Source organism: Pseudomonas flexibilis, from assembly GCF_000802425.1.
GTDB classification, from domain to species: Bacteria; Pseudomonadota; Gammaproteobacteria; order Pseudomonadales; family Pseudomonadaceae; genus Serpens; species Serpens flexibilis.
Window position 1 is genome coordinate 216,792 of the sequence record NZ_JRUD01000003.1, and the last position, 50,036, is coordinate 266,827.

The 50,036-nt window shown below is 67.1% G+C and carries 55 protein-coding genes, 3 tRNA genes and 1 riboswitch; of the genes, 38 read left to right on the plus strand and 20 right to left on the minus strand.

Annotation, left to right across the window (positions count from 1 at the left end; translation table 11 throughout):
- Positions 1–13: 13 nt before the first annotated feature.
- Complete coding sequence (locus SF06_RS03715; RefSeq protein ID WP_039560026.1) at positions 14–454, plus strand: GNAT family N-acetyltransferase; 441 nt, start codon at positions 14–16, stop codon at positions 452–454.
- Positions 455–480: 26 nt separating this feature from the next.
- On the opposite strand, the gene SF06_RS03720 is transcribed toward SF06_RS03715, so the two are convergent.
- On the minus strand, positions 481–1,020 hold the full coding sequence (locus SF06_RS03720; RefSeq protein ID WP_039560028.1) for a DUF3833 domain-containing protein: 540 nt from the start codon (positions 1,018–1,020) through the stop codon (positions 481–483).
- A gap of 12 nt (positions 1,021–1,032) precedes the next feature.
- Positions 1,033–1,575, minus strand: a complete 543-nt coding sequence (locus SF06_RS03725; RefSeq protein ID WP_052199699.1) for a chalcone isomerase family protein — start codon at positions 1,573–1,575, stop codon at positions 1,033–1,035.
- Between the two features lie 127 nt (positions 1,576–1,702).
- Positions 1,703–1,923, plus strand: a riboswitch (cobalamin riboswitch).
- Positions 1,924–2,037: 114 nt separating this feature from the next.
- Between SF06_RS03725 and btuB the strand changes: the two genes are divergently transcribed.
- The 10 genes from btuB (at position 2,038) to SF06_RS03775 (ending at position 12,647) form a co-directional block, all read left to right on the plus strand.
- Positions 2,038–3,933, plus strand: a complete 1,896-nt coding sequence (gene btuB, locus SF06_RS03730; RefSeq protein WP_039560029.1) for a TonB-dependent vitamin B12 receptor — start codon at positions 2,038–2,040, stop codon at positions 3,931–3,933.
- A gap of 52 nt (positions 3,934–3,985) precedes the next feature.
- Positions 3,986–4,558, plus strand: coding sequence for a hypothetical protein (locus tag SF06_RS03735; RefSeq protein WP_039560030.1), 573 nt, complete (start codon positions 3,986–3,988; stop codon positions 4,556–4,558).
- Positions 4,558–5,169 (plus strand): cob(I)yrinic acid a,c-diamide adenosyltransferase, encoded by a 612-nt coding sequence (cobO, locus tag SF06_RS03740; RefSeq protein ID WP_039560088.1) that lies wholly within the window; start codon positions 4,558–4,560, stop codon positions 5,167–5,169. Before SF06_RS03735 ends, cobO begins: the two co-directional genes overlap by 1 nt.
- Positions 5,166–6,458 carry a cobyrinic acid a,c-diamide synthase CobB gene (locus SF06_RS03745; protein ID WP_039560031.1) on the plus strand — a complete coding sequence of 431 codons (1,293 nt, stop codon included), beginning with the start codon at positions 5,166–5,168 and terminating at the stop codon, positions 6,456–6,458. Before cobO ends, SF06_RS03745 begins: the two co-directional genes overlap by 4 nt.
- Complete coding sequence (gene cbiB, locus SF06_RS03750; protein WP_039560032.1) at positions 6,455–7,363, plus strand: adenosylcobinamide-phosphate synthase CbiB; 909 nt, start codon at positions 6,455–6,457, stop codon at positions 7,361–7,363. Before SF06_RS03745 ends, cbiB begins: the two co-directional genes overlap by 4 nt.
- Entirely contained in the window at positions 7,356–8,348 is a 993-nt protein-coding gene (gene cobD / locus SF06_RS03755; protein WP_039560034.1) for a threonine-phosphate decarboxylase CobD, read from the plus strand. The genes cbiB and cobD overlap by 8 nt, the downstream gene beginning before the upstream one ends.
- Positions 8,336–9,796 carry a cobyric acid synthase gene (locus SF06_RS03760; protein WP_039560035.1) on the plus strand — a complete coding sequence of 487 codons (1,461 nt, stop codon included), beginning with the start codon at positions 8,336–8,338 and terminating at the stop codon, positions 9,794–9,796. The genes cobD and SF06_RS03760 overlap by 13 nt, the downstream gene beginning before the upstream one ends.
- 89 nt (positions 9,797–9,885) lie before the next feature.
- Positions 9,886–10,401, plus strand: a complete 516-nt coding sequence (cobU, locus tag SF06_RS03765) for a bifunctional adenosylcobinamide kinase/adenosylcobinamide-phosphate guanylyltransferase (RefSeq protein WP_039560036.1) — start codon at positions 9,886–9,888, stop codon at positions 10,399–10,401.
- 156 nt (positions 10,402–10,557) lie between these two features.
- Positions 10,558–11,595, plus strand: a complete 1,038-nt coding sequence (locus SF06_RS03770; RefSeq protein WP_027591184.1) for a YjgN family protein — start codon at positions 10,558–10,560, stop codon at positions 11,593–11,595.
- Positions 11,592–12,647: a M48 family metallopeptidase gene (locus SF06_RS03775; protein WP_197058158.1), complete on the plus strand. Its 1,056-nt coding sequence runs from the start codon at positions 11,592–11,594 to the stop codon at positions 12,645–12,647. The genes SF06_RS03770 and SF06_RS03775 overlap by 4 nt, the downstream gene beginning before the upstream one ends.
- Positions 12,648–12,687: 40 nt before the next feature.
- On the opposite strand, the gene SF06_RS03780 is transcribed toward SF06_RS03775, so the two are convergent.
- Positions 12,688–13,188 (minus strand): hypothetical protein, encoded by a 501-nt coding sequence (locus tag SF06_RS03780; protein ID WP_052199700.1) that lies wholly within the window; start codon positions 13,186–13,188, stop codon positions 12,688–12,690.
- A 196-nt stretch (positions 13,189–13,384) separates the two neighbouring features.
- On the opposite strand from SF06_RS03780, the gene SF06_RS03785 reads away from it, so the two are divergent.
- Positions 13,385–14,728, plus strand: a complete 1,344-nt coding sequence (locus SF06_RS03785) for a glutamine synthetase family protein (protein ID WP_039560037.1) — start codon at positions 13,385–13,387, stop codon at positions 14,726–14,728.
- 21 nt (positions 14,729–14,749) lie between these two features.
- On the opposite strand, the gene SF06_RS03790 is transcribed toward SF06_RS03785, so the two are convergent.
- From SF06_RS03790 to flgA, 4 genes are all read right to left on the minus strand, one after another.
- Positions 14,750–15,505 (minus strand): flagellar brake protein, encoded by a 756-nt coding sequence (locus SF06_RS03790; protein WP_027591188.1) that lies wholly within the window; start codon positions 15,503–15,505, stop codon positions 14,750–14,752.
- Between the two features lie 51 nt (positions 15,506–15,556).
- On the minus strand, positions 15,557–16,030 hold the full coding sequence (locus tag SF06_RS03795; protein WP_027591189.1) for a flagella synthesis protein FlgN: 474 nt from the start codon (positions 16,028–16,030) through the stop codon (positions 15,557–15,559).
- Positions 16,031–16,076: 46 nt separating this feature from the next.
- Positions 16,077–16,385, minus strand: coding sequence for a flagellar biosynthesis anti-sigma factor FlgM (flgM, locus tag SF06_RS03800; RefSeq protein ID WP_027591190.1), 309 nt, complete (start codon positions 16,383–16,385; stop codon positions 16,077–16,079).
- Positions 16,386–16,518: 133 nt separating this feature from the next.
- Complete coding sequence (gene flgA, locus SF06_RS03805) at positions 16,519–17,268, minus strand: flagellar basal body P-ring formation chaperone FlgA (RefSeq protein WP_027591191.1); 750 nt, start codon at positions 17,266–17,268, stop codon at positions 16,519–16,521.
- 113 nt (positions 17,269–17,381) lie between these two features.
- Between flgA and SF06_RS03810 the strand changes: the two genes are divergently transcribed.
- The 7 genes from SF06_RS03810 to SF06_RS03840 all read left to right on the plus strand — a co-directional run bounded on the left by SF06_RS03810 (position 17,382) and on the right by SF06_RS03840 (position 23,189).
- Positions 17,382–18,305: a chemotaxis protein CheV gene (locus SF06_RS03810; RefSeq protein ID WP_027591192.1), complete on the plus strand. Its 924-nt coding sequence runs from the start codon at positions 17,382–17,384 to the stop codon at positions 18,303–18,305.
- Positions 18,306–18,355: 50 nt separating this feature from the next.
- Positions 18,356–19,183: a CheR family methyltransferase gene (locus SF06_RS03815; protein WP_027591193.1), complete on the plus strand. Its 828-nt coding sequence runs from the start codon at positions 18,356–18,358 to the stop codon at positions 19,181–19,183.
- 64 nt (positions 19,184–19,247) lie between these two features.
- Positions 19,248–20,144, plus strand: a complete 897-nt coding sequence (locus SF06_RS03820; RefSeq protein ID WP_027591194.1) for a DMT family transporter — start codon at positions 19,248–19,250, stop codon at positions 20,142–20,144.
- 92 nt (positions 20,145–20,236) lie between these two features.
- Complete coding sequence (modA, locus tag SF06_RS03825; protein ID WP_027591195.1) at positions 20,237–20,992, plus strand: molybdate ABC transporter substrate-binding protein; 756 nt, start codon at positions 20,237–20,239, stop codon at positions 20,990–20,992.
- Between the two features lies 1 nt (position 20,993).
- Entirely contained in the window at positions 20,994–21,665 is a 672-nt protein-coding gene (gene modB / locus SF06_RS03830; protein WP_027591196.1) for a molybdate ABC transporter permease subunit, read from the plus strand.
- Between the two features lie 10 nt (positions 21,666–21,675).
- On the plus strand, positions 21,676–22,392 hold the full coding sequence (locus SF06_RS03835) for an ABC transporter ATP-binding protein (protein WP_039560038.1): 717 nt from the start codon (positions 21,676–21,678) through the stop codon (positions 22,390–22,392).
- On the plus strand, positions 22,389–23,189 hold the full coding sequence (locus SF06_RS03840; protein WP_039560040.1) for a TOBE domain-containing protein: 801 nt from the start codon (positions 22,389–22,391) through the stop codon (positions 23,187–23,189). The genes SF06_RS03835 and SF06_RS03840 overlap by 4 nt, the downstream gene beginning before the upstream one ends.
- A gap of 6 nt (positions 23,190–23,195) precedes the next feature.
- Here SF06_RS03840 and SF06_RS03845 read toward each other — a convergent pair whose 3' ends face one another.
- Positions 23,196–23,597 carry a hypothetical protein gene (locus SF06_RS03845; protein ID WP_052199701.1) on the minus strand — a complete coding sequence of 134 codons (402 nt, stop codon included), beginning with the start codon at positions 23,595–23,597 and terminating at the stop codon, positions 23,196–23,198.
- Positions 23,598–23,717: 120 nt separating this feature from the next.
- Here SF06_RS03845 and SF06_RS03850 point away from each other — a divergent pair, with 120 nt between their 5' ends.
- A complete protein-coding gene (locus tag SF06_RS03850) occupies positions 23,718–24,149 on the plus strand; it encodes a GNAT family N-acetyltransferase (RefSeq protein WP_051587486.1) in 432 nt (143 codons plus the stop codon).
- Positions 24,150–24,292: 143 nt separating this feature from the next.
- The gene (locus tag SF06_RS18250; RefSeq protein ID WP_155956152.1) at positions 24,293–24,433 is read left to right on the plus strand and encodes a small membrane protein YohP; all 141 of its coding nucleotides are present in this window, start codon (positions 24,293–24,295) and stop codon (positions 24,431–24,433) included.
- A 123-nt stretch (positions 24,434–24,556) separates the two neighbouring features.
- Here SF06_RS18250 and SF06_RS03855 read toward each other — a convergent pair.
- Positions 24,557–24,633 (minus strand) — tRNA-Met (locus tag SF06_RS03855).
- 336 nt (positions 24,634–24,969) lie between these two features.
- Between SF06_RS03855 and SF06_RS03860 the strand changes: the two genes are divergently transcribed.
- Together SF06_RS03860 and SF06_RS03865 are read left to right on the plus strand one after the other, a co-directional pair.
- Entirely contained in the window at positions 24,970–25,608 is a 639-nt protein-coding gene (locus tag SF06_RS03860) for an AraC family transcriptional regulator (RefSeq protein ID WP_051587487.1), read from the plus strand.
- Positions 25,609–25,779: 171 nt separating this feature from the next.
- Positions 25,780–26,247: a MaoC family dehydratase gene (locus SF06_RS03865; RefSeq protein WP_027591200.1), complete on the plus strand. Its 468-nt coding sequence runs from the start codon at positions 25,780–25,782 to the stop codon at positions 26,245–26,247.
- Here SF06_RS03865 and SF06_RS03870 read toward each other — a convergent pair.
- A complete protein-coding gene (locus SF06_RS03870; RefSeq protein WP_039560041.1) occupies positions 26,231–27,550 on the minus strand; it encodes a DUF2254 domain-containing protein in 1,320 nt (439 codons plus the stop codon). The two genes, SF06_RS03865 and SF06_RS03870, sit on opposite strands and share 17 nt — an antisense overlap.
- Before the next feature lie 144 nt (positions 27,551–27,694).
- Here SF06_RS03870 and SF06_RS03875 point away from each other — a divergent pair, with 144 nt between their 5' ends.
- Both SF06_RS03875 and SF06_RS03880 read left to right on the plus strand, forming a co-directional pair.
- Positions 27,695–28,123, plus strand: a complete 429-nt coding sequence (locus SF06_RS03875; protein ID WP_039560042.1) for a VOC family protein — start codon at positions 27,695–27,697, stop codon at positions 28,121–28,123.
- Between the two features lie 195 nt (positions 28,124–28,318).
- Positions 28,319–29,089 carry a methyltransferase domain-containing protein gene (locus SF06_RS03880; RefSeq protein ID WP_039560044.1) on the plus strand — a complete coding sequence of 257 codons (771 nt, stop codon included), beginning with the start codon at positions 28,319–28,321 and terminating at the stop codon, positions 29,087–29,089.
- Positions 29,090–29,190: 101 nt separating this feature from the next.
- On the opposite strand, the gene SF06_RS03885 is transcribed toward SF06_RS03880, so the two are convergent.
- From SF06_RS03885 to SF06_RS03930, 10 genes are all read right to left on the minus strand, one after another.
- The gene (locus tag SF06_RS03885; protein ID WP_234702652.1) at positions 29,191–30,063 is read right to left on the minus strand and encodes a transporter; all 873 of its coding nucleotides are present in this window, start codon (positions 30,061–30,063) and stop codon (positions 29,191–29,193) included.
- Between the two features lie 258 nt (positions 30,064–30,321).
- Complete coding sequence (gene ychF / locus SF06_RS03890) at positions 30,322–31,422, minus strand: redox-regulated ATPase YchF (protein WP_027591205.1); 1,101 nt, start codon at positions 31,420–31,422, stop codon at positions 30,322–30,324.
- A gap of 33 nt (positions 31,423–31,455) precedes the next feature.
- A complete protein-coding gene (pth, locus tag SF06_RS03895; RefSeq protein WP_027591206.1) occupies positions 31,456–32,040 on the minus strand; it encodes an aminoacyl-tRNA hydrolase in 585 nt (194 codons plus the stop codon).
- A 55-nt stretch (positions 32,041–32,095) separates the two neighbouring features.
- Complete coding sequence (locus SF06_RS03900; protein WP_039560045.1) at positions 32,096–32,677, minus strand: 50S ribosomal protein L25/general stress protein Ctc; 582 nt, start codon at positions 32,675–32,677, stop codon at positions 32,096–32,098.
- Between the two features lie 118 nt (positions 32,678–32,795).
- A complete protein-coding gene (locus SF06_RS03905) occupies positions 32,796–33,740 on the minus strand; it encodes a ribose-phosphate pyrophosphokinase (protein ID WP_027591208.1) in 945 nt (314 codons plus the stop codon).
- Between the two features lie 80 nt (positions 33,741–33,820).
- Positions 33,821–33,895, minus strand: a tRNA-Gln gene (locus SF06_RS03910).
- A gap of 52 nt (positions 33,896–33,947) precedes the next feature.
- Positions 33,948–34,022: transfer RNA gene (locus SF06_RS03915), tRNA-Gln, on the minus strand.
- 25 nt (positions 34,023–34,047) lie between these two features.
- Positions 34,048–34,905: a 4-(cytidine 5'-diphospho)-2-C-methyl-D-erythritol kinase gene (ispE, locus tag SF06_RS03920; protein WP_039560047.1), complete on the minus strand. Its 858-nt coding sequence runs from the start codon at positions 34,903–34,905 to the stop codon at positions 34,048–34,050.
- A 63-nt stretch (positions 34,906–34,968) separates the two neighbouring features.
- The gene (gene lolB / locus SF06_RS03925; protein WP_027591802.1) at positions 34,969–35,583 is read right to left on the minus strand and encodes a lipoprotein insertase outer membrane protein LolB; all 615 of its coding nucleotides are present in this window, start codon (positions 35,581–35,583) and stop codon (positions 34,969–34,971) included.
- 4 nt (positions 35,584–35,587) lie between these two features.
- Positions 35,588–37,297, minus strand: a complete 1,710-nt coding sequence (locus tag SF06_RS03930; RefSeq protein ID WP_039560048.1) for a tetratricopeptide repeat protein — start codon at positions 37,295–37,297, stop codon at positions 35,588–35,590.
- 141 nt (positions 37,298–37,438) lie between these two features.
- Between SF06_RS03930 and hemA the strand changes: the two genes are divergently transcribed.
- The 13 genes from hemA (at position 37,439) to SF06_RS03995 (ending at position 49,919) form a co-directional block, all read left to right on the plus strand.
- A complete protein-coding gene (hemA, locus tag SF06_RS03935) occupies positions 37,439–38,701 on the plus strand; it encodes a glutamyl-tRNA reductase (protein WP_027591804.1) in 1,263 nt (420 codons plus the stop codon).
- Positions 38,698–39,780: a peptide chain release factor 1 gene (prfA, locus tag SF06_RS03940; protein ID WP_039560049.1), complete on the plus strand. Its 1,083-nt coding sequence runs from the start codon at positions 38,698–38,700 to the stop codon at positions 39,778–39,780. The genes hemA and prfA overlap by 4 nt, the downstream gene beginning before the upstream one ends.
- A 118-nt stretch (positions 39,781–39,898) precedes the next feature.
- The gene (gene prmC, locus SF06_RS03945; RefSeq protein WP_039560050.1) at positions 39,899–40,732 is read left to right on the plus strand and encodes a peptide chain release factor N(5)-glutamine methyltransferase; all 834 of its coding nucleotides are present in this window, start codon (positions 39,899–39,901) and stop codon (positions 40,730–40,732) included.
- Positions 40,729–41,493, plus strand: a complete 765-nt coding sequence (locus SF06_RS03950) for a molybdopterin-synthase adenylyltransferase MoeB (protein ID WP_039560051.1) — start codon at positions 40,729–40,731, stop codon at positions 41,491–41,493. Before prmC ends, SF06_RS03950 begins: the two co-directional genes overlap by 4 nt.
- Positions 41,483–42,292 carry a glutamate racemase gene (murI, locus tag SF06_RS03955; protein WP_039560052.1) on the plus strand — a complete coding sequence of 270 codons (810 nt, stop codon included), beginning with the start codon at positions 41,483–41,485 and terminating at the stop codon, positions 42,290–42,292. The genes SF06_RS03950 and murI overlap by 11 nt, the downstream gene beginning before the upstream one ends.
- A 43-nt stretch (positions 42,293–42,335) precedes the next feature.
- Positions 42,336–42,854, plus strand: a complete 519-nt coding sequence (locus SF06_RS03960; protein ID WP_039560053.1) for an acyloxyacyl hydrolase — start codon at positions 42,336–42,338, stop codon at positions 42,852–42,854.
- Positions 42,855–42,974: 120 nt separating this feature from the next.
- Positions 42,975–43,877, plus strand: a complete 903-nt coding sequence (locus SF06_RS03965) for a TIGR01777 family oxidoreductase (protein WP_027591275.1) — start codon at positions 42,975–42,977, stop codon at positions 43,875–43,877.
- An 8-nt stretch (positions 43,878–43,885) separates the two neighbouring features.
- On the plus strand, positions 43,886–44,911 hold the full coding sequence (gene hemH / locus SF06_RS03970) for a ferrochelatase (protein WP_027591274.1): 1,026 nt from the start codon (positions 43,886–43,888) through the stop codon (positions 44,909–44,911).
- 205 nt (positions 44,912–45,116) lie between these two features.
- Complete coding sequence (locus tag SF06_RS03975) at positions 45,117–46,253, plus strand: sensor histidine kinase (protein WP_081993392.1); 1,137 nt, start codon at positions 45,117–45,119, stop codon at positions 46,251–46,253.
- The gene (locus SF06_RS03980; protein ID WP_039560055.1) at positions 46,250–47,662 is read left to right on the plus strand and encodes a sigma-54-dependent transcriptional regulator; all 1,413 of its coding nucleotides are present in this window, start codon (positions 46,250–46,252) and stop codon (positions 47,660–47,662) included. Before SF06_RS03975 ends, SF06_RS03980 begins: the two co-directional genes overlap by 4 nt.
- A 99-nt stretch (positions 47,663–47,761) precedes the next feature.
- A complete protein-coding gene (locus SF06_RS03985; RefSeq protein WP_039560056.1) occupies positions 47,762–48,211 on the plus strand; it encodes a YcgN family cysteine cluster protein in 450 nt (149 codons plus the stop codon).
- 54 nt (positions 48,212–48,265) lie between these two features.
- Positions 48,266–49,477: a hypothetical protein gene (locus tag SF06_RS03990; RefSeq protein WP_039560057.1), complete on the plus strand. Its 1,212-nt coding sequence runs from the start codon at positions 48,266–48,268 to the stop codon at positions 49,475–49,477.
- Positions 49,478–49,604: 127 nt separating this feature from the next.
- Positions 49,605–49,919 (plus strand): ComEA family DNA-binding protein, encoded by a 315-nt coding sequence (locus tag SF06_RS03995; RefSeq protein ID WP_039560059.1) that lies wholly within the window; start codon positions 49,605–49,607, stop codon positions 49,917–49,919.
- Positions 49,920–50,036: the final 117 nt, after the last annotated feature.

The following is a 50,036-nucleotide window of genomic DNA, read 5'->3' on the forward strand; positions in this document are numbered from 1 at the left end:
TACGAGACCCAGCATGCACATCATCAGCGTCACCCCAAACGAAGTGGGGCTTGTGGCCCCGTTGTTCGACCAGTACCGGGTCTTCTACCGGCAGCCCAGCGATCCGGCGCTGGCCCAGGCCTTCATCGCCGAGCGGGTGGCCAACCGCGAGTCGGTAATCTTCCTCGCCCTGCAAGACGGCGAGCCCGTGGGCTTCACCCAACTGTACCCGAGCTTCTCGTCGGTCTCGGCGCGGCGCACCTGGATTCTCAACGACCTGTACGTGGTTCCGTCCTGCCGCGGGCAGGGAGTGGGCAGCGCATTGCTGGAACGGGCCAGGGCCCATGCGCAGGCGACCGGCGCCAAGGGCCTCGGTTTGCAGACGGCAGTGGACAACCTCAACGCCCAGCGGCTGTACGAGGCGCTGGGTTATCGGCGGGAGGAGGGGTTCTACAGCTATTTTCTTGCCGTGTAAGCCGGCCAGGCTGCGCGGCCAATCCGCTATGCCCCCTCCGCCCCGCGCTTGCGGAAGAACAGCGTGATCTGCCCGACCTCGACGCCGAACTTGGTCATGAACGAGCGATTGGCCAGGGTGTGTTCGTCGATCAGGTACATCCAGTCGTCCAGCTTCACGTCGTAGACGCTGTCGCCCACCGGCAGGCGCAGGGTGTAGCGCAGGCGCAGGGCGTTGCCGGCGACCTGCAGGTGGCCTTCGCCGACCACGTCGTGGGCGGTGCCGCGCCAGTGATCGGGGCCGTCCGGGGTGAAGGTCCACACGCGGCGGTCGGTGCTGCCGTCGCTGAAGGTGAAGTCCTCTTCGAGGATCAGCTGCTCGCCGCGCGAGTAGCCGTTGATCGCCACGCTGAAACGCTTGACCACCTCGCCCGAGCGTTTCTGGAACATGCCCCAGGCGTCCACCCGGCCGGTGAAGTACTGGCGCAGGTCGAGGGGCGGGGTCTGGTCGCGGTAGTGGTCCACCTCCACGGCGCAGCCGGCCAGGGCGACGGCAAGGGACAACAGCAGGGCAAGGCGCTTGAACATGGCGGTCTCCGGTCAGGGGCGGGCGTCGCCCAGCAGGCGGGCGCGCAGTTCGGGGTTGCGGGTGCGCGGGTCGAGCCAGATGGCGAAGAACGCGCGGGCGAATTCCGGGTCGGCGATCTCGTGCTGCAGGCGTGTGCCGGCATAGAAGCGCGCGCCCTGGTCCGGCAGGTGTACGCCGATGATGCGCTCGCCGGGCTGCACATCGACGAACGCCCGCCGCATCTGCGCCCGCCAGCGCTGCAGCTGGGCGGCATTGATGGCATCGCCATTCAGGCGACGGATTTCCTTGAGGCTGGCCTCGACCAGGTCGTCGCGCTCGATGCTGCGGTGATAGGTGAGTTCCAGGGCGAACGGCGCATCGGCGCGAAACGGCTCGGTGGGACTCCACAGCCGCGCGGTGTAGATGCGGAAGCCGAACAGTCGCAGGTCGCCACCGCCGATCAGACGCGCCTCGGGCAAGGCGTCCTGCCAGCTGGCCTGTGCGGCGCCGGCGAGCAGCAGCAGGCTGAGCGCACAGGAATGGGCGATGTGGCGCAGTGCAGAGAGCGTGATCATCTTGGGAGCCCGCAGCAGTCGATACCTGCCCATAAATCTATACGAGTACTTAAAAATGTACAGGTTTTGCGATGACCAGCAGGCGATGAACGGCTGTGCGCATTGACGCTGCCGTCCGGGATCACTACCCTGCGCGCCAGCTTCAGGTGCCCCCGTTCGCGGGGGTGAAACAGGGAAGCCGGTGCGCCACGCTCTGACCGTGGCAATTCCGGCGCTGCCCCCGCAACGGTAGGCGAGTCTGGAAACCGCAGTTGGCCACTGTGCTCCGGCATGGGAAGGCGCGGTATTCGGGAACCCCCACGGGTTCCGCTCGCAAGCCCGGAGACCGGCCTGGCGCATTTCCACGGCAGTGCGGCGGGCGCTGGGCTGATGGGCGTGCCCTGGCGCGCGTCCGCATCTTTCGTTCTCCGTCTGTGGTCGTCGACCTTGAGTCGTGCGGGTAGGCACGACGGAGTTCATCCCTTGATTCGCAAGCCTGTTGATCGTCCGGCCGCCGGTGTGCTGCTGGGCGTCGTTTCGCTTTACCTTTCTCTTTCCTGTGTGTCCCTGGCGCTGGCCGCCGAGCCGCTGCTGCTGGCCGAGTCGGTGGTGACCGCCACCCGCACCGAGCAGGCGACGGTAGCGATCGCCTCCAGCAGCGTCATCACCCGCGAGGACATCGAGCGTCAGCAGCCGCGCGATGTGCCGGAGCTGCTGCGCAGCCTGGCCGGCGTCAACGTGTGGAGCAACGGCGGCAGGGGCAAGGCCACCACCGTGTCGCTGCGCGGCACCCACGACAAGCACCTGCTGGTGCTGGTCGACGGTATCAAGATCGGCTCCGCTACCTCCGGCAGCGCGGCGTTGCAGAACATCCCGGTCGAGCAGATCGAGCGCATCGAAGTGGTGCGCGGCCCGCGCTCCAGCCTGTATGGCTCGGAGGCCATGGGTGGGGTGATTCAGATCTTCACCCGCCAGGCCCGGGAAGTCGGGCTCACGCCGGGTTTCGCCGTCAGCGCCGGCAGCCGCTCCACCTACCGGGGTAGCGCCGGACTGCAGGGCAGCAACGGCCCGGGCTGGTTCAGCCTCGGGCTGGTGAGCGAGTCCACGGACGGCATCAACGCCCGCAGTTTCCGGCCGGCCGCGCCGGCCGCCTACGAGCCGGACGCCGACGGTTTCCGCGAACACTCGGCGTCGCTGCGTGGCGGCTACCGCTTCGCCGGTGGGCTGGAGCTGGACGCCAGCTGGCTGCAGAGCGAAAACCGCAGCGAGTTCGACAGCCGCAACACGCGCGGCACCTCCGGTTTCGACGCCTACAGCGAAGGCGATCTGCAGGTGCTGGGGTTGCGCGCGCGCTTCACGCCGCTGGCGGCCTGGAACGTCACCCTGCAAGGCGGGCACAGCGAGGACCGCAGCGAGAACTTCCAGGACGACCGCCTGTACTCCCGCTTCGACACCCTGCGCGACAGCCTCGCCTGGCAGAACGATATCCGCCTGGGCGCCGGTCAACTGCTCAGCCTGGGGCTGGACTACCAGCGCGACCGCATCGACACCACCAGCCGGTACGCCGAGGACTCGCGCTTCAATCGCGGGGTGTTCGCGCAGTACCAGGCGCGCTTCGGCCGCCACGGCCTGCAGGCCGCGCTGCGCCACGACCGCGACGAGTTCTTCGGCGGTCACGGCACCGGCAGCCTGGCCTGGCGCTATGCGCTCAGCGACGCGCTGAGCCTCAGCGCCTCTTACGGCACCGCCTTTCGCGCACCGACCTTCAACGATCTCTACTACCCGGCCAGCGCGTCGACCGCCGGCAACCCGGATGTGCAGCCGGAAACCTCGCAGAGCTACGAGCTGGGCCTGGAAGGCGGCCAGGCGTGGGGCGAGTGGAGCCTGCATGCCTTCGAGAACCAGATCGACGATCTGATCGAGTGGCAGGGCCGCAGCCCGATGCGCCCAACCAACATCAGCAGTGCGCGGATACGCGGACTGGAGGCCGTTGCCGGCACCGAGCTGTGGGGCTGGCGGCTGACCGGCAACCTCACCCTGCTCGACCCCCGCGACCTCAGCTCGGAGAACCGCGGCCACCTGCTGCCGCGTCGCGCCAAGCGCAGCCTGAACCTGGACCTGGAGCGCCGCTTCGGCGCCTTCGGGGTGGGCGCCGGGGTGTTTGCCAACAGCTACCGCTTCGATGCCGAGGAAAACAGCGACGACCAGCGCCTGCCCGGCTATGCGCTGGTCGACCTGCGCGCCGACTACCACCTCAGTGCCGAGTGGAAGGCGCAGGTGAAGGTCAGCAACCTGCTCGACCGCGACTACCAGACCGCCCAGACCTACGAGCAGCCGGGCCGTGCCGTGCTGTTCAGCGTGCGCTACCAGGCGCTTTGACCCCATCCCAACCTGGCCCGGGTTTGCCGGGCCTTCAATAAGGAGTAGCGAGATGCCCCATCTGTCGCCCCGTGTCCAACTCATCGTGGGCCTGGCCCTGGCCGCCTTGCTGGCCATGACCCGCGGTCACCACTTCGCCAGCGTGGAAAGCCTGCCCAGCGCCTCCTGGGCGGTGTTCTTCCTGGCTGGTGTGTTCGTGCGTTCGCGCTGGGCGTTCCCGGCGCTGTTTCTGGAAGCAGTGGCGCTGGACTTCGGCGCCCTGTGGAGCGGCACGGTGAGCGACTGGTGCCTCTCGCCGGCCTACTGGATGCTGGTGCCGGCCTACGGCGCGCTGTGGTTCGGCGGCCGGCTGTTCGCCAGCCGCGCGCAGCGGGGCGTGCGGCAACTGCTGTGGCTGGCGCTGTGTGTGGCCGGTAGCGCCCTGGTCGCCCATCTGGTTTCCAGCGGCGGCTTCTACTACTTCTCCGGTCGCTACCCTGAGCCGACCTTCGCCGGGCTGATCGAGCGCCTGACGATCTACTACCCGCGCTACCTGTCCAGCCTGGCGATGTACGTCAGCTTCGCGGCGGTGCTCTTTGTGGCGCTGTCCACCGGCATGCGCGGCGTGGCGCGGCGGTCCGCATGATGCGCGAGTCCGCCGAACGCGATGCCCGCCACCAGGCGCGCATGCAGCGCAAGAAGGCAGTGGTCGACGAGAAGATCGCCGCCGCCCGCGACGAGTACGGCCTGCTGCTGGTGCACACCGGCAACGGCAAGGGCAAGAGCAGCTCGGCCTTCGGCATGGTCGCCCGCGCCCTGGGTCACGGGCTGAAGGTCGGCGTGGTGCAGTTCATCAAGGGTGCGGCGAGTACCGGCGAGGAGGCGTTCTTCCGGCGCTTCCCCGAACAGGTGCGCTACCACGTGATGGGCGAGGGCTTCACCTGGGAAACCCAGGACCGCCAGCGCGACATCGCCCGGGCCGCTGAGGCCTGGGCGGTGGCCCGCGCGTTGCTGGCCGATCCGGACATCGCCCTGGTGGTGCTCGATGAGCTGAACATCGCCCTCAAGTACGGCTACCTGGAACTGGACGCGGTGCTGGCCGACATCCAGGCGCGACCCGCGATGCAGCACGTGGTGGTCACCGGGCGCGGCGCGCCGCCGGGGCTGGTCGAGGCCGCCGACACGGTGACCGAGATGGCGCTGGTCAAGCACGCCTTCCAGGCCGGGGTGAAGGCGCAGCAGGGGATCGAGTTTTGAATGCCCGTCGCTGCCCGGCCCTGCTGATCGCCGCCCCCGCCTCGGGGCAAGGCAAGACCACCGTCACCGCCGCGCTGGCGCGCCTGCATCGTCGCGCCGGCCGCCGCGTACGGGTGTTCAAGTGCGGGCCGGATTTCCTCGACCCGATGATCCACGAGCGCGCCAGCGGCGCGCCGGTCTACCAGCTCGACCTGTGGATGGTCGGCGAAGCGGAGTCGCGGCGTCTGCTCTGGGAGGCGGCCGGCGAGGCCGATCTGATCCTCATCGAGGGGGTGATGGGCCTGTTCGACGGCGCGCCCTCGGCCGCCGACCTGGCGCGGCGTTTCGGCGTGCCGGTGCTGGCGGTGATCGATGGCAGCGCCATGGCGCAGACCTTCGGCGCGCTGGCCCACGGCCTGGCCAGCTTCCAGCCGGACCTGCCGTTCGCCGGGGTGCTGGCCAACCGGATCGGCAGCCCGCGCCACGCCGAGATCCTGCGCGACAGCCTGCCGGCCGGGCTCACCTGGTACGGCGCGCTGCCGCGCAGTGCCGCGCTGGAGCTGCCCAGCCGCCACCTCGGGCTGGTGCAGGCGGCGGAGCTGGCCGATCTGGACCAGCGCCTGGACGCCGCTGCCGAGGCCATCGCCGCCACCGCCGGGGCGCAATTGCCCGCGCCGGTGGTGTTCGTCGCGCCGGTCACGCAGGCGCTGGAGCCCCTGCTGGCCGGGGTGCGTATCGGCGTGGCGCGCGACGCCGCCTTCGGCTTCCTCTACCAGGCGAACCTCGATCTGCTGCGCGCGCTGGGCGCCGAGCTGGCGTTTTTCTCGCCGCTGGCTGACGCCACGCTGCCGGCGGTGGACAGCCTGTACCTGCCTGGCGGCTACCCCGAACTGCACCTGGCGCAACTGGCCGGCAACCCCAGCATGCTGGACGCCATCCGCGCCCACCACGCGGCCGGCAAGCCGATCCTCGCCGAGTGCGGCGGCATGCTCTACCTGCTCGAACGGCTGACCGACCGGCACGGCGCCAGCGCCAGGCTGGCCGGCCTGCTGCCAGGCCAGGCGACCCTGCAGCCGAAACTGGCGGCACTGGCCCTGCAGGCGGCGGCGCTGCCGGAGGGCACCTTGCGCGGGCACACCTTCCATCACTCCGTGCTGGATTGCGCGCTGGCGCCGCTGGCGCGCGGCGAGTGCCCGAACTACCGGCGCACCGCCGAGGCGGTCTATCGCCTCGGCCGGCTGACCGCCTCCTACATCCACTTCTACCTGCCGTCCGACCCGCAGGCGGCAGCCGGGTTGCTGCGGCCATGAGCCTGCTGCTCGGCGCGCTGGCCGGGGTGGCGCTGGATGCCCGCTTCGGCGAGGTGCGGCGCTGGCATCCGCTGGTGGGCTTCGGCCGGCTGGCGCAGCGGCTGGAAGGCCGGCTGAACGGCGCGGACGGGCGCGGCGGGCGGGTACTCGGGGTGCTCGGCTGGTGCCTGGCGGTGCTGCCGCCGGTGCTGCTGGCCGGCTGGCTCGGTACGCGGTTCGGCGGGTGGTGGGATGCGCTGGCGCTGTATTTCGCCCTCGGCCTGAACAGCCTGGCGCAGCACGCCCTGCCGGTGGCGCAGGCACTGCGCCTGGGACAGCTGGACGAGGCGCGGCGGCGGGTCGGCTACCTGGTCAGCCGCGACACTACCCAACTGGACGCCGCCGGCGTGGCCCGCGCTGGCACCGAGTCGGTGCTGGAGAACGGTTCGGACGCGGTATTCGCCGCGCTGTTCTGGTTCCTGGTCGGCGGTGCGCCGGGGGTGGTGCTCTACCGGCTGGCCAACACCCTGGACGCCATGTGGGGCTATCGCACCGCGCGCCTGCGGCGTTTCGGCTGGGCGGCGGCGCGCATCGACGATGCGCTCAACTACGTGCCGGCACGGCTAGTGGCGATCACCTATGCGCTGCTCGGTGACACCCGCCGGGCGCTGCGCTGCTGGCGCCGTCAGGCGCCGCAGTGGGACAGCCCCAACGCCGGCCCGGTGATGGCCGCCGGCGCCGGTGCGCTGGGCGTCAGCCTGGGCGGCGCGGCGAGCTACCACGGGTGCGAGGAACAACGCCCACGCCTCGGCGAGGGGCCGCCGGCGCGGGCGCGAGACATCGAACGTGCGCTGAACCGCGTCTACGCCGGGGTGCTGCTGTGGCTGGCGCTGCTGTTGGCCGTCGGAGGCGTGCTCCATGCTTGAGCACGGCGGACGGCTGCGCCAGGCCGCGCGGCACCATGGCATTCCGCTGGCGGACTGGCTGGACCTGTCCACCGGACTGGCGCCGCAGGCCTGGCCGCTGGGCGAGCTGCCGGTCGACGCCTGGGCGCGCCTGCCGGAGGACGACGACGGCCTGGCGGAGACCGCCGCCGCCTGTTACGGCGCCGCGCGCGCCCTGCCGGTGGCCGGCAGCCAGGCGGCCATCCAGGCGCTGCCGGGCCTGCGCGCCGCGTGCCGGGTCGGCGTGCTCGAACCCTGCTACGGCGAACATGCCCACGCCTGGACCGGGCACGATCTGCACCGGCTCGCCGCCGAGGACATCGAGGCCCGCCTCGACGCACTGGAAGTGCTGGTGCTGGCCAATCCCAACAACCCCAGCGGCCAGGTGTTCGCCCCGGCGCAGCTGCTCGACTGGCACGCGCGACTGGCGAAGCGAGGCGGCTGGCTGCTGGTCGACGAGGCGTTCGTCGACTGCACGCCGGAGCTGAGCCTGGCCGCCCACAGCCAGCGGCCGGGGCTGATCGTGCTGCGCTCGTTCGGCAAGTTCTTCGGCCTAGCCGGCATTCGCCTCGGCTTCGTGCTGGCCGAGGCGACCCTGCTGGACCGCCTGCGGGCGCGGCTCGGCCCCTGGACGGTCAGCGGCCCGGCGCGGGTGCTGGGCGTGCAGGCACTCGACGCGGCGCAGGCCGATGCGCGCCGGCAGCGGGCCGCCGCGTTGCGCGCGCAGGGCGACCGGCTGGCGGCGTTGCTTGGCCACCACGGCTGGCCGCCGAGTGGCGGCTGCGCGCTGTTCCAGTGGGTCCGCACGGCGCGCGCTGCGAAACTGCACGCGTTTCTGGCCCGGCGGGGCATTCTCGTTCGCCACTTCGCTCAACCGGCCAGCCTGCGTTTCGGCCTGCCGCCCGACGAGCCCGGCTGGCAACGCCTCGAAACCGCCTTGAAGGAGTTCTCCCGATGCCCACCCTGATGGTGCAGGGCACCACGTCCGATGCCGGCAAAAGCACCCTGGTGACCGCATTGTGCCGCTGGCTGGCGCGCCAGGGCGTGGCGGTGGCGCCGTTCAAGCCACAGAACATGGCGCTCAACAGCGCGGTGACCGTCGACGGTGGCGAGATAGGCCGCGCCCAGGCGGTGCAGGCCCAGGCCTGTGGGCTGGCGCCGCACAGCGACATGAACCCGGTGCTGCTCAAGCCCACCACCGACATGGGCGCGCAGGTGATCATCCACGGCCGCGCGGTGGGCAACATGCACGCGGTGGCCTACCACGACTACAAGCGTATCGCCCGCCAGGCGGTGCTGGCGTCACACCGCCGGCTGTGCGACGCCTACCCGGTGGTGTTGGTGGAGGGGGCGGGCTCGCCGGCGGAAATCAACCTGCGCGCCGGCGACATCGCCAACATGGGGTTCGCCGAGGCGGTGGACTGCCCGGTGATCCTGGTCGCCGACATCGACCGCGGCGGGGTGTTCGCCCATCTGGTCGGCACCCTGGCGCTGCTTTCGCCGGGCGAGCAGGCGCGCGTGCAGGGCTTCGTCATCAACCGCTTTCGCGGCGACCTCGGCCTGCTGCAACCGGGCCTGGACTGGCTGGAGCGGCACACCGGCAAACCGGTGCTGGGCGTGCTGCCGTACCTGATGGATCTGCACCTGGAAGCCGAGGACGCGGTGGACGCACGCCAGGCCGACAAGGCCGAGGAGCCGCTGCGCGTGGTGGTGCCGGCGCTGCCGCGCCTGAGCAACCACACCGATGTCGACCCGCTGCGCCTGCACCCGCAGGTGGACGTGCGCTTCGTCGGTCCCGGCCAGCCGATCCCGCCGGCCGACCTGATGATCCTCCCCGGCTCGAAGAGCGTACGCGCCGACCTGGCGTTCCTGCGCGCCCACGGCTGGGAGGCGGCGATCCAGCGCCACCTGCGCTACGGCGGCAAGCTGCTGGGCATCTGCGGCGGCCTGCAGATGCTTGGCACGCGCATCGACGACCCGTTGGGCCTGGAAGGGGAGCCAGGTTCCAGCGCCGGCCTCGGCCTGCTGGACTTCGCCACGGTGCTGGAGGCGGACAAGCAGTTGCGCAACGTGCGCGGCGTGCTGGCGCTGGAACAGGCTGAAATCACGGGCTACGAAATCCATGCCGGGGTCAGCCACGGCCCGGCGCTACGGCGGCCGGCCGTGCGGCTGGACGACGGCCGCCCGGACGGTGCGCTGAGCGCCGACGGGCAGATCATGGCCACCTACCTGCACGGCCTGTTCGAGCAGCCAGCGGCCTGTGCTGCGCTGCTGCGCTGGGCCGGGCTGTCTCAGGTGCAGGCGGTGGATTACCCGGCGCTGCGCGAGCGCGATATCGAGCGCCTGGCCGATCTGGTCGAGGCGCACCTGGACACCGACCGGCTGCGGGCGCTGTGTGGGTTGAGGCATGTGTAGCGTGAGGAAACGAACCGGAATTCAAGGTGGAAAAGACCTGCGGTCGTTTTCCACCCAGCCCAGGATTTCACCCATCGAGAGGCTTGACGATGCTTGAACTGATTCTCGGCGGCGCCCGCTCCGGCAAGAGTCGGCTGGCCGAACAGCGCGCCGCCGGCAGCGGCCTGGCCGTGACCTACGTCGCCACCGGCCAGACGCTGGACGGCGAGATGGCCGCGCGCGTCGCCCATCATCGCGCGCGCCGGCCGGAGCACTGGGGGCTGGTGGAGGAGCCGCTGGCGCTGGCCCGGGTGCTGCGCGAGCAGGCGGCGCCGGACGGCTGCCTGCTGGTCGACTGCCTGACCCTGTGGCTCACCAATCTGCTGATGCTGGACGACCCTGCGCGCCTGGCCGTCGAGCGCCAGGCGTTGCTGGAAACCCTGCCGGAGCTGCCGGGGCGGATCATCCTGGTCAGCAACGAAACCGGCCTGGGGGTGGTGCCGCTGGGCGAACTGACCCGCCGCTACGTCGACGAGGCCGGCTGGCTGCACCAGGCGCTGGCCGCCGCCTGCCAGCGCGTCACCTTCACGGTGGCCGGTCTGCCGATGGAGCTCAAGGGCGACTGAAAGTGTGCCGCTGACAGCAAAACCGGCCGTCAGACACCAAGCACTGATTATAAAGTGCCATCATCCTCTCTAAGATGCATACCCGTCGCGGCCGGACCGGCCGCGTACCCAGCCCCGAAGGGCTTCTCTACCCACGATTTCTAAGGAGAACGACAGATGTCGGACGCAGTGGCAGCGCCGCAGGACGCACGGATCGAGGGCGCAACCGCCCGCCGGCAGGCGCGCAACCTGCCTTTTCAATTCAATGGCAACGGATTCGAGTTCTTCCGCATCTGGATCGTCAACATCCTGCTGTCCATCGTCACCCTGGGCATCTATTCGGCCTGGGCCAAGGTGCGCACCCAGCGCTACTTCTACGGCAACACCCGGCTGGATGACAGCAGCTTCGAGTACCTGGCCAATCCGGTGGCGATCCTCAAGGGCCGCGTGATCGCCTTCGCCTGCCTGGTGGCCTACAGCGTGGCGAACCAGGTGTCGGTGACCCTCGGCCTGGTGGCGCTGGCGCTGTTCCTGCTGGCGCTACCGTGGATGCTGGTGCGCGGCCTGAGCTTCCGTAACCACAACAGCGCCTGGCGCGGAGTGCGTTTCGGCTTCGATGGCACCTACGGTGGCGCGGCGATGGCCTTCGTGGTCTGGCCGCTGCTGGGCGCGCTGACCCTGGGCCTGCTGATTCCGCTGGCCGTGCATCGCCAGCAGCGCTTCATCGCCGACAACAGCCGCTTCGGCACCACGCGCTTCGAGCTGAAAGTGGGCGTCGGCCCCTTCTACATGGCGTTCCTGGTGGTGCTGGCCATCGCCATCATCGGCGGCCTGCTGGGCGTTCTGCTGGGCACCGCCGTGCCACTGCTGATGCCGGTGCTGATGACGGCGGCCTACCTGGTGCTGTTCGCCTTCATCAGCGTGCGCCTGACCAACCTGACCTACGGCAACCTGCATCTGGGCGCCAATCGCCTGCAGTCGCGCTATGACCTGGGCAGCTACCTGCTGCTGATGCTCGGCAACCTGCTCGGCCTGGTGCTGACCCTCGGCCTGTTCTACCCGTGGGCCAAGGTGCGCAACGCCCGCTACGCAGCCGAGCACATGAGCCTGCAGGCGGGTGATGACCTGGAAGGCTTCGTTGCCGCGCGTCAGCAGGAAGTCTCGTCGCTGGGCGGCGAGATGGGCGAGCTGTTCGACGTGGGCGTCGGCCTGTGAGTGGTTCGGCCAGCCCGCCGATCCTCGGTAGCTACTATGCGGGCTCGTCCCGTCCGACCCCGGCTCGCCTGCTGGTGGAGGAGGGCGCGGTGCAGGTACGCGATGGCGATCAACTGCTGGCCGGGCCCGTGCCGCTGGATGCGGTGGCGATCAGCTCGCGGCTGGGCAATACCCCGCGCATGCTGCGCTTCGCCGACGGCGGCAGTTTCGAGACGGCCGATAACGCGGCTGTCGATCGCCTGCTGAGCGGCAGCGGCCGGCGGCACGGACTGGTGCACCGGCTGGAATCCAGCCTGCGCTACGTGCTGCTCGGTGTGCTGGTGACGGTGCTGTTCGTCTGGGGCGGGGTGCGCTACGGCATTCCGGCGCTGGCCGAGGGGGTGGCCTTTGCGCTCCCCGAATCGGTCAGCCGCCAGGTGGGCCAGGGCGTGCTGGACGTGCTCGACCAGCAGGTGCTGTTTCCCAGCGAGCTGGCCGAGGATGAGCGGGCCCGCCTGCGCGAGCGCTTCGCACCGCTGCTGCAGCGTGACGGTGCGCCGATCCGCCTGGAATTCCGCAGGGCCGCCGAGCAGATCGGCGCCAACGCCTTCGCCCTGCCGTCGGGCACGGTGGTGTTCACAGATCAGTTGGTGACGCTGGCCGGGCACGACGAGGAACTGCTGGCGGTGCTGGCCCACGAAATCGGCCACGTCGAGCGCCGCCATGGGCTGCGCCAGGCGCTGCAGGGTTCGGCCCTTGGCCTGGTGGTGATGACCGTGACGGGGGACCTGTCCTCGGTGTCGTCGCTGGTCGCCGCGATCCCGGTGCTGCTCACCCAGCTCGGCTATTCCCGCGACTTCGAGCACGAGGCCGACCGCTTCGCCGCCGAGCTGCTGGCCGAGCAGGGCATCGACGCCCGGCGTCTCGGCGAGATCCTGGCGCGCCTGGAGCGCGCCGCGCGTACTTGCCCGCCCGACGAGGAACCCTGCCCGCAGGAGGCGGGCGGCTGGACGCGCTACCTGTCCACCCACCCGCCGACCGCAGAGCGCCGGCGCCTGCTGGGCGATTTCTGAGGAGACGTGCCGGCCGGGGTAATCCGGCCGGTCTCGCCGGTCACTGCGCTGGCTGGGCGGGTGTATTACCCCGGTACTGCTGGTGCAGCATCATCTGGTCCATCATCTGCTGCTGCATTTCCAGGCGCCTGTCCATCATGTACTGGCGCTGGGCCTGCTGTTCGGGCGTAAGGTTCGAATATCCCTGCCAGCCCATCCGGTGGCCGGCCCCCATCATGGGGCCGCCCATTCTTCCAGGGCCGCCCATTCCGCGCATCGTCTGCATGTTCTGGTGCAGGGTGTTCCAGTGTTCCTGAAGGAGCCGCTGGCGCTCGTTCGGGTCCTGGGTCTGCTGGATCTTCTCCATCTGGGCCTGCATTTTCTGCAGGTTCTCCTGCATGCGGTCCATCTGTTTGTCGAACTCGCCGATGTCCGGGGCGTTCGCGGCTGGCTGCTGCGCCTGGGGAGCTGCGTCCTGGGCAGGGGCCGGGTCTGCGGCGGCGACCCAGGCCGGTGATAGCGACGTGGCGATCAAGAGTAAGGCCTGAGGGATGTTGTTCATGTCGAGCGACCTGTGTGGTGTGGGTTGGGCAATGCGACGGTGAACCGCACGCATTGATTCGACCCTGAAAACGCCAGGCCGTGCACCATCGGTCGATTCGGCAATGCCCGGCCGCTGTGCCGGCGTGCATGGCGCGCGGGCCGGCGGCGGCCTATGGTGAGCCCATCGCCGATTGGCGCCAGACGAGTTTCTGCTCATGTCGTCCTCCCTGTCCGTTTCCCTGGACCCGCGCCTGGCGGGTGTCGAAGCCGTGGAATGCGTTACCCCGGATCTCAATGGGGTTCCGCGCGGCAAGGTCATGACCCCGGAAGGCTTCCTGGAAGGCCGGCGGCTGCAGATGGCGCGCGGTGTGCTGTTCCAGTGCGTGATGGGCGGCTACCCGCCGCCGCGTTACTACGGCGGCGACGATGGCGACATGGTGCTGGCGCCAGACCTGAGCCAGCTGCACCGCCTGCCCTGGACCGCCCAGCCGCGCGCGCTGGTGATCTGCGATGCCGAGGAACCGGACGGCACGCCCTGCCCGCTGTCCAGCCGCAGCCTGTTGCGTCGGGTGCTGGATGACTATGCCGCAGAGGGCCTGTCCCCCGTGGTGGCCAGCGAACTGGAGTTCTTCCTGTTCCAGCCCAATCCCGATCCATTGCGGCCGTTCGTGCCCCCGTGCGGCCTGGACGGCCGGCCTTCCGGCGCGGCGGCGGCGTTCAGCGTGGGCGCCAACCACAGTCAGCAGGCCTATTTCGATGAGGTGTACGCCGCCATGCGCGCCTTCGGGCTGCCGCGCGATACCTTCCTGCACGAGATGGGCGCCAGCCAGTTCGAGATCAACCTGCTGCACGGCGACGCCTTGCAGGTGGCCGACCAGACCTTCCTGTTCAAGCACCTGCTGCGGGAGATCGCGCTGCGACACGGGCTGATCGCGGTGTGCATGGCCAAGCCGCTGGCCGAGACGCCGGGCAGCTCCATGCACCTGCACCAGAGCGTGGTGCGCCGCGACGATGGTACGAACCTGTTCAGTGACGAGGAGGGCAACGAGACCCCGGCCTTCCGGCATTTCATTGGCGGCTTGCAGGCCGCGCTGGGTGAGCTCACGTTGCTGTTCGCGCCCTATGTGAATTCCTATCAGCGCCTGTTCCATCCCTTCGCCTCGCCCAACAACGCCTGCTGGGGCTACGACAACCGCGCCGCCGGGCTGCGCATTCCGCTCAGCGAGGCGTCGGCGCGAAGGGTGGAGAACCGCTTGCCGGGCGCCGACGCCAATCCCTACCTGGTGATCGCCGCCAGCCTGGCGGCGGGGCTGCGCGGCATGCGCCTGGGTCTGGAGCCGACGCCACCGGCGCGGGGCGCCTTCGAGGCGCCGCCGGCCTTGCAGCTGCCGTTCACCCTGTCGGCGGCGCTGGAGCGCCTGCGGCACAGCGTGCTGGCGCGCGAGCTGTGCGGGGCGGATTTCATTGAGTGCTATGCCGCGGCCAAGCTGATGGAGCTGGGCAGCTATTACGACGAGATCACGCCGTGGGAAAGGCGCCATCTGGCGCCCTGGGTGTGAGGTAAAGCGCCGCGTGGCGCTTTACTCGTCTTCGAAGTCCAGACGGCGGCTTTCGCGCTGCAACTGGAACACGTAGCGCTCGATCTGGCGCTGTTCGTAGCCGCTGATCTCGTAGAAGCGCAAGCCGACCATGCTGGATTCGCGGCTGCGGTCGAAATACAGGTGGCGCAGCTCTACGGCCACCACCAGAGTGGCGTCCGGCAGGGCGATGCTCAGGCGTTCGTAGACGGTGCCGCTCTGCAGGTAATCGGTGAGGTTGCCGGGGAATTGCACCTTGCAGCCGGTGGCGGAGATGTCCAGCAGCTTGCCCACCAGCGAAGGCGACAGCTTGCTGCCGGCCAGGTTGACGTTGGGCGACTGGGTGCGCTTGAGCGGTGCGCGGTAGGCGTCGCGGCGCTGGTGGTACTCCAGTTCGTCGGGCAGGTCGATCCAGAAGCACGGCGTCCCTTCGAGACTGCCGCGCTTGACCCGGTAGTTGCGACTGGTCCAGGCCATGCGCACGCCTTCGTGGTAGCCCTCGGCGGAGAAGGTCTGGCCGTCAAGCAGGTGGCGTTCGCTTTCCAGGGGCAGCACTTCGTCGAGCGCCATCAACTTGCGTTCGCGGTCCACCGCCAGCAGCACGGTGTAGCCGTGGCGGGTCACCGGCAGTTCATCGAAGGAGATGTTGACCCGTTCCTTGTGGGTGGCCAGGGTGCGCAGATGGCCGGCCACTTCGATGGGCTCCCTGTAGGTGACGGGCCCCTGGTCAGGCTTTTCTTCGATGTTGAATTTCGACACTGTCCGCGTACTCCAAAACCAATCCTGCGGGACGCCGTGCTACGGGGCGGGTCAGGCCTGGGAAAGGGGACGCTGACGGGCGATGCTGGCGGCGCTTTGACCGAGGCGATTGTACAGCCCTGCGGCGTCGTTTTTGCCACGCACCACCATCAGCAGTCCTTCGACATTGGTCTGGCCGTTCTGGATCAACCGGCCGTTGCGCTGATTGAGCCCCTGGCAGCTGTCCAGCAGCTCGGCGAGTTGCGTGGCGGCCTCCAGCAACGCTTCGCCGTCGGAGGAGCGGGCGGCCAGCGTTTCCAGGCCGGCGCGATCGGCGCTCAGGCCGCTGGCGCGCAGCAGGTCGCTGCGCTGGTGACGCTGCCGGTCCAGCTCGTCGAGCAGGCGGGTCTTATCACCCAGCAGGCTTTCCAGCACGGCCAGTTCGCAATGACAGAGTGCGTGATGCTCGCTTTCCAGCAGTTCGAGCAGGCGTTGCGCCTGCTCGATATCCGCACGGAAGCTGTTCAGAAGTTGGGCGACGGGCATGAGCACCTCAGGAAGACGTGGCGTCCGCTACTCCCGGTGAGGCGTGTCAGCGTTGCGATTCGAAGGCGAGCAGCTTGCCGGCCAGGCGCTGGCTGTCCACCTGGTAGCTGCCGTCGGCGATGGACTGGCGCAGGCGTTCGACTCGCGCGGCGTCGACTTCGGGCTGTTCGCGCAGCTGATCGGTGATCTGCTGCAAATGCTGGACTTCCGCGCTGAAACGCACGGATTCGCCGCTCTCGGCCGCAGGCGCGACGCTGGCGGTTTCGCTGATCGGGGCAGTGGGCTGCGCAGGGTTGCTGCGGGTAATGCCGGCCGGCGCGGAGGCGCTGTTCGGCCGCTGAAAATCGATAACCATGATGTGCTACCTCGAACGGAGCAGTGGACGCTTGCCACTAGTTTCGGCCGTTCGCGTCAGAACTTTAACGCCTGTTGTCGGCTTTTTGCGTTTCGGCTCACAGTTTCTGACGGTGAGCGCGTCGCGTGTGAGACTAGAGGTCCACGACCACCTGTCCCGGCCCGCTGATGCGCGCCTTGATGATGCGCTGCGAGCTCAGGTTGCGGACCCGCACCTGCTCGCCGATGGCGCCTTCCTGGAGGGCTTCGCCGGGCATGCGCACGGACAGCGACGCGCCGCCGGCACTGATTACCACATGATCGCCCTTGCGTACCACCGGCGCGCGTTCCAGATGGTTGGGGGTGAGCACCTGATCGATGCTCACCGGGCGGGTCAGCTTGCTGCCCAGGGCCTGCTCGGGCTCGGTCAGGTAGCCCTGGGTGAGGGTGCCCACGTCGCGCTCGCGCCAGTCGATGTCCTGGGCCTCGAGGATGGCGCCGCGCGCCAGCGGACGCTGGGCAACCACCACCTGGCGGAACAGGCGCACCTGCGCCGGCACGAACAGGCTCCAGGTCGAACTGCCCTGGCAGCCAACGCGCACGGTGACCCGGCCCACCGGCTGGGCCGGGCTTTCCAGGCTGGCCACCAGCGGCTGATCGCAGGCCGGCATGCGCAAGCGCGAGTCGAGGCGGTTGACCTGGATCTCGTAGCGTCCGCCGATACTGGCCCGTTGCAAATAGTTCGCTACCTGTTCCTCAAGAAATGCCTCGGTGGCGCCGATAAGGTGCTCAGGTAAGGTTTGCGCCGCCGCGCCGGCGACGGCGGGGATTTGCAGGGCGGCCGTGGTCGCCAGGGCAAGGCCCAGGCCACGCAGGCGTCGGAAAACTGTCGTTATCAGGATCATGTTCGCGAAGTAGCAAGGGACGTGCCGGCGCTTTGTCGGCGTGGCTTGCGACAGGCGCGCCGGGCCGGGCGACGTCCCGGCGTTCAGGTCCCATTTTCAAGAAGGAGTCCGGCATGGCCGGTGTACTGGATTCGGTAAACCAACGGACTCAGCTGGTCGGACAGAATCGTCTGGAACTGTTGCTGTTCCGGCTGGACGGTTCGCAGCTGTATGGCATCAACGTTTTCAAGGTCAAGGAAATCCTGCCCTGCCCGCGCCTGAGCAACATGCCCAAGTCGAGCAGCGTGGTGTGCGGCGTGGCCAACATTCGTGGCGGCACCATCCCGATCCTGGACATGGCCCTGGCCACCGGGCGGCGCCCGCTGGCCGACCGCCAGAACAGTTTCGTGATCATTGCCGAGTACAACACCCGCGTGCTGGGTTTCCTGGTGCGTTCGGTGGAGCGCATCGTCAACCTCTACTGGGACGAGATCCATCAGCCGCCCAAGGGCACCGGCCGCGAGCACTACCTGACCGCGGTGACCCGCGTAGACAACGTGCTGGTGGAGATCATCGACGTCGAGAAGATCCTCGCCGAGACGGTGCCCAGTCGCACGCAGATCGAGCAGCCGGTGTCCGCCGATATCCAGGCCCGCGCGCTCAGCAAGCACGTGCTGGTGGTGGATGACTCTTCGGTGGCGCGCAAGCAGATCCTGCGCTGCCTGGAGGGCGTCGGCGTGGAGGTCACCGCCCTGTGCGACGGGCGCCAGGCCCTGCAGTTCCTGCAGAAGATGGCCGACGAAGGACGCCGTCCGGAAGACGAGCTGCTGATGGTCATCTCCGATATCGAAATGCCGGAAATGGACGGGTACACTCTGACCGCCGAGATTCGCCAGGACCCGCGCATGCAGGGCTTGCACGTGCTGCTGCACACCTCGCTTTCCGGCGTGTTCAACCAGGCCATGGTGCAGAAGGTGGGGGCGGACGATTTTCTCTCCAAGTTCCGTCCCGACGAGCTGGCCGACCGGGTGATCGCCCGAATCGAAGCACGAGACTGATGGCCGTTCGTTCAGGCTCGGCGTACTTATTTATGGTTAAGGCGGGTTAGGTGTCTTCAGGTAATTTGGATTTCGAGCTGTTCCGGGATTTCCTGGAAAAGACCAGCGGCATTCAATTGGGCAGCAACAAGCAGTATCTGGTGTCCAGTCGCCTCAACCGGTTGATGGAGCAGCGCGGCATCAAGACGCTCACCGAGCTGGTGCAGCGCATCCAGGCACAGCCGCGTGGCGGACTTCGCGAGGAAGTGGTGGACGCGATGACCACCAACGAAACGTTGTGGTTCCGCGATGGCTACCCCTTCGAGGTGCTCAAGAGCCGCGTGCTGCCGGAGCTGCTCAAGGCCTCGCCCACGCTGCGCCCGCGCATCTGGTCGGCGGCCTGTTCCTCGGGCCAGGAACCCTACTCGCTGTCGATGACCATCGACGAATTCGAGCGGGCCAACCCGGGCATGTTGCGCATGGGCGCGCAGATCGTCGCCACCGAGCTTTCCGGGGCGATGCTGGCTGCCTGTCGGGCAGGTGTCTACGATGGCCTGGCCATGGCGCGCGGCCTGTCGCCGGAGCGTCGCGAGCGCTATTTCGACCAGGTGGCGCCGGGCCAGTGGTCGATCAAGCCCGCCGTGCGCAACCGGGTCGAGTTGCGTGCGCTGAACCTGCTGGACAGCTATGCCGCGTTGGGCAAGTTCGACATCGTGTTCTGTCGCAACGTGCTGATCTACTTCTCCGCCGACATCAAGCGCGACATCCTCACCCGTATCCATGCCACCCTCAAGCCGGGCGGCTACCTGTTCCTCGGGGCTTCCGAGGCGCTCAACGGGCTGTCCGACCTGTACCAGATGGTGCAGTGCAACCCGGGCATCATCTACAAGGCGCGCTAGACGCCTTGCCAAGCGGCGGCGCGCTTCCGTAAGGTGCGCGCCTCGTCATTGCACAGTGATATCCATGCCTACTCGTCATCTCTGGGCCGCCGCTGGTCTTCTGCTTTCCAGCCTGCTGTGGGCGGGCAACGCCCTGATCGGCCGTGCAATCGCCGGGGAAATCCCGCCGCTGACCCTGTCGTTCTGGCGCTGGCTGGTGGCGCTATGCATCCTGCTGCCGTTCGTGGCCGGCACGTTGTGGCAGCACCGTGCGACCCTGCGCCAGGCGGGCTGGCGCCTGCCGGTGATCGCCGCGCTGGGCATCGGGGCCTACAACTCGCTGCTCTACACGGCGGCCAAGAGCACCACGGCGATCAACATCACGCTGCTCAATACCTGCATCCCGCTGGCCACCTTCCTGTTCGCCGGGCTGCTGCTCAAGGAATGGCCCAAGCGCCGTGCCTGGCTGGGCATGGGCATCGCCGTGGCCGGACTGCTGGTGCTGATCAGCCAGGCCAGTCTGGCCAATCTGCTGGGCCTGTCCTTCAACCCCGGTGACCTGGTGATGATCCTCGCGGTGCTGGCCTGGGCGCTGTACACCGTGCTGCTGCGCCTGTGGGCACCCTGGCTGCCGCTGCCGCCGCTGGCCCTGCTGGGTGCGTTCGTGTTGATCGGCGTGCCGGTGATCCTGCCGTTCTATCTGCTGGAATTCAGCCAGCTGGGCGGTTTCGAGCTGAACGGGCGCACGCTGGGCGCCATCCTCTACACCGCCATCCCGGCCTCGCTGATCGCCTACCTCACCTGGAACCAGGGGGTGAAGATCCTCGGTGCTGCCAAGGCCTCGCTGGCGCTGTACACGATGCCGGTGTTCGCTGCGGTGCTGGCCTACCTGCTGCTGGGTGAAACCTTGCAGGGATTCCACTGGGTCGGTGGGGCGCTGATCTTCGGTGGCCTGCTGTTCGCGACCCGTCCGGGGCGCTGAGCCCAGGGTTCGGGCTCTTGACTTCAGTCAGCGCGGCTCGACGTATCGTTATATACGCTGGTATATAGCGATTACTTCTCCGGAGAGTCCGTATGCGCCTTTTCCTGAAACAGCTGATGGCCGGCATCCTGCTGGCCGGCCTCGGCGGTCTCGTGCAAGCCGCCGAGCTGACCGTCTCTGCCGCCTCCAGCCTGACCAACGCCTTCCGGGAGATTGCCCGCGACTACCAGGCCGCCCATACGGACGTGAAGGTGCAGCTGAACTTCGGCGGCTCCGGGGCGCTGCTGCAGCAGATCGCCAAGGGCGCGCCGGTCGACCTGTTCGCCTCCGCCGACCAGGAAACCATGGACCGGGCCGAGCGGCAGGGGCTGATCGCCAGCGACACGCGCCAGGACTTCGCCCGCAATGCCCTGGTGCTGATCGTGCCGCACGACAGTGTGCTGCCGCTGACGCGCCTGGCCGACCTCACCCGGCCGGGCATCGAGCGCATCGCCATCGGCAACCCGGCCAGCGTGCCGGTCGGCCGCTACAGCCGCCAGGCGCTGGAGTCCGAACAGCTGTGGGAGGTGCTGCAGTCCCGGCTGATCAACACCCAGAACGTGCGCCAGGCGCTGGACTATGTGGCGCGCGGTGAAGTGCAGGCCGGTTTCGTGTACGCCACCGACGCTGCGGTGATGCCGGACACGGTGCGGGTGGCCTTCGCGGTGCCGCTGGCGGCAACCATCAGCTACCCCATTGCCGTGACGCGCGATGCCGCCCAGGCGGACGAGGCGCGTCGCTTCCTCGCCTACCTGCGCTCGCCGGCCGGCCAGGCGCTGCTGGCCCGCCACGGTTTCCAGGTGCCCTGACATGGACGCGATCTGGGCCGCCCTGGCGCTGTCGCTGAAAGTTGCCGGCTGGGCCACCGCCATCAGCCTGGTGCTGGGCGTGGCCGTTGGCTATCTGCTGGCGCGCGGGCGCTTTCCCGGTCGCGACCTGTTGGACACCCTGCTGACCCTGCCGATGGTCATGCCGCCCACCGTGCTCGGCTACTACCTGCTGGTGTTGCTGGGGCGACGCAGTACCTTCGGCGCCTGGCTGCACGACAGCTTCGGCATCAACCTGATCTTCACCTGGCAGGGCGCGGTGATCGCCGCCGCAGTGGTGGCCTTTCCGCTGGTGTTCAAGCCGGCGCGCGCCGCCTTCGAGGCGGTGGACGGCCAACTGGAGCAGGCCGCGCGCGTGCTTGGCGTGCGCGAGCTGGGGGTGTTCTTCCGTGTCACCCTGCCGCTGGCCTGGCGCGGCATCATGGCCGGCGTGCTGCTGGCCTTCGCCCGCGCGCTGGGCGAGTTCGGCGCCACGCTGATGGTCGCCGGCAGCATTCCCGGCAAGACCCAGACACTGTCCATCGCCGTGTATGAGGCCGTGCAGGCCGGCCAGGACGACACCGCCAACCTGCTGGTGCTGATCACCTCGGCGCTGTGCATCGGCGTGCTGCTGCTTGCCGGTCGCCTGGCCCCCGGACGCATCGCCAATCGCTGAGGAATCGCCCGTGCAGCTCGATCTCGATTACCGCAAGACCCTGCGCGCCGGCGCACGCCGCTTCGACCTTGCGGTCGGCCTGCGCAGCGACAGCCAGCGGCTGGTGATTCTCGGCCCCTCCGGCTCGGGCAAGAGCCTGCTGCTCAAGGCCATCGCCGGGCTGATGCGTCCCGATCAGGGCCACATCCGCCTGGGTGGCGCCACGCTGTTCGACCAGGCCGCGCGCATCGACCTGCCACCGCAGCGCCGCGAGGTGGCCTACCTGTTCCAGGACTACGCGCTGTTCCCGCACCTCAACGTGCGCCAGAACATCGCCTTCGGTCTGCGGCGCGGACTGCTCAACCCGCGCCCGCGCAACCGAGAGCCGGCCGTCGAGCACTGGCTGGATGCTTTCCAGTTGCGCGCGGTGGCCGAGCAACTGCCGGCGCAGCTGTCCGGCGGACAGCGCCAGCGCACCGCGCTGGCCCGCGCGCTGGTCGCCGAACCCCGGGCGCTGCTGCTGGACGAGCCCTTTTCCGCCCTCGACCCGTTGCTGCGCGCGCACATGCGCCGCGAGCTGGACGAGCTGCAACGGCGCCTGCGGGTGCCGATGCTGCTGATCACCCACGACCCGGAGGACGCCGAGGTGTTCGGCGACCAGGTGCTGTATCTGCGCGAGGGGTTGATCGAACAGGCCGGGACGCATTCCGCGGCCGGCTATGCCGCTCAGTACAGGGAGCAGCCATGACGGGGAACGACAAGAGCCTTGAGCTGCATGGCTCGCTCTGGCTGACCGTGGGCGGCGAGCGCTTCGGGGGCGAACAGCGCATCGCGCTGTTGGCCAGCATCGCCGAGTGCGGCTCGATTTCCCAGGCGGCCAAGGCCATCGGCATGAGCTACAAGGCGGCCTGGGACGCCATAGACAGCATGAACAACCTGGCCGGCGAAGCGCTGGTCGAGCGCCTGGCCGGCGGCAAGGGAGGCGGTGGCACACGCCTGACGTCCCGCGGCGCGCAACTGGTGGCGAACTTCCGGGCCATCGAGGAGGAACATCGACGCTTCGTCGAACAACTCGGCCGCCAGGCCGACGATTATTTGCTGCTGCGGAGAATCAGCATGAAGACCAGTGCGCGCAACCAGTTCCTCGGCACCGTCACCCGGGTGCAGATCGGCGCGGTCAATGACGAAGTCGAGCTGGCCATCGCCGGAGACCAGCGGCTGGTGGCCATCGTGACCCGCGAAAGCTGCGAGTCCCTCGGCCTGCGGCCGGGCGTGCAGGTCTACGCGCTGGTGAAATCCTCGTCGGTGATCCTGCTGGCTGACGACGAGCCGGTGCGCGTCTCGGCGCGCAACCAGTTGAGCGGCACGGTGGTCCGGGTGCTGCCCGGGGCGGTGAATGCTGAGGTGGTGCTGGAGCTGCCTGGCGGCGCGCACCTGGCGGCGGTGGTCACCCAGGCCAGCTGCGACGCCCTGCAGCTGGCTCCGGGGCGTCGGGTGATGGCTATCTTCAAGGCGTCCAGTGTGATCCTGGCGCTGCCGGCCTGAGGTGCTTCAGCGGCCGGGTGCCCATTTCCCGCCCCAGACATTGCAGCCTTGGGGCAGGGTATCGAGGTCGTCGGTCGTGCGCGCGTAGTAGTAGGCGTCCCGGCCGCTTTTCATGAAGTTCTTGCAGATGCCCTGCGCCGGCAGCTCGCATTGCGCCATGTAAGTCACGGTTCCCGGGTTGCCACCCAGCGCGGCGGAGGTCTTTGCCAGCTCGCTGCAGGAGCGACGGAACGCGGTTTCGTCCGTTTCCGTTCGTCCGGCCTGCATGCAGTCCTTGGAGTAGAGGGTTTGACCCAGCAGATTGAAGTTGCCTTCGATCATGCAGGCCCGCTGCGTGAATCCTTCGTTGGCCAGGGCTGCGCTGCTCAGGAGGGCGGACAGGCAGGAAATGAGCGCGGCTCTTTTCATGGTGCGTACTCGTGGACTGGATATGGCGTCGCACTCTAGAGCAGTTGCCTGCGTACGCCTGAGACGCGGTCGGGCTTTCTGCTCCGCCACGGCTGAAACGCTGATTTGACGAGAGACCCCATGACGTACCGGATCGATTCATTGCCCGCGCTGCAATTCCCGCTCCTCGACAAGTTCTACCGGGCGCAGCGCAGCCACATGCGCGTTGCCCGGGCGGAGGGCGCCTGGGTCGCCCGCGAGCAGGAAATCATCGCCGGCGTCTGCCTGACGCCGGTTGCCGCCGGCCATTGGCTGACCAGTCTGCTGGTCGCCCCGCAGGCCCGGCAGCGCGGCGTGGCAGCCGCGCTATTGGCTCGGGTGCGGGCCGACACGGCGGGGCCGATCTGGCTGTTCTGCCATCCTGAACTGGAGGGTTTCTATCGGGGTCGGGGGTATCAGGCGTGTACGGCACTGCCCGAGGATCTGGCGAAGCGGCTGGAGCGCTACGGAAGAACCAAGTCGCTGCTGGCCATGGTGAATGACGGCGAGGCGTCGAGCCGTGTTGCGAGCTGAACGGAACGCGTCACGGAAGGGGCGGCACTTCGGCACGCTCAAGCCATCGCTCCGGGCAGCACAGGTGAACCCTGCACGCCATTTGCCCTCCACTGGATACGGCTGCTCGACCCTCGGGAGAAAGGTGCTCAGGCAAGCGATTCATGCAGTCGGAGGGCAAACGCGATGCGGCTTTCTCTCGGCTCCGGAGGACTGACATGCTCAAGTTCCTGACAAGCGCCATCGGCATCATCTTCCTGATCGGCCTGATCGTGGTGATCGGCATCCTGATGCTCATCTTCTGAACCGGTATCGGGTTTGCCAGGGGACGGCAGCCAAGGAGGCTGGGAGAGGCGGGTGGATCGTGCCGGCAGCTGCAGCCGGAAGACAAAAACAAGAAAGCCCGCGTTGAGCGGGCTTCTTGAATATGGTGGCTACACCGGGACTTGAACCTGGGACATCAGCATTATGAATGCTGCGCTCTAACCAACTGAGCTATGTAGCCGGAATGGCGCGCATTATTCCTATCGGGCGGAAGCCTGTCAACACCTTTCCCTAAAAAAATCTCGTTGCTTTCAAGTGCTTAGCGAGCGCGCGCGTGAGCGCCCGCAGGCCGGCGTGTGGCTGACGCCACCGGCCATTACTTTGATACCATTGCGCGCCGGCCTTCGCTCAACGCTCTGGGTTGCGAATCGCCAGAGGTGGCAAAGGGATGGCCTGTCAGTGGTATATTTCGCGCGTTTTTTTCTCAGCGGGCCGGATCATGGATCTATTGGAAGTACATCATCTTGCGCGCAGCACCCATCAGGGAGCGAAGCTTCATGCCCAACTGGAAGGGCGGTTGTTCAGGGTCAGCGCCGGCGTCGTCACTCTGCACACCGACCAGGGCATGTGGGTGGTGCCGCCGGGCTACATGGCCTGGGTGCCGCCCATGCAGCTGCACCTGCCGGTCAGCCATGGCGACATGCGCGGGCTGCGGCTGAACTTCGCGGAAGCCTGGAGCCGTGGGCAGATGCCGGCGCAGCCCCGGGTGATTCGCCAGAGCCAGCTGCTGGTGTCGCTGCTGGACGAGATGCCTCTGGATCCGAGCCTGAACACCATCTATCTGCAGGTCTTCGCCGACGCCTTCGCCCGCAAGCCGGCGCAGGACCTGTTCCTGCCGGTTCCACAGGATGAGCGGCTGCGCCAGATCACCCAGGGGTTGTTCGACAAGCCGGACAGCGATGCCGATCTGGATGACTGGGTCGAGATCATCGGCATGCCGCGCCGGACGCTGACCCGTCGCTTCCAGAAGGAAACCGGCCTGAGCTTCGCCCAATGGCGCCAGCAACTGCGACTGATGCTGGCCATGGAGCAGTTGGCCGCCGGCGAACCGGTTGCCGAGGTTGCTCCCCGTGTCGGCTATCAGAGCGTCAGCGCCTTCATTCAGGTGTTCCGCCGTGCCCTGGGCGAAACGCCCAAGAGCATGTTTGCAGCATGATGCGACAGACTGCCGGATAGCCAAGCCGGCAGGTTGCCATTTCTCCTTCTCCATCTAGGCTTACGGCGCTCTATCCTGCCGGTTCCAAGAGAACCGGCGGGGTAGCGGCTGCCCGGCATTCCCTTTCTTTCTCTGCCGGGCACCTCAGTCAGCATGTGTAAGGAGACCATCATGACTGCTGTCTTTCGCAACATTGACGAACTGCTGGCCGCCGAGGGCCGGGAACTGGGCCATACCGAGTGGCTGGAGATGACCCAGGAGCGGGTCAACCTGTTCGCCGAAGCCACCGGGGATCACCAGTGGATCCATGTCGACCCCGAGCGCGCCGCCAGAACGCCGTTCGGAGGCTGCATCGCCCACGGCTACCTCACGCTGTCGCTGGCCAGCCTGTTCATCAATCAGCTGATGCGGGTGGAAAACCTGGCCATGGGCGTCAACTACGGCTGTGACAAGGTGCGCTTCCCGGCGCCGGTGAAGGTGGGCAGTCGGGTGCGCGGCCAAGCCGTGGTGCAGAAGGCCGAACGCATCGGCGACGCCGTGCAACTGGCGGTGCGCGTGACCGTGGAAGTCGAGGGGCAGGATAAGCCCGGCTGCGTGGCCGACACCCTGGCGCGTTTCGTCTTCATGCCGGCCCGCTGACCCGCGCCAGCAGCCGCAGCAGATCGTCACAGCGCCTGGCCACCTGCTGGCGATCTTCCTCGTCGTTCAGGCACTCGCCGGCGCGTCGGGCAACGCGCCGCCCATGTCTGGCGAGGCAGTCCCGCTGTTGCGGGCTGCGCAGGGCTGGGGCCACCACGGCGAGGGTATCCAGCAGTTTCAGGCTCACCGCCACACTCGAACAGCCGTATTCCCGGATCGGGTCGAATGCCGCATCGGCCAGGGCACAAAAGGTGAGCGGCGGGGCAATCAGCCGCAGCGTTCCGTCGCTGTCCAGCCGCTGTGGCGCTGGTGGCTGCCGGCCGGCGACCTGCACCAGGCCGATCCCCAGCCGATCCAGGCAGGCCATGGCGGTAAACGGGTCGTTGATGCCCGGCGACAGGGCGCGCACCGCGATTTCCACCAGTTGATTGACCACGAACAGCAGGTCCTGCCCGGCGGTACGCTGATTGCCCAGCACGAACGCGGCATTGACCGCATCGGTCAGTGACGCCGCGTCAGCGCTGGGTGGTTGAGCCCACAGCAGCGGCTGTCCCGTGATCAGGTGCTCGCCGGGGCGACAGGCGAGGCGCAGGACCAGGTCGTGCTGGCGGGCCAGCGCCAGCAGCGCCTCCAGGTCAATGAACTGCAGGTAGCCCGAGTGCTGCGCCGGCACCGGCACGCCGTTCTCCGCCGCGGGTTCTGCCGATTTAGGGGCGGGAGTGCCGGCGGGTTCGGGAAACAGCTGCTCGATACCGGCGCAGAGCTCATGGCTGAGGCGAGCGATGATTTCGTTGGCCTGGATGGCGACCGAGACGTGGTGAATGAAGTAGATCAGCACGCCCAGGCTGAAAACCGCCAGCAGCACACCGAGGGTGACGGACAGGTGCGGTACGAAGGCCTCCGCCCCCTCGGCGTGGCGGATGGTGCGCAGCACCAGCAGGCAGTACAGGAACGTGGCCACGAAGATGCCCAACACCAGTTGGTAGGTGGTGTCGCGCATGAAGTTGCGCAGCAGGCGCGGGCCGAACTGGGACGAGGCGAGGGACAGGGTCACCAGGGTCATGGAAAAGACGATGCCGACGATGGTGATCATCGAGCCGGCGATGGTGCCCAGCACCGTGCTGGCGCCCTCGGCGCCGCCGGTGAACAGCCAGCCGTCGACACGCAGGGCGCGCAGGGTGTCGCCACGGTCCAGAGCGGTGGTGGCGAGTGCCAGCCCGACCGCAGCGCAGGCCATGAGAATGGGCAGGAACCAGAAGCTGGAGCGCATCCGGTTCCAGTAACTGAACAGCTGTGCTTTCACTCCGGAGACCGTACTCTGAGCATCCACTGCATCGGAGTGTGCAAGCGCGACGGTGTTCCGCAGGGGGACGACCCGGCAGCCTGGAATTTCCCCTTGCGCTGCGATCAAAGGAAAGTCTGTAGGAACCTACACGAGGAGAGCGAGATGGAAACGCAGGAACTGCATCGCGGGCGGTTGATCGACCATATCCAACTGGTGGTGAGGGACCTGCCCGCCAGCCAGGTGTTCTACCAGGCCGTCTGCGCCGCCCTGGAGATTCCCATGGGAGGGGTGGGGGAGGGCTACTTCTGGATCGACGAGCTGTTCGTCTCGACGGCCGACAGCCCGGCGGCGCTGGGGCAACTGACTGGGCGCCATCACCTGGCCTTCCAGGCGAAGAGTCCGACCATGGTCGATGCCTTCCACAAGGCCGCCCTGGCCAGCGGTGGCACCGACAACGGGGCGCCCGGCGAGCGCGAGTACCACCCGGGTTACTACGCCGCCTTCGTCCTTGACCCCGACGGCAACAACATCGAAGCCGTGTACCACGGGCCGGCGCAGCGCAGCGCGGAGTCGGTGCTGATCTCGTTCTGAAGAAGGTGGCCGCCCTCACTCCACCCGGCACTAGGCAGAGGACGCCGGGTGGACAGGGCAGTACGCCATCCGTTCGCCTCAGTCAACGCAATGGGGCTGTTGTCCAACCTGCTTATTCCACCGTGCAGACCGCTCTGGCCTGGTGGCGCGAGCTCGCCGACAATGCCGCTACCCTCTCATCCTTGCAGGCATGCAATGCACAACCGATATGGAAAACTCGCCTCCTGGGTTTACAACCTGGACAAGCCGGTAGGTCGGTCATTCGGTGACCTGGAGTTTTATCGCCATCGCCTCGAACAATGCGATGGCCCTATTCTGGAGCCTGCCGTCGGCAACGGGCGCATTTACGTCCCCTTGCTGGAAGCTGGCTTCCCAATCGAGGGCTTCGATGCTTCCAGTGAGATGCTCGGTTATTGCGATGCAGCGTGCCGCAAGCGAGATCTACCGGCTGCGTTGACCCGGCAGACATTTGAGAACTTCTCCTACGACAAGCGCTTTGGCGCCATCATCATCCCGGCAGGGTCGTTTCAATTGCTTACCGAAAGCGCTTCAGCCACTTCTGTGCTGGAGCGATTGCATTATCACCTCGCACCCAGCGGTCGTTTGATCATCGATCTTGACCCGATATGCAGCTTTCTCGAACCCTCAGCAGCCTCTACATCTGTTCGGACGTGGGTGACTGAAGAAGGCGATCTGCTGACGTTGACCGATCAGCGGGTTGAGACTCGCTATCTCGCCCAGACGACCCTTTCCCACCTTCGCTACGAGCACTGGCGTGATGGCCGCTTGCTACGAACTGAGCTCGATCTGTTCAAGCTGCGCTGGTGGGGCGTTGAGGAGTTCGCTCTTGCGCTGCGTGCTGCGGGCTTTGTGGATATTGAGATTTCGGGCAACTACCAGCACGGCCAGGGACCGCTTGAGGGCCAGACGATAATCAGCTTCGAGGCGAGGCGCGCGACGTTTTGAGGTTGCCACGATGGTCATGACCGTCATCTTGTCTCGGCCTCTGTAACCAGCGACTTTCTTGCGGCTGTTTCATGGGGGGGGCTTGCACCGTTTTCAGTGTGTCAAAGTCCTCCGCCGAAACGATATTGCCAAACAATGCCTACGGCATCGTATTGACTGCCCGTACGGGTAAAAGCGCCATTACTGGCGAACAGTTTCAGCGAATGGTTCCGACTCAACGGCAGCGTGAGCGTGCCACCGTAGCGTGTATTTTCCTGAAAGTCGCGGTTGCTGGCCCCGTCGATTGAGGTACTTCCACCCGCGAAATAGGTCATGTCCAGTGCTGCCCAAATACCATTGCTGAAGGAATAGATAATATGACCTTGGACTTGATAAATAGGGTCCTGAGAAACCGTGCGATTTCCGAGGAAATCATCATTGTCGGTGAAAAAAGTTCCTGCGCCAGACAATTCCAGTGTTAATGCGCCCAGACGCTTGGAAATCCCCAGCTCGGGTTTGAATGACCAGCGATTGTTGCCGAGGTTTATGAGCCTGTCCGAATCGTATTGGCCCAGCGGCGCCGTGATCGCCAGGCTGGCGCCAATAATCAAATCCTGTTGATACCGGGCGAACTCATTCAGGGGCAGAGCTGGGGCGCCATATAGGTTAACCGAGAAGCGAAACCTTGGATCGATAAGTCCCGTGACATAGCGCTCTACGGGCTCGCCGTCAAAAAGAGCAGTGCCCTGCAGTTTTGCCTGGGGGACAACAATATCGAACTTTCCGGAGCGACCCCACACGTCCAGGGATCTGGCATAGGCAAACACGATTGTGTCGATATCGATCTTGCCATCTTCGAGCGGTACCGAAGGGTTGGCGGTCACGCTGCCCTCAGTCTTGCTGTAACCCATGAGCAGGAAATTAATCCCGACAGGTGTATTGGCGTAAGACCTGGGCTCGAGATCTTCTGCTTCTGCTCCGTAGGCGACTAACATGAGCGACGCGCATAGTAGATATCTCATCCGCTTGCTTCCTACGCCCTGAGATTTTCCTCAGCGTTGTTTTTGAATGTAGAGCATCTCTATGCGCCTGGCCGCTACCACCACAGCAGCCGGTAGCATGACTGCTCCTGACGGCAGGCTCGGCTTTCTGCCACCTGCCTATTTTGCAGGTGCATAAGAAAAAACCCCTTGCAGCCAATGACTGCAAGGGGTTCGGTGTCCACCAAGGTCCGCTGAGAGCCAGCGCAATCCTCAAACGTTGAAGCGGAAGTGCATCACGTCGCCGTCCTTGACGATGTAGTCCTTGCCTTCCAGGCGCCATTTGCCGGCTTCCTTGGCGCCGGCCTCGCCCTTGTACTGGATGAAGTCGTCGTAGGCGATGACTTCGGCGCGGATGAAGCCCTTCTCGAAGTCGGTGTGGATCACGCCGGCGGCCTGCGGGGCGGTGGCGCCGACCTTGACGGTCCAGGCGCGTACTTCCTTCACCCCGGCGGTGAAGTAGGTCTGCAGGTTGAGCAGCTGGTAGCCGGCGCGGATCACGCGGTTCAGACCCGGCTCCTCCATGCCCATGGACTCGAGGAACATCATCTTTTCCTCGTCATCGTCCAGCTCGGCGATTTCCGCCTCGATCTTGTTGCACACCGGCACCACGATGGCGCCTTCTTCCTCGGCGATGGCCTTCACCACGTCCAGGTGCGGGTTGTTCTCGAAGCCGTCCTCGGCGACGTTGGCGATGTACATCACCGGCTTGCTGGTCAGCAGGTGGAAGCCGCGAACGATGCGCTTCTGCTCGTCGTCCATGTGCTTCATCAGGCTGCGGGCCGGCTTGCCCTCGCTGAAGTGCGGGATGAGCTTTTCCAGGATGGCCTTCTGCGCCAGGGCTTCCTTGTCGCCGCCCTTGGCGTTGCGGGCGACCTTCTGCAGTTGCTTCTCGCAGCTGTCCAGGTCGGCGAAGATCAGTTCCAGGTCGATGATCTCGATGTCGCGCTTGGGATCCACGCTGTTGGCCACGTGGATGACGTTCTCATCCTCGAAGCAGCGCACCACGTGGGCGATGGCGTCGGTCTCGCGGATGTTGGCCAGGAACTTGTTGCCCAGGCCCTCACCCTTGGAGGCGCCGGCGACCAGACCGGCGATGTCGACGAATTCCATGGTGGTCGGCAGCACGCGCTCGGGCTTGACGATCGCCGCCAGGGCATCCAGGCGGGCATCGGGCATCGGCACGATGCCGCTGTTGGGCTCGATGGTGCAGAACGGGAAGTTCTCCGCGGCGATGCCGGACTTGGTCAGGGCGTTGAACAGGGTGGACTTGCCGACGTTGGGCAGGCCGACGATGCCGCAATTGAATCCCATGGTGTATCCCTCGCGAATCGAAAAGGGGAGTGATCAGGCTTTCTGGCTGTGCAGCGTCTGCATGGCCTTGGTCCAGTCGCCAGCCAGGATCTCTGGAACAACGCCCAGGGCGTGGTCGATGCTCTTGTCCAGCAGCTCCTGCTCGCTGCGCGGCGCGCGGCTGAGCACGAAGCCGGACACCAGGCTGGCGTGGCCGGGATGGCCGATGCCCAGGCGCAGACGATGAAAACCGTTGTTGTTGCCGAGCTGGGCGATGATGTCGCGCAGTCCGTTGTGCCCGCCGTGTCCGCCGCCTTTCTTGAGCTTCGCGACGCCGGGGGGCATGTCGAGTTCGTCGTGGGCCACCAGGATCGCATCGGGCTCGATGCGGTAGAACCGGGCCAGCGCGGCGACGGCCTGTCCGCTGCGGTTCATGTAGGTGGTGGGGATGAGCAGACGAACGTCCTGACCCTGATGGGTGAACTTGCCCACCAGGCCGAAATACTTCTTGTCGAGAACCAGGCGCACGCCCTTGGCGTCGGCAAGGCGCTCAACGAAAAGGGCCCCTGCGTTATGCCGGGTCTGGTCGTATTCGGGGCCTGGATTACCCAGGCCGACGATCAGTTGTACGGCAGTCACGTCAGGGGCCCTTCCTTAAGCGGCTGCCGCGCAACGCGCGGCAGCGCCAGTTGCATTACTCGGCGCGCGAGGCGTGGATGTTGGCCACGGCCAGGTTGTTGCCGTGGGCCAGGGCCACCAGTTGAACGCCCTTCGGCAGCTTCAGGTCGGACAGGTGCAGAATCTGGCCGACTTCGACGTTGCTCAGATCAACTTCGATGAACTCCGGCAGGTCCTTGGCTTCGCAGGACACTTCCACTTCGCTGATCACGTGGGACACTTCGCCGCCTTGCTGCTTCACGCCCACCGAATTTTCGGCGTTGATGAAGTGCAGGGGAACGCTGGTGGTCATCTTCTGGCCGGCAACGACGCGCACGAAGTCGGCGTGCAGCACGAAGCTCTTGGCCGGGTGACGCTGCAGGGCCTTGATGACCACGTCTTCGGCCTTGCCGTCGATGGTCAGGCTGATGACGCTGCTGTAGGTGGCTTCGTTTTCCAGCGCCTTGGCGAAGTCCTTGGCCAGCAGGCTGATGGATTGCGGAGCCTTGTCGCCGCCGTAGACAACGGCGGGAACCAGGTTGGCGTTACGACGCAGGCGGCGGCTCGCACCTTTCCCCAGGTCGGAACGCGCTTCGGCATTCAGGGTGATCTTGGTCATGTTGTATCTCCAGATATACGTGTCGCCCGCACGCTTGCGACCAGCGTTTGGGCGACTCGGAAAAGCCCCGCGTCAGGCGGGGCGTTTGTGTTCAGCGCGATAGCTGGCGGCAGGGCCGTCAGCTGCGAAACATTGCGCTGATCGATTCTTCGTTGCTGATGCGGCGTACCGCTTCGGCGACCACCGGGGCGATGTCCAGCTGGCGAATGCGCGGGCACGCCTGCGCCGCCGGGGACAGCGGGATGGTGTTGGTGACCACCACTTCGTCGAGCGCGGAGCCTTCGATGTTCTCGATGGCGCGGCCGGACAGCACGGGGTGGGTGCAATAGGCATAAACGCGTTCGGCGCCGTGGTCCTTGAGGGCCTTGGCGGCCAGGCACAGGGTGCCGGCGGTATCGACCATGTCGTCGACCAGCACGCAGGTGCGGCCTTCGACATCGCCGATGATGTGCATGACTTCGGACACGTTGGCCTTGGGGCGACGCTTGTCGATGATCGCCAGGTCCACGCCCAGGCTCTTGGCCACGGCGCGCGCACGCACCACGCCACCGATATCCGGGGACACGATCAGCAGGTTCTCGAAGCGCTGGTCTTCGATATCGTCCACCAGGGTGGGCGAGCCGTAGATGTTGTCCACGGGGATATCGAAGAAGCCCTGGATCTGGTCGGCGTGCAGGTCAACGGTGAGCACACGGTTGACGCCGACGTTGGCCAGCATGTCGGCCACCACCTTTGCGCTGATCGCCACGCGGGCGGAGCGGGGGCGGCGATCCTGACGGGCATAGCCGAAGTAGGGGATCACGGCGGTGATGCGCGACGCGGAGGAGCGGCGGAAGGCGTCGGCCATTACCACCAGTTCCATCAGGTTGTCGTTGGTGGGCGCACAGGTCGGCTGAATCAGGAAGACGTCCTTGCCGCGAACATTTTCATTGATTTCAACGCTGATCTCGCCGTCGGAGAACTTGCCTACGGCAACGTCGCCGAGCGGGATGTGCAATTGCTGAACGACGCGACGCGCCAGATCGGGGTTGGCGTTCCCCGTGAAGACCATCATCTTGGACACGCGCAGTACCTGCCTGGATTGGGTCCGATGAAATTGAAAAGCCGTTCAAAAAGGCGTGCTTTTTGAACAGCTCTGGAATATGGCAGGGGCGGCTGGATTCGAACCAACGCATGGCAGGATCAAAACCTGCTGCCTTACCGCTTGGCGACGCCCCTGTAGGGTTTTACTCGAATGTTCTGACCGGAACTCGCAACCCGTGAGGGTTAATGGCAGGGGCGGCTGGATTCGAACCAACGCATGGCAGGATCAAAACCTGCTGCCTTACCGCTTGGCGACGCCCCTGTATCGAATTCCCGAAATCAGGCATTCACTTCCTGTCCAAGTTTTCCAGCGCGCGGTGCAGCGGAGACCGGTTGCAACCGCGAGCGATGAAGCTCGGCAGAGTGGCTGGAAGTTGGCGCGAGACTTTAGCAGCCTCATCGCGATTTGGGAAGCTCCCAAACACACAAGCTCCAGTGCCGGTCATGCGTGCCTGAACAAAATTGTTCAACCACTTCAAAGCGTTACGAACTTCGCTGTAGCGCTTCTCAACCACCGGCTGACAGTCGTTATGACCGCCCCCCTCAGGAAGGCTGCGAACTCTAATGGCCGGAGTATCACGTGTCAACTCCGGGTCGGAAAAAATTTCTGCTGTACTAACAGACACTTGCGGCGCAACGACCAGGTACCAGGGTTCCTCCGGGGTAACCGGGGTGAGCTTTTCACCTACCCCTTCGGCGAACGCCGCGCGACCGCGCACGAAGACCGGTACATCCGCACCCAGGGTGAGGCCCAGCTCGGCCAGGCGGTCCTCGCTCCAGTCCAGCCCCCAGAGGTGATTGAGGCCCACCAGCGTGGTGGCGGCATCCGAACTGCCGCCGCCGATGCCGCCGCCCATGGGCAGGCGCTTGTCCAGCCAGATATCGGCGCCCAGACGCGTGCCGGACTGCTCCTGCAGACGCCGTGCGGCGCGGACGATCAGGTTGCTGTCGTGGGGTACGCCGGGAATGTCGGTATGCAGGCGGATCTGCCCGTCCTCGCGGCAACGGAAACCGAGTTCGTCGCCATGGTCGAGAAACTGGAAGAGTGTCTGCAGCTCGTGATAACCGTCCGGGCGGCGGCCGAGGATATGCAGGAACAGGTTGAGCTTGGCCGGGGCGGGCAGGATCAGTTGGGCGTCATGCATGGGGTTGGTTCGGTTCGGGGAGTCATTTCTCTCTCCCTCGTGGGGAGAGAGGGGGTGTCGGCGCTAGCGGCCCAGCAGGCGCGGACGCCAGTCCTTGATAACCAGGGTGATTTCCAGGTCCTTGCCGTACAGCTTCATGCGCGAGGGCAGGGCGAAGCCGTCCTGCTCCAGGTAATCGAGATAGTCCACCCGCCAGTCCTCCTGGGTCAGTCTCGCCAGGCGGCTGTCGGCGTCTAGCGTCAGCTGGCTGCGGCTGTCGGGTTCGGGGAGGCCGCGTATCCACCAGAGCAGGTGGGAGACGGGCAACTGCCAGCCGAGCTGTTGTTCCAGCAGCGCCTCCGGCGATTCGGCGCTGTAGCGCCCCTGATTGGCGATTTCCAGCTCGGTGGCGCCGGGGCGACCGATCAGGCGGCTGGCGCCCTGGCCCAGCGGGCCGGAGAGGCGGATGTCGAAATACGACTGGCGCTGCAGCCACTGCAGAGTGGCGCTGCCGGAATCCTCAGGCGTCTTTAGGCCGAGCTTGCCGGTGATCTGCCAGCCGTCGATCTGGCTGATCTGCACCTTGTGGGCCTGCCACTGGGCAGGGTTGCCCTGGCCTTCCATGAGTTCGCGAGGCTGCTTGGCGGCGCAGCCGGCAAGCAGGGTGAGGATGGCAAGCAGAGTCGTCAGGCGTTTCATGGCGTCAGGGCTTCTCCGATCCGGTCAGGCGTTGCAGCGTGCGCAGCAGGGTGGTGTTCTCCGGGTCGCTCTTGAGCGCCTCGGCCCACACCTTGCGTGCCTCGCGCTGCTTGCCGCGCACCCAGAGCACTTCACCCAGGTGTGCGGCGATTTCTGCGTCGGGCATCTTGTCCATGGCCAGGCGAAGCAGGCGCTCGGCCTCTGCCAGGTTGCCCATGCGGTAGTTCACCCAGCCCAGACTATCGATGACCGCCGCGTCGTCCGGACTCAGTTGATAGGCCTGCTCGATCAGGCGGCGGGCTTCCTCGTAGCGGTTGGTGCGATCGGCCAGCGTGTAGCCCAGGGCGTTGAGGGCCATGGCGTTGTCCGGTTCCTGTTCGAGGATGAAGCGCAGGTCGCGCTCCAGTTGCGCCAGGTCACCGCGCTTCTCGGCCAGCATGGCCCGGCTGTAGAGCAGGTTGAGGTCGCCGGGATATTCGGCGAGGGCCTGGTCGATCAGGCGGCTGGCGCGTTGCGGCTGGTTGTTGCGCCCCCAGGCTTCGGCTTCGATCAGGTAGAGCTGCACCGCGTATTCCGGATAGCTGGCGCGGGCTTCGCGCAGCAGGCGCGCCGCCTCGCTGCCTTGCTGGCGTTCGAACAGCAGCGTGCTCTGGCGCGCCAGCGCGGGCAGGTACTCATTGCCCGGCTCGATCTGGGCATAGGCCTCCAGAGCCTCCTCGGGTTCGCCGAGCTCCTCGTAGACGCGCCCCAGATGCAGCAGAGCAGCGTTGCGATGAGCGTCGCGTTCGAGCAGCTCTTCCAGCAATTCACGGGCACCCTGCCAGTCTTCGATTTCCATGCTGACCAGGGCCAGGGAGAAGCGCAGGTCGTCGTCTTCCGGGTGCTGCTCCAGCAGTTCCGAGAACGCCTTGTGCGCCTCGGGTAGCTTGCGCTGGTCGACCAGCAGGCGTGCCTCGGCCAGGCGCAGGCGCTTGTCGTCCGGGTGCTGGCGGATGCCCTTGCGCAGCAGCGGCAGGGCTTCGTCGCCGCGATCCAGGCTCTGCAACAGCCGGGCGCGCAGCAGCAGGGCGCCGACGTCACCCTTGCGCAGCGCCGGGTGGTCGAGCAGCGCCAGAGCCTCTTCGGGCTTGCCGTCCTGCTGCAGCAGCAGGGCCTGGCCGAACAGCAGCTGGGCGTTGTCCGGGTACTTCTGCAGCAACTGATCGAAGCTGGTCATCAGCCCGGCGCGGGTGTCCGGGTCGGTCTCCGCCGCGGACAGCGCGAGGAAGTCGAAGTGCGGATTGCCCTTGTGGCGCAGGATGTTCTCCATGTGCGCGAGGGATTGCTCGAAGCGCCCGGCACGGGCCAGCTGGATGGCTGCGGCACGCTGTGCCTCGATGTTGCTCGGGTCGCTGTCAGCCCAGATGAGTGCGCTGTCGAGGGCCGCCTGGGTGGCGCCCAGGTACTCGGAGATGCGGTAGGCGCGCTCGGCCACGCCGGGGTCGCGGGTGGCATGGGCTTCGCGCAGGTAGTTGGCCAAGGCGATGTCGAAGCGGCCGCGCTGGCCGGCCAGTTCGGCGGTCAGCAGCGCAAACAGGGTGTCCGGCGTGAACGAGGCATATTCCACCGGCTCGGGTGCGGCGGCGGTTTCGGGCTCGGTGCTGCGCGAGGCGGAGGGCAGTGTCTGGCAGCCCAGGAGCATGAGGCCGGCCAACAGCGTGACGAATATCTTCATGGAGGGGTAACTCACCTGCTTTGCGCCATCATGACACAGGCCTGCCGGCAAGCCCATCGGCGGGGCAGGGTGGATGGGAGTTGTTCAAACACGGGCGACATAGGAGAATTGCGCGCTTCCCTGATCCGACCTAAGACGTGCATGGCCTTCCTCGCCCTTGGTATCAACCACAAGACCGCTTCCGTGGACATCCGCGAGCGGGTGGCGTTCACGCCCGAGCAGATGGTCGAGGCGCTCCAGCAGCTCTGCAGCGTGACGCCGAGCAGTGAAGCGGCGATTCTCTCGACCTGCAACCGCAGCGAGTTGTATCTGCACCAGGACTGCCTGCAGGCCGACCGGGTCCTGCAATGGCTGGCCGATTACCACCGCCTGAGCCTAGACGAGCTGCGCCAGTGTGCCTACGTGCATGCCGACGAGCAGGCCGTGCGCCACATGATGCGCGTGGCGTCTGGGCTGGATTCGCTGGTGCTCGGCGAGCCGCAGATCCTCGGCCAGATGAAATCCGCCTACGCGGTGGCCCGTGAGGCGGGCACCATCGGCCCGCTGCTGGGTCGCCTGTTCCAGGCCACCTTCAGCACCGCCAAGACCGTCCGCACCGACACCGCCATCGGCGAGAACCCGGTGTCCGTGGCCTTTGCCGCCGTCAGCCTGGCGAAGCAGATCTTCAGTCGGCTGGAGAACAGCCAGGCGCTGCTGATCGGCGCCGGCGAAACCATCACCCTGGTCGCCCGCCACCTGCACGAGCAGGGCGTCAAGCGCATCGTGGTGGCCAACCGTACCCTGGAGCGCGCCCGCACCCTGGCCGACGAGCTCGGCGCCCGCGCGGTGCTGCTCTCCGAGATTCCCGATGAGCTGGTCCACAGCGACATCGTCATCAGTTCCACCGCCAGCCAGCTGCCGATCCTCGGCAAGGGCGCCGTCGAGCGCGCGCTGAAGCTGCGCAAGCACAAGCCAATGTTCATGGTCGACATCGCCGTGCCGCGCGACATCGAGCCGCAGGTCGGCGAGCTGGAGGACGTATACCTCTACACCGTGGACGACCTCCACGAGGTGGTGGAGGAAAACCTCAAGAGCCGCCAAGGCGCGGCGCGCGCCGCCGAGGATCTGGTATCGCTGGGCGCCGACGAGTTCATGGCCCGTCTGCGCGAACTGGCCGCCGTGGACGTCCTCAAGGCCTACCGGCAGCAGGCCGAGCGCCTGCGCGACGAGGAACTGGCCAAGGCCCAGCGCCTGCTGCAGAACGGCGGCAGCGCCGAAGACGTGCTCGCCCAGCTGGCCCGCGGCCTGACCAACAAGCTGCTGCACGCGCCGAGCGTGCAGCTCAAGCGGCTCAGTGCCGACGGTCGCCTGGATGCGCTGGCCGTGGCCCAGGAGCTGTTTGCCCTCGACGAGACGAAGAAATGAAGGCATCCCTTCTGAAGAAGCTGGAAGGGCTTCAGGACCGCTACGAAGAACTCACCGCGCTGCTCGGCGACGCCGAAGTGATCGGCAACCAGAACCAGTTCCGCGCCTATTCCAAGGAATACGCCGAGGTGGAGCCGGTGATCCTCGCCTATCGGGATTTCTGCAAGGTGCAGTCCGACCTGGATGGCGCGCGGGAAATGCTCAAGGACAGCGATCCGGAGCTGCGCGCGATGGCCGAGGAAGAGGTCGATCAGGCGCGCGCCGAGCTGGAGACACTGGAGGATCGCCTGCAGCGCATGCTGTTGCCGCGTGACCCCAACGACAGCCGCAACGTGTTCCTGGAAGTGCGCGCCGGCACCGGGGGCGACGAGGCGGCGATCTTTGCTGGCGACCTGTTCCGCATGTATTCGCGCTATGCCGAGAAGCAGGGCTGGCGCATCGAAATCCTCTCCGAGAACCCCGGCGAGCACGGCGGCTACAAGGAAATCATCACCCGCGTCGAGGGTGACGACGTGTACGCCAAGCTCAAGTTCGAGTCTGGCGCGCACCGCGTGCAGCGCGTGCCGGAAACCGAATCCCAGGGCCGCATCCATACCTCGGCTTGCACCGTGGCGGTTCTGCCCGAGCCGGATGAGCAGGCGGCCATCGAGATCAACCCGGCGGATTTGCGCGTCGACACCTACCGCTCCTCCGGCGCCGGCGGCCAGCACGTCAACAAGACCGAATCGGCGATCCGCATCACCCACCTGCCTACCGGCATCGTGGTCGAGTGCCAGGAAGAGCGTTCGCAGCACAAGAACCGCGCCAAGGCCATGGCCTGGCTGGCGGCCAAGCTGCAGGACCAGCAGGACGCCGCCGCCCACAAGGAAATTTCCGACACCCGCAAGCTGCTAGTGGGTTCGGGCGACCGTTCCGAGCGCATCCGCACCTATAACTTCCCGCAGGGCCGGGTCACCGACCACCGCATCAACCTGACCCTGTATTCCCTGGGCGAAGTGATGGCCGGCGCGGTCGAACAGGTGATCGAGCCGCTGCGTCAGGAATTCCAGGCCGACCAGCTGGCGGCGCTGGGGGATTAAGCACGGCGCTTTTGTGGGAGCGGACTTGTCCGCGATGCGGTGTGCACCGAAGCCAAAAGCTCGCGAATGAATTCGCTCCCACAGAGCGGCCACGGCCGCAGAGGAGTTTTCCTGTCGAATGCCCACCCTCCAATCCCTGCTCGAAGCCGCCGATCTGCCCGACTCGCCCAGCCCGCGCCTGGACGCCGAGCTGCTGCTCGCCCATGTGCTGGGCAAGCCGCGCAGCTTCCTGCGCACCTGGCCTGAACACGAGCCCGACGCCGAACAATGCGCCCGCTTCGAACGCCTGCTGCAGCGCCGCCGCGCCGGTGAGCCGGTGGCCTACCTGCTGGGACGCCAGGGTTTCTGGAGCCTCGATCTGGAAGTCTCCCCCGACACGCTGATTCCCCGTCCCGACACCGAGCTGCTGGTGGAAACCGCCCTGCAACTGGCGCCGGCCACGCCGCTGGAGGTGCTCGACCTGGGCACCGGCACCGGCGCCATCGCCCTGGCCCTGGCCGCCGAGCGGCCGGCCTGGCGGGTGACCGGCGTGGATCGCGTCGACGCGGCCGTGGCGCTGGCTGCGCGCAATGGCCAGCGCCTGGGCCTGTCCAACGCGCGCTTCCAGCTCAGCCACTGGTTCGATGGCCTGGACGAGCAGCGCTTTGCGCTGATCGTCAGCAATCCGCCCTACATCGCCGCCGCCGACCGCCACCTGGGCGAGGGCGACGTGCGCTTCGAGCCGGCCAGCGCGCTGGTGGCCGGGGCGGACGGGCTGGACGACATTCGCTCGATCATCGCGCTGGCGCCCCGGCACCTGCTGCCCGGTGGCTGGCTGCTGCTGGAGCACGGCTACGATCAGGCCGAGGCGGTGCGCGCGCTGCTCAGCGCCGCCGGCTTCACCCGGGTGGAAAGCCGCCGCGACCTGGGCAATCACCAACGCATCAGTCTGGGTTGCTGGGAGGCTGAATGACCGAATTGAACGACCAGGAACTGCTGCGCTACAGCCGGCAGATTCTCCTCAGGCAGATCGATATCGAGGGCCAGCTGCGCATCAAGCAAGGGCGGGTGCTGATCGTCGGCCTCGGCGGGCTGGGTTCGCCGGTGGTGTTGTACCTGGCCGCCGCTGGGGTGGGCGAGCTGCACCTGGCGGACTTCGACCAGGTGGACCTGACCAACCTGCAGCGCCAGATCATCCACGACAGCCACAGCCTGGGCGTCGCCAAGGTCGACTCGGCCATCGCCCGACTGACCGCGCTCAACCCTGAGGTGCGTCTGGTGGCGCATCACGCCGCGCTGGATGCCGATTCGTTGGCCGCCGCCGTGGCGGCGGTGGACGTGGTGGTGGACTGCTGCGACAACTTCGCCACCCGCGAGGCGGTCAATGCCGCCTGCGTGGCGGCCGGCACGCCGCTGGTCTCCGGCGCGGCCATCCGCCTGGAAGGGCAACTGGCGGTGTTCGATCCGGGCCGCGCCGACAGTCCCTGCTACCACTGCCTGTACGGCCATGGCAGCGAGGCGGAACTGACCTGCAGCGAGGCCGGCGTGATCGGTCCGCTGGTCGGCCTGGTCGGCAGCCTGCAGGCGCTGGAAGCCCTCAAGCTGCTGGCCGGCTTCGGCGAGCCGCTGATTGGCCGACTGCTGCTGATCGACGCGCTGGGCAGCCGCTTCCGCGAGCTGAAGGTGCGCCGCGATCCGGCCTGTGCGGTGTGCGGAGGACGGCATGGCCAGTGAGGCGCCAGTCGGCGTGTTCGACTCCGGGGTCGGCGGCATCTCGGTGCTGCGCGAGATCCAGGCGCGCCTGCCCAACGAGTCGCTGCTTTACGTGGCGGACAGCGGCTTCGTGCCCTACGGCGAGAAAAGCCCGGAGTTCATCCGCGCGCGCAGCCGCGCCATCACCGAGTTCCTGCTCGACCAAGGCTGCAAGGCGCTGGTGGTGGCCTGCAACACCGCCACCGCGGCGGCGGTCGCCGAACTGCGCGGAACCTGGCCCGAGTTGCCCATCGTCGGCATGGAGCCGGCGGTCAAGCCAGCGGCCAGCGCTACGCGCAGTGGCGCGGTGGGGGTGCTGGCCACCACCGGCACGCTGAAGAGCGCAAAGTTCGCCGCGCTGCTGGACCGCTTCGCCCACGATGTGCGGGTGGTCACCCAGCCCTGTCCGGGCCTGGTGGAATGCGTGGAAAGCGGCGCGTTGCAGAGCGAGGAAACCCGCGCGCTGCTGCAGGGCTACGTGGCCCCGCTGCTGGAGGCCGGCTGCGACACGCTGATCCTCGGTTGCACCCACTATCCCTTCCTCAAGCCGCTGCTGCGCCAGCTGGTGCCCGAGTCGGTGAGCCTGATCGATACCGGCGAAGCGGTGGCGCGTCAGCTGCATCGCCTGCTGGCGGCCCGCGACCTGCTGGCCGCCGGCCCGGCCGCGCCGGCGCGCTTTCACACCAGTGGCGATCCCGAGGCGCTGCGCCGGGTGTTGCCGGTGCTCTGGCCGCATGCGGCGCGGCTCGAGGCGCTGCCGGTGGAACTCGGCGCGGCCTGAGTCTTCAGATGACGGGAAGTCCCAGCAAACGAGGACATTCCCGATGCGCAACGGATTACCCCTGGTGGCGGCATTTGCCCTGGCCGCGGCCACCTCCCCGGCAGCCCGGGCCGTGGATCTGACCCTGTCGGTCGGAGAGAGCCACGACTCCACGACGGTCGTGCGAATTGCCCTGGAATCGAGCTTCTCCCGCAGCTGGTGGCAAACCTCCACCGGCCGGCTGACCGGCTACTGGGACGCCGGTTACACCTGGTGGGAGGGCGACCTTACCTCCGACAACCACAGCCTGTCGTTGGCGCCGGTGTTCGTCTATGAGTTCGCCGGCGAACGGCTACGGCCGTTCATCGAGGCGGGCATCGGTGTGGCGGTATTCGCCGACACGCAGATCGAGGACCGCGACCTGGGATCGATGTTCCAGTTCGAGGACCGCATCGGCGTCGGTCTGCGCTTTGGCCAAGGACATACTCTGGGTCTGCGTGCCATCCACTATTCCAACGCGGGCATCAAGAATCCCAACGACGGGGCGGAGGTCTACAGCCTGTACTACCGGTTGCCGCTGTAGGGGAAAGGGCGCACCGCTGGCCGGGAGAGGAGGCAATGCCCCCTCTCCCTTGACGGGAGAGGGGCCGGGGGGAGAGGGTGGAGCACCCTACCTTCACGCACGTTCGGGAGGACTTCCCCCATGCGCATCCTGCTCACCGGCGGTACCGGCCTCATCGGCCGTCATCTCTGTCATCTCTGGCGTGCCCAGGGCCATGAGGTCTGGGTGTGGAGTCGCCGGCCGCAAGCCGTGCCGGCGATCTGCGGCGCCGGCGTGCAGGGCGTCGCCGAGCTGGTCGAGCTGGACGACCAGCCGCTGGACGCGGTGGTCAACCTGGCCGGCGCGCCCATTGCCGACCGGCCCTGGACGGCGGCACGTCGCCAGGAGCTGTGGGACAGTCGCGTCACTCTGACCGAGCAGCTGGTGGACTGGCTGGCGCGCCGCGCGCAGCGGCCGGCGGTGCTGGTCTCCGGCTCGGCCACCGGCTGGTACGGCGACGCCGGCGAGCAGCGGCTGGACGAGACGTCGCCGCCCGCCGACCAGGGCTTCGCCGCGCGCCTATGCGGCGCCTGGGAGGATGCGGCCTGCCGCGCCGAGGCGCTGGGGCTGCGCGTGGTGCGCGTGCGCACCGCGCCGGTGCTGACCCTCGACGGCGGTATGTTGCCGCGCCTGCTGCCACTGTATCGGCTCGGCCTGGGCGGGCCGCAGGGCAGCGGCCGGCAATGGATGCCCTGGATCCACCTGCACGATGAAATCGCCCTGATCGATTTTCTCGTCTCCCATCCCGACGCGAGCGGCCCGTACAATGCCTGCGCTCCGCAGGCCGTGCGCAACCGCGACTTCGCCCATGCGCTCGGTCGCGCCCTGCATCGGCCAACCCTGCTGCGCGTGCCGGCCTTCGCCCTCAAGGGCCTCGGCGAGCTGTCCAGCCTGCTGCTGGGTGGCCAGCACCTGACGCCCCGACGCGTGCAGGAGCAGGGTTTTGCGTTTCGCTTCGCCGATCTGGATTTAGCCCTGGCCGACCTGCTCGGCCGCCATCGATAGGAAGTTGCATGACCGATCACGCGCTGTTGCTGGTCAACCTGGGGTCGCCCGAATCCACCAAGGTGGAAGATGTGCGTCGCTACCTCAACCAGTTCCTCATGGACCCCTATGTCATCGATCTGCCCTGGCCGCTGCGCCGCCTGCTGGTGTCGCTGATTCTCTGGAAACGTCCGGCCCAGTCGGCGCATGCCTATGCCTCCATCTGGTGGGAAGAGGGCTCGCCGCTGATCGTGCTCAGCCGCCGTCTGCAGGCGGCGATGGCCGAGCGCTGGAGCCACGGGCCGGTGGAGCTGGCCATGCGTTATGCCGAGCCGTCCATCGAGGGCACACTGCGCCGCCTGGCCGAGCAGGGCGTGCGGCGCATCACCGTGGCGCCGCTGTACCCGCAGTTCGCCGACAGCACCACCACCACCGTGCTGCAGGAGATCCGCCGGGTCGTCGCACAGCATGGCTTCAGCTTCGAGCTGCAGTACCTGCCACCGTTCTTCGCTGAGGAGCCCTACCAGCAGGCGCTGCTGGCCAGCGCCAGGCCACACCTGCAGCAGGGTTTCGACCACCTGCTGCTGAGCTTCCACGGCATTCCCGAGTCGCACATCCGCAAGCTGGTCAAGGACCCGAAGCACGACCTGCGCGCGCCCAACAGCCAGGGCGTCAGCCCGGAAAACCTCGCGCTGTGCTACCGCAGCCAGTGCCAGCGCACCGCCGAGCTGTTCGCCGAACGCGCGGGCCTGAAGGACGATCAGTGGTCGGTGTCCTTCCAGTCGCGCCTGGGGCGCAACAAGTGGATCGAACCCTACACCGAGCCCACCCTCGAAGCGCTGGCCGCCAAGGGTGTGAAGAAGCTGCTGGTCATGTGCCCGGCCTTCGTCGCCGACTGCATCGAGACCCTGGAGGAAATCGGCGACCGTGGCCGTGAAGTCTTCCAGGCCGCCGGTGGCGAGGAACTGGTGCTGGTGCCCTGCCTGAACGACCACCCGCAGTGGGCAGATGCGTTGAAGCAGCTCTGCGAACAGCGGGCCGTGCCGCTGCGCTGATGCTGCGAAACCGTAGGGCGGACAACGCTTCACCTGTCCGCCAAGCGGTGCGCACGGCGCCTTCGAGTTGCCTGCCTTGGCGGACAAGAACGACGTTGTCCGCCCTACGCTCTGACGAAAGTGTGTCGGTTCTAAAGGCCCCGGCACGCCCTTTGCTTCGCGGCCTGACTACCGCCTGTTTCGTGACGGTTTCTCAGGTACGCCCATGCACTCCGCGCTTCACCACCACGCCGATGCTCTTCTTGCCGATACCGACCAGCGCAGCCTGGAAGCGCGCGTGGACGAGTTGCAGGGCCGTCTGGAGCAGTTCAGCCTGCAGCGCATCCAGGAGCTGGCCGACGGCGAGCGCCTGGCTCGGCGCCTGCAGAACATCGTCGACTTGTTGCCCGGTGGCGTGGTGGTTATTGACGGTCACGGCCGCGTGCGCGAAGCCAACCCGGCGGCCCGCGAGCTGCTCGGCGAGCCGCTGGTCGGTGCGCTGTGGCGTGACGTGATCGCCCGCTGTTTCGCGCCGCGCAAGGACGACGGCCACGAGATTTCCCTGCGCAACGGCCGACGCGTGTCGCTGGCCACCCGCTCGCTGGAGGCTGAGCCCGGCCAACTGGTGATGCTGCAGGACATGACCGAAACGCGCCTGCTGCAGGAACAGCTGGCCCGCCACGAGCGGCTGTCCAGCCTCGGTCGCATGGTCGCCTCGCTGGCCCATCAGGTGCGCACGCCGCTGTCCGCCGCGCTGCCCTATGCCGGTCATCTCAGCGAGCGCCCTCTGCCCTTCGAACAGCAGCAGCGCTTCGCCCTGCGCATCAAGGAGCGCCTGCAGGAACTGGAGCACCAGGTGCGCGACATGCTGGTGTTCGCCCGCGGCGAGCTGCCGCTGTCCGACCGCCTGGCCCCGCGCGAGCTGTTCGACGCCCTGCGCGCCGCTGCCGATTCGCATATCGAGGGCCTGCAGGTGCGCTGGCAATGCGACGCGCGCGGCGGCGAGCTGCTGTGCAACCGCGACACCCTGGTCGGCGCCATCCTCAACCTGGTCAACAACGCCGTGCAGGCCGGCGGCCCGCAGGTGCGGCTGAAGATCCACCTGGTGCGCCGGGGCGACACCCTGCGCCTGACCGTCAGCGACAGCGGCCCGGGCATCGAGCCGGCAGTGCTGGCGCGCCTCGGCGAAGCCTTCTTTACCACCAAGACCGCCGGCACCGGCCTGGGTCTGGCGGTGGTCAAGGCGGTGGCCCGCGCCCATCGCGGCGAGCTGTTGCTGCGCTCGCGGGTCGGCCGTGGCACCTGCGCCATTTTGGAGTTGCCGCTGATCCTGGCGGCCGAAGGAGTTCAGGAGTACGCATGACTACCAAGGTTCTGCTGGTCGAAGACGACCGGGCGCTGCGCGATGCGCTGGGCGACACCCTGGAGCTGGGCGGCTACGCCTTTCGCGCCGTGGAGAACGCCGAAGAGGCGCTGCTGGCCCTGGAGCAGGACAGCTATTCGCTGGTGATCAGCGACGTGAACATGCCGGGCATGAACGGTCATCAGTTGCTGGTCGCCATCCGCCAGCGCCAGCCGCAACTGCCGGTGCTGCTGATGACCGCCTTCGGTGCCGTCGAGCGCGCCGTGGACGCCATGCGCCAGGGCGCCGCCGACTATCTGCTCAAGCCCTTCGAACCCAAGGCGCTGCTGGATCTGGTGGCGCGCCACGCCAACGGCGTGCTGACCCTGAGTGAACATGACGGCCCGGTGGCCGAGGAACCGGCCAGCCGCCAGTTGCTGGAACTGGCCGCCCGGGTGGCGCGCAGCGATTCCACCGTACTGATCTCCGGCGAATCCGGTACCGGCAAGGAAGTGCTGGCCCGCTACATCCACCAGTGCTCGCCGCGCGCCGGCAAGGCCTTCGTGGCCATCAACTGCGCGGCGATTCCGGACAACATGCTGGAAGCCACCCTGTTCGGCCATGAGAAGGGCGCCTTCACCGGCGCCATCGCCGCCCAGCCGGGCAAGTTCGAGCTGGCCGATGGCGGCACCATCCTGCTCGATGAAATCTCCGAGATGCCCCTGGGCCTGCAAGCCAAGCTGCTGCGCGTGTTGCAGGAGCGCGAAGTGGAACGGGTCGGCGCGCGCAAGCCGATGCCGCTGGACATCCGCGTGCTGGCCACCACCAACCGCGACCTGCAGGGCGAAGTGGCGGCCGGGCGTTTCCGCGAAGACCTCTATTACCGCCTCTCGGTGTTCCCGCTGGCCTGGCGGCCGCTGCGCGAGCGTCCGGCGGACATCCTGCCGCTGGCCGAGCGCCTGTTGGTCAAGCACGCCAGCAAGATGCGCCTGCCGCCGGTGAAGCTCTCGCCCGAGTCGGCCGATTGCCTGCGCCGGCATCCCTGGCCGGGCAACGTGCGCGAGCTGGACAACGCCATCCAGCGTGCGCTGATCCTGCAGCAGAACAACCTGATCCAGCCCCACGACCTGTGCCTGGACATGCCCATCGGCCTGGCGCCGCTGCCGGCTGCCGCGCCTGCGCCGGTGGCGGCAGCGGCGCCCGTGGCAACGTCCCTGCCGCCGCTGGCGGAAGAGGGCGGCGACGCCGGCGCGCTGGGCGAAGACCTGCGCCGCCGCGAGTTCGAGCTGATCCTCGATACCCTGCGCAGCGAGCGCGGTCGCCGCAAGGAAACCGCCGAGCGCCTGGGCATCAGTCCGCGCACCCTGCGCTACAAGCTGGCGCAGATGCGCGACGCCGGGCTGGATGTCGAGGCCTATCTGTTCGGGTAGGCCCACAGGTTTGGGCGTCGTCGCGACCACCCGCCCTTGGCACCCACCGGCCGGCGGCATAGACTGCGCGCCTTTCAAGCCCAGCCTTTCGTAATTGCCATGGCCGCCAAAGTCCAACCCTTCTGGAAACGCAAGACCCTCGCCGACCTGGACCAGGAGGAGTGGGAGTCGCTGTGCGATGGCTGCGGCCTGTGCTGCCTGCAGAAGCTCGAGGACGAGGACGACGGCAGCGTCTACTACACCCGCATCGCCTGCAAGCTGCTGGACCTGAAGAGCTGCCGCTGCACCGATTACGCCAATCGCCGCGCGCATGTACCGGACTGCATCCAGCTGACCCCGGCGCGCACCGACGAATTCAAGTGGCTGCCGCCCACCTGCGCCTACCGCCTGGTGGCCGAGGGCAAGGACCTGCTGCCCTGGCACCCGCTGGTCTGCAACGACCCCGATGCGGTACACCACGCCGGCATCTCCCTGTCCGGCAAGATGCTCAGCGAAACCGCCGTCGCCGATGAGGACTGGGAACAGCACCTGATTTTCCGCGCCGGTTGAGGTCGAAGCGGTTGATCCGCTTTACTGTCCCCCTCTCTTGCGCAGGAAGCCGCCATGCTTGCTCGTTCCACACTGTTGCTGTCCGTTCTGCTGACCGTGCTGCCGGCCTGGGCAGCCAAGGTCGACCTGGATTACCGGGTGAAATTCCTCCCCGCCGAGGACCAGGCCGAGGTCAGCCTGACTGTGGAGAAGGGCGAGGCCGTGCACCTGCTGGACTTCAACCTGGGCGAGGCCACCACCTTCAGTGACTTCCAGGCCGATGGCCAGTGGAGGCTGGCGGACGGGCGCGGCAGATGGCAGCCGTCCAGCGGCAAGGCCAGCCTGCGCTACCGGGTGCGCATCAGCAACCAGCGCAGTTCCGGCAGTTACGACGCCCGCATGACCGAGGACTGGGTCCTGATGCGTGGCGACGATCTGGTGCCGCCGGCGCGTGCCTCGCTGCGCGACGGGGTGGAGCTGATCTCGCGGCTGCAGTTCGACCTGCCGGAGGGTTGGAAGAGCGTCGAGACCGGCTGGACCCGGATCGGCAAGCAGCGTTTCCGCGTCGACAACCCCTCGCGCAATTTCGACCGTCCCACTGGCTGGCTGATCGCCGGCAAGCTGGGCACCCGCCGCGAGCGCCTCGGTCTGAGTGAAATCACCGTGGCCGCGCCGCTTGATCAGGGCATGCGGCGCATGGACATCCTTACCCTGCTGACCTTCGTCTGGCCGCAGGTGCAGCAGCTGTTCCAGCGCGATCCGGCCAAGCTGCTGATCGTCGGTGGCGGCGAGCCCATGTGGCGGGGCGGCCTGTCCGGTCCCAACTCGCTGTTCATGCACGCCGACCGGCCGCTGGTCAGCGAGAACGGCACCAGCTCGCTGTTGCACGAGCTGGTCCATGTCATCGCGCGTGTTACCGACCACGACAACAGTGACTGGATCAGCGAAGGCCTGGCCGAGTACTACGCCATCGAGTTGCTGCGTCGTGCCGGCGGCATGACCGAGGATCGCTATCAGCAGGTGCGCAAGCACCTGGCGGACTGGTCGAAGGATGTGAAGAGCCTGCGCGGCGAGCGGGCCAGCGGCCCGGTGACCGCCCGCGCCGTATTGCTGCTGCAGGACCTGGATGGCGAGATCCGCAAGCGCAGCAACGGTCAGCGTTCGCTGGACGATGTCATGCGCGGCCTGATGCGCCTGGAGCGGGCCAGCACCCAGGAGTTCATCGATATCAGCGAGAACGTCATGGGCGGGCGCTCGAAGGTGCTGGACACGCGACTTCTGCGCTGAGTCGCGCCGCCGGCGTGACGTTGCTCGCGTTCTTGCACACCGGCCTGGCGGGCGGGCCGCGTTGGGCTAGCTTGCCTGCCGGGCGGCATCGGCTGCCCGCAGGACTTCAATGAAAAAGGAACTTTCCATGCGTAAACTGCTGTCCGCCCTCAGCCTGGCCCTCCTGGCCGGCACCACCTCCGTCGCCGCCCTGGCTGTCGAAGCCACCGCCCAACCCCAGGCCGCCCAGAGCGCCCAGGTTGCCACCAAGGTGAATCTCAACACCGCCGACGCCGACACCCTGGCCCGCGAGCTGGTCGGCATCGGCGCCAGCAAGGCCGAGGCCATCATCGCCCACCGCCAGGCCCACGGCCCGTTCGCCACCGTGGATGAGCTGCTGGAAGTCAAAGGTATTGGCACTGCCATCCTGGAGAAGAACCTCAACAGGCTGAGCGTGCAGTAAGGCCACTCGTGGCACCGGAAGCCGGCCCTTGGGCCGGCTTTTTCATGGGCGGCTGGTGAGAGTCCAGCGGCCAAAACGAAAAAGCCCCGACTTGCGTCCTGGCTCTTTAACACCTCT

Bases quoted from the DNA above. Each gene is read 5' to 3' on its own strand.
- SF06_RS03715 (WP_039560026.1), top strand. From the start codon at position 14: ATGCACATCATCAGCGTCACCCCAAACGAAGTGGGGCTTGTGGCCCCG.
- SF06_RS03720 (WP_039560028.1), bottom strand. From the start codon at position 1,020: ATGTTCAAGCGCCTTGCCCTGCTGTTGTCCCTTGCCGTCGCCCTGGCC.
- SF06_RS03725 (WP_052199699.1), bottom strand. From the start codon at position 1,575: ATGATCACGCTCTCTGCACTGCGCCACATCGCCCATTCCTGTGCGCTC.
- SF06_RS03735 (WP_039560030.1), top strand. From the start codon at position 3,986: ATGCCCCATCTGTCGCCCCGTGTCCAACTCATCGTGGGCCTGGCCCTG.
- cobO (WP_039560088.1), top strand. From the start codon at position 4,558: ATGCGCGAGTCCGCCGAACGCGATGCCCGCCACCAGGCGCGCATGCAG.
- cbiB (WP_039560032.1), top strand. From the start codon at position 6,455: ATGAGCCTGCTGCTCGGCGCGCTGGCCGGGGTGGCGCTGGATGCCCGC.
- cobD (WP_039560034.1), top strand. From the start codon at position 7,356: ATGCTTGAGCACGGCGGACGGCTGCGCCAGGCCGCGCGGCACCATGGC.
- SF06_RS03760 (WP_039560035.1), top strand. From the start codon at position 8,336: ATGCCCACCCTGATGGTGCAGGGCACCACGTCCGATGCCGGCAAAAGC.
- cobU (WP_039560036.1), top strand. From the start codon at position 9,886: ATGCTTGAACTGATTCTCGGCGGCGCCCGCTCCGGCAAGAGTCGGCTG.
- SF06_RS03770 (WP_027591184.1), top strand. From the start codon at position 10,558: ATGTCGGACGCAGTGGCAGCGCCGCAGGACGCACGGATCGAGGGCGCA.
- SF06_RS03780 (WP_052199700.1), bottom strand. From the start codon at position 13,188: ATGAACAACATCCCTCAGGCCTTACTCTTGATCGCCACGTCGCTATCA.
- SF06_RS03785 (WP_039560037.1), top strand. From the start codon at position 13,385: ATGTCGTCCTCCCTGTCCGTTTCCCTGGACCCGCGCCTGGCGGGTGTC.
- SF06_RS03795 (WP_027591189.1), bottom strand. From the start codon at position 16,030: ATGCCCGTCGCCCAACTTCTGAACAGCTTCCGTGCGGATATCGAGCAG.
- flgM (WP_027591190.1), bottom strand. From the start codon at position 16,385: ATGGTTATCGATTTTCAGCGGCCGAACAGCGCCTCCGCGCCGGCCGGC.
- flgA (WP_027591191.1), bottom strand. From the start codon at position 17,268: ATGATCCTGATAACGACAGTTTTCCGACGCCTGCGTGGCCTGGGCCTT.
- SF06_RS03810 (WP_027591192.1), top strand. From the start codon at position 17,382: ATGGCCGGTGTACTGGATTCGGTAAACCAACGGACTCAGCTGGTCGGA.
- SF06_RS03820 (WP_027591194.1), top strand. From the start codon at position 19,248: ATGCCTACTCGTCATCTCTGGGCCGCCGCTGGTCTTCTGCTTTCCAGC.
- modA (WP_027591195.1), top strand. From the start codon at position 20,237: ATGCGCCTTTTCCTGAAACAGCTGATGGCCGGCATCCTGCTGGCCGGC.
- modB (WP_027591196.1), top strand. From the start codon at position 20,994: ATGGACGCGATCTGGGCCGCCCTGGCGCTGTCGCTGAAAGTTGCCGGC.
- SF06_RS03840 (WP_039560040.1), top strand. From the start codon at position 22,389: ATGACGGGGAACGACAAGAGCCTTGAGCTGCATGGCTCGCTCTGGCTG.
- SF06_RS03845 (WP_052199701.1), bottom strand. From the start codon at position 23,597: ATGAAAAGAGCCGCGCTCATTTCCTGCCTGTCCGCCCTCCTGAGCAGC.
- SF06_RS03850 (WP_051587486.1), top strand. From the start codon at position 23,718: ATGACGTACCGGATCGATTCATTGCCCGCGCTGCAATTCCCGCTCCTC.
- SF06_RS18250 (WP_155956152.1), top strand. From the start codon at position 24,293: ATGCAGTCGGAGGGCAAACGCGATGCGGCTTTCTCTCGGCTCCGGAGG.
- SF06_RS03865 (WP_027591200.1), top strand. From the start codon at position 25,780: ATGACTGCTGTCTTTCGCAACATTGACGAACTGCTGGCCGCCGAGGGC.
- SF06_RS03875 (WP_039560042.1), top strand. From the start codon at position 27,695: ATGGAAACGCAGGAACTGCATCGCGGGCGGTTGATCGACCATATCCAA.
- SF06_RS03880 (WP_039560044.1), top strand. From the start codon at position 28,319: ATGCACAACCGATATGGAAAACTCGCCTCCTGGGTTTACAACCTGGAC.
- SF06_RS03885 (WP_234702652.1), bottom strand. From the start codon at position 30,063: ATGTTAGTCGCCTACGGAGCAGAAGCAGAAGATCTCGAGCCCAGGTCT.
- ychF (WP_027591205.1), bottom strand. From the start codon at position 31,422: ATGGGATTCAATTGCGGCATCGTCGGCCTGCCCAACGTCGGCAAGTCC.
- SF06_RS03900 (WP_039560045.1), bottom strand. From the start codon at position 32,677: ATGACCAAGATCACCCTGAATGCCGAAGCGCGTTCCGACCTGGGGAAA.
- ispE (WP_039560047.1), bottom strand. From the start codon at position 34,905: ATGCATGACGCCCAACTGATCCTGCCCGCCCCGGCCAAGCTCAACCTG.
- lolB (WP_027591802.1), bottom strand. From the start codon at position 35,583: ATGAAACGCCTGACGACTCTGCTTGCCATCCTCACCCTGCTTGCCGGC.
- SF06_RS03930 (WP_039560048.1), bottom strand. From the start codon at position 37,297: ATGAAGATATTCGTCACGCTGTTGGCCGGCCTCATGCTCCTGGGCTGC.
- hemA (WP_027591804.1), top strand. From the start codon at position 37,439: ATGGCCTTCCTCGCCCTTGGTATCAACCACAAGACCGCTTCCGTGGAC.
- prfA (WP_039560049.1), top strand. From the start codon at position 38,698: ATGAAGGCATCCCTTCTGAAGAAGCTGGAAGGGCTTCAGGACCGCTAC.
- prmC (WP_039560050.1), top strand. From the start codon at position 39,899: ATGCCCACCCTCCAATCCCTGCTCGAAGCCGCCGATCTGCCCGACTCG.
- SF06_RS03950 (WP_039560051.1), top strand. From the start codon at position 40,729: ATGACCGAATTGAACGACCAGGAACTGCTGCGCTACAGCCGGCAGATT.
- murI (WP_039560052.1), top strand. From the start codon at position 41,483: ATGGCCAGTGAGGCGCCAGTCGGCGTGTTCGACTCCGGGGTCGGCGGC.
- SF06_RS03960 (WP_039560053.1), top strand. From the start codon at position 42,336: ATGCGCAACGGATTACCCCTGGTGGCGGCATTTGCCCTGGCCGCGGCC.
- SF06_RS03965 (WP_027591275.1), top strand. From the start codon at position 42,975: ATGCGCATCCTGCTCACCGGCGGTACCGGCCTCATCGGCCGTCATCTC.
- hemH (WP_027591274.1), top strand. From the start codon at position 43,886: ATGACCGATCACGCGCTGTTGCTGGTCAACCTGGGGTCGCCCGAATCC.
- SF06_RS03975 (WP_081993392.1), top strand. From the start codon at position 45,117: ATGCACTCCGCGCTTCACCACCACGCCGATGCTCTTCTTGCCGATACC.
- SF06_RS03980 (WP_039560055.1), top strand. From the start codon at position 46,250: ATGACTACCAAGGTTCTGCTGGTCGAAGACGACCGGGCGCTGCGCGAT.
- SF06_RS03985 (WP_039560056.1), top strand. From the start codon at position 47,762: ATGGCCGCCAAAGTCCAACCCTTCTGGAAACGCAAGACCCTCGCCGAC.
- SF06_RS03990 (WP_039560057.1), top strand. From the start codon at position 48,266: ATGCTTGCTCGTTCCACACTGTTGCTGTCCGTTCTGCTGACCGTGCTG.
- SF06_RS03995 (WP_039560059.1), top strand. From the start codon at position 49,605: ATGCGTAAACTGCTGTCCGCCCTCAGCCTGGCCCTCCTGGCCGGCACC.